The 57,099-nt window shown below is 60.3% G+C and carries 52 protein-coding genes and 1 pseudogene (1 of these 53 only partly in view); 25 read left to right on the top strand and 28 right to left on the bottom strand.

From position 1 onward, the window contains the following. Window positions 1-691, bottom strand: partial view of a DUF1853 family protein gene (locus AC19YQ_RS20120; RefSeq protein WP_500595779.1) — the 5' portion only. It extends 266 nt beyond the left edge of the window; only the first 691 of its 957 coding nucleotides appear in the window; the start codon lies at window positions 689-691; its stop codon lies off the left edge, out of view. A gap of 110 nt (window positions 692-801) precedes the next feature. On the opposite strand from AC19YQ_RS20120, the gene AC19YQ_RS20115 reads away from it, so the two are divergent. From AC19YQ_RS20115 to pepN, 6 genes are all read left to right on the top strand, one after another. Then, window positions 802-1,692 (top strand): NAD(+) kinase, encoded by an 891-nt coding sequence (locus tag AC19YQ_RS20115; protein WP_095000386.1) that lies wholly within the window; start codon window positions 802-804, stop codon window positions 1,690-1,692. Beyond that, on the top strand, window positions 1,692-2,663 hold the full coding sequence (locus AC19YQ_RS20110; RefSeq protein WP_133079236.1) for a metallophosphoesterase: 972 nt from the start codon (window positions 1,692-1,694) through the stop codon (window positions 2,661-2,663). Before AC19YQ_RS20115 ends, AC19YQ_RS20110 begins: the two co-directional genes overlap by 1 nt. Beyond that, the gene (locus AC19YQ_RS20105; RefSeq protein ID WP_133079237.1) at window positions 2,660-3,532 is read left to right on the top strand and encodes a rhomboid family intramembrane serine protease; all 873 of its coding nucleotides are present in this window, start codon (window positions 2,660-2,662) and stop codon (window positions 3,530-3,532) included. Before AC19YQ_RS20110 ends, AC19YQ_RS20105 begins: the two co-directional genes overlap by 4 nt. Before the next feature lie 125 nt (window positions 3,533-3,657). Next, window positions 3,658-3,918: a YeaC family protein gene (locus AC19YQ_RS20100; RefSeq protein WP_016780738.1), complete on the top strand. Its 261-nt coding sequence runs from the start codon at window positions 3,658-3,660 to the stop codon at window positions 3,916-3,918. After that, the gene (locus tag AC19YQ_RS20095) at window positions 3,915-4,745 is read left to right on the top strand and encodes a DUF2797 domain-containing protein (protein WP_500595778.1); all 831 of its coding nucleotides are present in this window, start codon (window positions 3,915-3,917) and stop codon (window positions 4,743-4,745) included. Before AC19YQ_RS20100 ends, AC19YQ_RS20095 begins: the two co-directional genes overlap by 4 nt. A 12-nt stretch (window positions 4,746-4,757) precedes the next feature. Beyond that, window positions 4,758-7,415, top strand: coding sequence for an aminopeptidase N (pepN, locus tag AC19YQ_RS20090; RefSeq protein ID WP_500595777.1), 2,658 nt, complete (start codon window positions 4,758-4,760; stop codon window positions 7,413-7,415). Window positions 7,416-7,739: 324 nt separating this feature from the next. Here pepN and AC19YQ_RS20085 read toward each other — a convergent pair whose 3' ends face one another. From AC19YQ_RS20085 to alr, 6 genes are all read right to left on the bottom strand, one after another. Beyond that, complete coding sequence (locus AC19YQ_RS20085; protein WP_500595776.1) at window positions 7,740-8,963, bottom strand: alkaline phosphatase family protein; 1,224 nt, start codon at window positions 8,961-8,963, stop codon at window positions 7,740-7,742. A 547-nt stretch (window positions 8,964-9,510) separates the two neighbouring features. Further along, window positions 9,511-11,625: a TonB-dependent siderophore receptor gene (locus tag AC19YQ_RS20080; protein ID WP_500595775.1), complete on the bottom strand. Its 2,115-nt coding sequence runs from the start codon at window positions 11,623-11,625 to the stop codon at window positions 9,511-9,513. 361 nt (window positions 11,626-11,986) lie between these two features. After that, complete coding sequence (locus AC19YQ_RS20075; RefSeq protein ID WP_500595774.1) at window positions 11,987-14,398, bottom strand: TonB-dependent siderophore receptor; 2,412 nt, start codon at window positions 14,396-14,398, stop codon at window positions 11,987-11,989. Between the two features lie 113 nt (window positions 14,399-14,511). Next, window positions 14,512-15,483 carry a DUF4880 domain-containing protein gene (locus tag AC19YQ_RS20070; protein ID WP_500595773.1) on the bottom strand — a complete coding sequence of 324 codons (972 nt, stop codon included), beginning with the start codon at window positions 15,481-15,483 and terminating at the stop codon, window positions 14,512-14,514. Next, window positions 15,480-15,992, bottom strand: a complete 513-nt coding sequence (locus tag AC19YQ_RS20065; RefSeq protein ID WP_500595772.1) for a sigma-70 family RNA polymerase sigma factor — start codon at window positions 15,990-15,992, stop codon at window positions 15,480-15,482. The genes AC19YQ_RS20070 and AC19YQ_RS20065 overlap by 4 nt, the downstream gene beginning before the upstream one ends. A 212-nt stretch (window positions 15,993-16,204) precedes the next feature. Then, window positions 16,205-17,434: an alanine racemase gene (alr, locus tag AC19YQ_RS20060; protein ID WP_219262741.1), complete on the bottom strand. Its 1,230-nt coding sequence runs from the start codon at window positions 17,432-17,434 to the stop codon at window positions 16,205-16,207. A gap of 448 nt (window positions 17,435-17,882) precedes the next feature. On the opposite strand from alr, the gene AC19YQ_RS20055 reads away from it, so the two are divergent. Further along, on the top strand, window positions 17,883-19,166 hold the full coding sequence (locus AC19YQ_RS20055) for a hypothetical protein (protein ID WP_500595770.1): 1,284 nt from the start codon (window positions 17,883-17,885) through the stop codon (window positions 19,164-19,166). Window positions 19,167-19,253: 87 nt separating this feature from the next. Here AC19YQ_RS20055 and AC19YQ_RS20050 read toward each other — a convergent pair whose 3' ends face one another. From AC19YQ_RS20050 to AC19YQ_RS19975, 16 genes and pseudogenes are all read right to left on the bottom strand, one after another. Then, on the bottom strand, window positions 19,254-19,694 hold the full coding sequence (locus AC19YQ_RS20050; protein ID WP_133079246.1) for an EamA family transporter: 441 nt from the start codon (window positions 19,692-19,694) through the stop codon (window positions 19,254-19,256). A gap of 36 nt (window positions 19,695-19,730) precedes the next feature. Then, window positions 19,731-21,086, bottom strand: coding sequence for an ATP-binding protein (locus tag AC19YQ_RS20045; protein WP_500595769.1), 1,356 nt, complete (start codon window positions 21,084-21,086; stop codon window positions 19,731-19,733). After that, window positions 21,062-21,727 carry a response regulator transcription factor gene (locus tag AC19YQ_RS20040; protein ID WP_339475791.1) on the bottom strand — a complete coding sequence of 222 codons (666 nt, stop codon included), beginning with the start codon at window positions 21,725-21,727 and terminating at the stop codon, window positions 21,062-21,064. The genes AC19YQ_RS20045 and AC19YQ_RS20040 overlap by 25 nt, the downstream gene beginning before the upstream one ends. 90 nt (window positions 21,728-21,817) lie before the next feature. Next, on the bottom strand, window positions 21,818-22,252 hold the full coding sequence (locus tag AC19YQ_RS20035) for a hypothetical protein (RefSeq protein ID WP_500595768.1): 435 nt from the start codon (window positions 22,250-22,252) through the stop codon (window positions 21,818-21,820). A gap of 29 nt (window positions 22,253-22,281) precedes the next feature. Further along, the gene (locus AC19YQ_RS20030) at window positions 22,282-23,046 is read right to left on the bottom strand and encodes a COG4705 family protein (protein ID WP_500595767.1); all 765 of its coding nucleotides are present in this window, start codon (window positions 23,044-23,046) and stop codon (window positions 22,282-22,284) included. Between the two features lie 78 nt (window positions 23,047-23,124). Further along, window positions 23,125-24,177: an ABC transporter ATP-binding protein gene (locus AC19YQ_RS20025; RefSeq protein ID WP_500595766.1), complete on the bottom strand. Its 1,053-nt coding sequence runs from the start codon at window positions 24,175-24,177 to the stop codon at window positions 23,125-23,127. Continuing rightward, window positions 24,174-25,766 (bottom strand): ABC transporter permease, encoded by a 1,593-nt coding sequence (locus tag AC19YQ_RS20020; protein ID WP_500595765.1) that lies wholly within the window; start codon window positions 25,764-25,766, stop codon window positions 24,174-24,176. The genes AC19YQ_RS20025 and AC19YQ_RS20020 overlap by 4 nt, the downstream gene beginning before the upstream one ends. Continuing rightward, window positions 25,767-26,783, bottom strand: a complete 1,017-nt coding sequence (locus AC19YQ_RS20015) for an iron ABC transporter substrate-binding protein (RefSeq protein ID WP_500595764.1) — start codon at window positions 26,781-26,783, stop codon at window positions 25,767-25,769. 568 nt (window positions 26,784-27,351) lie between these two features. Beyond that, on the bottom strand, window positions 27,352-27,918 hold the full coding sequence (locus AC19YQ_RS20010; RefSeq protein WP_500595763.1) for a GNAT family N-acetyltransferase: 567 nt from the start codon (window positions 27,916-27,918) through the stop codon (window positions 27,352-27,354). Window positions 27,919-27,998: 80 nt separating this feature from the next. Beyond that, window positions 27,999-30,094 (bottom strand): annotated as a pseudogene (locus tag AC19YQ_RS20005) (flagellar biosynthesis protein FlhA). Window positions 30,095-30,096: 2 nt separating this feature from the next. Next, window positions 30,097-31,227: a flagellar biosynthesis protein FlhB gene (gene flhB, locus AC19YQ_RS20000; RefSeq protein WP_339475778.1), complete on the bottom strand. Its 1,131-nt coding sequence runs from the start codon at window positions 31,225-31,227 to the stop codon at window positions 30,097-30,099. Beyond that, a complete protein-coding gene (gene fliR, locus AC19YQ_RS19995; RefSeq protein WP_339475775.1) occupies window positions 31,220-32,020 on the bottom strand; it encodes a flagellar biosynthetic protein FliR in 801 nt (266 codons plus the stop codon). Before fliR ends, flhB begins: the two co-directional genes overlap by 8 nt. 4 nt (window positions 32,021-32,024) lie before the next feature. Next, window positions 32,025-32,297: a flagellar biosynthetic protein FliQ gene (locus tag AC19YQ_RS19990; protein ID WP_133079257.1), complete on the bottom strand. Its 273-nt coding sequence runs from the start codon at window positions 32,295-32,297 to the stop codon at window positions 32,025-32,027. Continuing rightward, entirely contained in the window at window positions 32,297-33,025 is a 729-nt protein-coding gene (fliP, locus tag AC19YQ_RS19985) for a flagellar type III secretion system pore protein FliP (protein WP_405046753.1), read from the bottom strand. The genes AC19YQ_RS19990 and fliP overlap by 1 nt, the downstream gene beginning before the upstream one ends. A gap of 35 nt (window positions 33,026-33,060) precedes the next feature. After that, window positions 33,061-33,432: a FliM/FliN family flagellar motor switch protein gene (locus AC19YQ_RS19980; RefSeq protein ID WP_500595762.1), complete on the bottom strand. Its 372-nt coding sequence runs from the start codon at window positions 33,430-33,432 to the stop codon at window positions 33,061-33,063. Continuing rightward, complete coding sequence (locus AC19YQ_RS19975; protein WP_500595761.1) at window positions 33,429-34,268, bottom strand: FliM/FliN family flagellar motor C-terminal domain-containing protein; 840 nt, start codon at window positions 34,266-34,268, stop codon at window positions 33,429-33,431. Before AC19YQ_RS19975 ends, AC19YQ_RS19980 begins: the two co-directional genes overlap by 4 nt. Window positions 34,269-35,167: 899 nt before the next feature. Between AC19YQ_RS19975 and AC19YQ_RS19970 the strand changes: the two genes are divergently transcribed. From AC19YQ_RS19970 to AC19YQ_RS19950, 5 genes are read left to right on the top strand one after another with little or no spacing between them, the layout of a single operon-like run. Then, the gene (locus AC19YQ_RS19970; protein ID WP_500595787.1) at window positions 35,168-36,250 is read left to right on the top strand and encodes a flagellar basal body P-ring protein FlgI; all 1,083 of its coding nucleotides are present in this window, start codon (window positions 35,168-35,170) and stop codon (window positions 36,248-36,250) included. Window positions 36,251-36,263: 13 nt separating this feature from the next. Further along, a complete protein-coding gene (locus AC19YQ_RS19965; RefSeq protein ID WP_500595760.1) occupies window positions 36,264-37,382 on the top strand; it encodes a lytic transglycosylase domain-containing protein in 1,119 nt (372 codons plus the stop codon). Then, entirely contained in the window at window positions 37,379-38,743 is a 1,365-nt protein-coding gene (gene flgK, locus AC19YQ_RS19960; protein WP_339475759.1) for a flagellar hook-associated protein FlgK, read from the top strand. The genes AC19YQ_RS19965 and flgK overlap by 4 nt, the downstream gene beginning before the upstream one ends. 36 nt (window positions 38,744-38,779) lie before the next feature. Next, complete coding sequence (gene flgL, locus AC19YQ_RS19955) at window positions 38,780-39,685, top strand: flagellar hook-associated protein FlgL (RefSeq protein ID WP_500595759.1); 906 nt, start codon at window positions 38,780-38,782, stop codon at window positions 39,683-39,685. 21 nt (window positions 39,686-39,706) lie between these two features. Then, entirely contained in the window at window positions 39,707-40,753 is a 1,047-nt protein-coding gene (locus tag AC19YQ_RS19950) for a hypothetical protein (RefSeq protein WP_339475754.1), read from the top strand. A gap of 9 nt (window positions 40,754-40,762) precedes the next feature. On the opposite strand, the gene AC19YQ_RS19945 is transcribed toward AC19YQ_RS19950, so the two are convergent. Both AC19YQ_RS19945 and AC19YQ_RS19940 read right to left on the bottom strand, forming a co-directional pair. Beyond that, on the bottom strand, window positions 40,763-41,116 hold the full coding sequence (locus AC19YQ_RS19945; protein ID WP_339475927.1) for an ASCH domain-containing protein: 354 nt from the start codon (window positions 41,114-41,116) through the stop codon (window positions 40,763-40,765). 25 nt (window positions 41,117-41,141) lie between these two features. Beyond that, complete coding sequence (locus tag AC19YQ_RS19940; protein WP_500595758.1) at window positions 41,142-41,963, bottom strand: helix-turn-helix domain-containing protein; 822 nt, start codon at window positions 41,961-41,963, stop codon at window positions 41,142-41,144. 112 nt (window positions 41,964-42,075) lie between these two features. On the opposite strand from AC19YQ_RS19940, the gene AC19YQ_RS19935 reads away from it, so the two are divergent. The 4 genes from AC19YQ_RS19935 (at window position 42,076) to AC19YQ_RS19920 (ending at window position 44,726) form a co-directional block, all read left to right on the top strand. Then, window positions 42,076-42,402: a DUF2834 domain-containing protein gene (locus tag AC19YQ_RS19935; RefSeq protein ID WP_339475749.1), complete on the top strand. Its 327-nt coding sequence runs from the start codon at window positions 42,076-42,078 to the stop codon at window positions 42,400-42,402. A gap of 121 nt (window positions 42,403-42,523) precedes the next feature. Then, window positions 42,524-43,234 carry an AzlC family ABC transporter permease gene (locus tag AC19YQ_RS19930; protein WP_133079267.1) on the top strand — a complete coding sequence of 237 codons (711 nt, stop codon included), beginning with the start codon at window positions 42,524-42,526 and terminating at the stop codon, window positions 43,232-43,234. Further along, a complete protein-coding gene (locus AC19YQ_RS19925) occupies window positions 43,231-43,539 on the top strand; it encodes an AzlD family protein (protein ID WP_500595757.1) in 309 nt (102 codons plus the stop codon). Before AC19YQ_RS19930 ends, AC19YQ_RS19925 begins: the two co-directional genes overlap by 4 nt. Window positions 43,540-44,030: 491 nt before the next feature. Further along, window positions 44,031-44,726: a tRNA (adenine(22)-N(1))-methyltransferase gene (locus AC19YQ_RS19920; RefSeq protein ID WP_500595756.1), complete on the top strand. Its 696-nt coding sequence runs from the start codon at window positions 44,031-44,033 to the stop codon at window positions 44,724-44,726. 16 nt (window positions 44,727-44,742) lie between these two features. On the opposite strand, the gene AC19YQ_RS19915 is transcribed toward AC19YQ_RS19920, so the two are convergent. After that, window positions 44,743-45,666: a LysR family transcriptional regulator gene (locus AC19YQ_RS19915; RefSeq protein ID WP_500595755.1), complete on the bottom strand. Its 924-nt coding sequence runs from the start codon at window positions 45,664-45,666 to the stop codon at window positions 44,743-44,745. Window positions 45,667-45,732: 66 nt separating this feature from the next. Here AC19YQ_RS19915 and AC19YQ_RS19910 point away from each other — a divergent pair, with 66 nt between their 5' ends. The 4 genes from AC19YQ_RS19910 (at window position 45,733) to AC19YQ_RS19895 (ending at window position 50,879) form a co-directional block, all read left to right on the top strand. After that, a complete protein-coding gene (locus AC19YQ_RS19910; protein ID WP_500595754.1) occupies window positions 45,733-46,341 on the top strand; it encodes a LysE family translocator in 609 nt (202 codons plus the stop codon). 134 nt (window positions 46,342-46,475) lie between these two features. Continuing rightward, entirely contained in the window at window positions 46,476-46,982 is a 507-nt protein-coding gene (locus AC19YQ_RS19905; protein ID WP_500595753.1) for a sigma-70 family RNA polymerase sigma factor, read from the top strand. After that, window positions 46,979-47,944 (top strand): FecR domain-containing protein, encoded by a 966-nt coding sequence (locus AC19YQ_RS19900; protein ID WP_500595752.1) that lies wholly within the window; start codon window positions 46,979-46,981, stop codon window positions 47,942-47,944. Before AC19YQ_RS19905 ends, AC19YQ_RS19900 begins: the two co-directional genes overlap by 4 nt. A 97-nt stretch (window positions 47,945-48,041) precedes the next feature. After that, window positions 48,042-50,879 (top strand): TonB-dependent receptor, encoded by a 2,838-nt coding sequence (locus AC19YQ_RS19895; protein ID WP_500595751.1) that lies wholly within the window; start codon window positions 48,042-48,044, stop codon window positions 50,877-50,879. Here AC19YQ_RS19895 and AC19YQ_RS19890 read toward each other — a convergent pair. Further along, window positions 50,876-51,787 (bottom strand): LysR substrate-binding domain-containing protein, encoded by a 912-nt coding sequence (locus AC19YQ_RS19890; RefSeq protein WP_133079275.1) that lies wholly within the window; start codon window positions 51,785-51,787, stop codon window positions 50,876-50,878. The genes AC19YQ_RS19895 and AC19YQ_RS19890 overlap by 4 nt on opposite strands. A gap of 194 nt (window positions 51,788-51,981) precedes the next feature. Here AC19YQ_RS19890 and AC19YQ_RS19885 point away from each other — a divergent pair, with 194 nt between their 5' ends. The 4 genes from AC19YQ_RS19885 to AC19YQ_RS19870 all read left to right on the top strand — a co-directional run bounded on the left by AC19YQ_RS19885 (window position 51,982) and on the right by AC19YQ_RS19870 (window position 55,700). Further along, entirely contained in the window at window positions 51,982-52,827 is an 846-nt protein-coding gene (locus AC19YQ_RS19885) for an SDR family NAD(P)-dependent oxidoreductase (RefSeq protein ID WP_500595750.1), read from the top strand. A 342-nt stretch (window positions 52,828-53,169) separates the two neighbouring features. Then, window positions 53,170-54,246, top strand: coding sequence for a collagen-like triple helix repeat-containing protein (locus AC19YQ_RS19880; protein WP_500595749.1), 1,077 nt, complete (start codon window positions 53,170-53,172; stop codon window positions 54,244-54,246). A gap of 505 nt (window positions 54,247-54,751) precedes the next feature. After that, window positions 54,752-55,147: a GFA family protein gene (locus AC19YQ_RS19875; protein WP_500595748.1), complete on the top strand. Its 396-nt coding sequence runs from the start codon at window positions 54,752-54,754 to the stop codon at window positions 55,145-55,147. Between the two features lie 31 nt (window positions 55,148-55,178). Next, window positions 55,179-55,700, top strand: a complete 522-nt coding sequence (locus tag AC19YQ_RS19870) for a DUF2867 domain-containing protein (protein WP_500595747.1) — start codon at window positions 55,179-55,181, stop codon at window positions 55,698-55,700. 36 nt (window positions 55,701-55,736) lie between these two features. Here the strand turns inward: AC19YQ_RS19870 and AC19YQ_RS19865 are convergent, their stop codons facing one another. Next, window positions 55,737-56,606 (bottom strand): LysR substrate-binding domain-containing protein, encoded by an 870-nt coding sequence (locus tag AC19YQ_RS19865; protein WP_500595746.1) that lies wholly within the window; start codon window positions 56,604-56,606, stop codon window positions 55,737-55,739. 106 nt (window positions 56,607-56,712) lie between these two features. Between AC19YQ_RS19865 and AC19YQ_RS19860 the strand changes: the two genes are divergently transcribed. Then, window positions 56,713-57,087, top strand: coding sequence for a tautomerase family protein (locus tag AC19YQ_RS19860; RefSeq protein ID WP_500595745.1), 375 nt, complete (start codon window positions 56,713-56,715; stop codon window positions 57,085-57,087). Window positions 57,088-57,099: the final 12 nt, after the last annotated feature.

Here is a 57,099-nt window from a genome sequence, read left to right as displayed (position 1 = left end):
CGCGCTGATGCAGCCAGCTGCCGCGCAGGTGCTGGGGGTTGGCGCCTGCCGGGGCCTGTGCCTTGCCCGGCCACGGATACAGCAGGTAGCCACCGAGCCACAGGTGCGCGTTGAACGTCTGGACATCAAGGCTGGCAAGGACTTCGCGGCTTTCGGGGCGGCTGGACATGGGGAGCTGATGCTGGCTGAAATGCTTGAGCTTGCGGTCCAGCCGGTCATTGCTGCCGGGGCCGAGCCATTGGGCAGGGTCCGTGCCGTCTGCGTCCTGAGGCCCGAGGTAGAGCTTGATCGCCAGTTCCAGGTGATGCACGCCTTCGCGGTCACGCACCAGCAGGTCCAGTTCCCCCAAGGTATGCCCGCCAAGCCGGATCGGCAGGTTGGCCGCAATCAGCTCGACGCCCGGCGCGTGCTGCACGGCAAATTGCCATAGGCGCTCGTAGTAGCGCCCCAGGCGCCGGGTGGTCGCCAGTGCCAGCCAGTGCTGCAGCGGTTCGCTGCACCGGTCCAGCTCGCGCAGCCAGTGCTCAAGCTGCTCCGGGGCCTGGACCCAGTCGCTGCCTGCCAATGGGTGACGTTGGGGCCAGGGTGTGCGGCTCAGCATCGGCGGGGCGAGAATCACCCACGCCAGGTCGCGCACCTCAGGGTGACGCAATTGGTGGGGCAGGTTGAGCAAGTCGGGAAAGAGTGTCATTGAGCGAGCATAGCTGTTTGCCAGACCCCGGGGGCTGAAAGGGTTTTGTCTATCGTCGTCTTTCGCCCATAATCGTTGTTTTCGCACGCATTGAATCCCGCAGGAGCCCCATGGAGCAATTTCGCAATATCGGCATCATAGGTCGTCTGGGCAGCTCCCAAGTGCTCGACACGGTTCGCCGACTGAAAAAATTCCTGCTTGAGCGGCACATGCACGTGATCCTCGAAGACACCATCGCCGAGGTGTTGCCCGGTCATGGCTTGCAAACCTCGTCGCGCAAAATGCTCGGCGAAGTCTGCGACATGGTGATTGTGGTCGGCGGCGATGGCAGCTTGTTGGGCGCGGCCCGCGCACTGGCCCGCCACAACGTCCCGGTATTGGGCATCAACCGTGGCAGCCTGGGCTTTTTGACGGACATCCGTCCCGATGAGCTGGAAGTCAAAGTGGCCGAAGTACTCGACGGTCACTACCTGGTTGAGAACCGCTTCCTGCTGCAAGCCGAAGTTCGCCGTCACGGTGAAGCCATCGGCCAGGGCGACGCCTTGAATGACGTGGTGCTGCACCCTGGCAAATCCACGCGCATGATCGAGTTCGAACTGCATATCGACGGTCAGTTCGTGTGCAGCCAAAAGGCCGACGGCCTGATCGTGGCGACGCCCACCGGCTCCACGGCCTACGCGATGTCAGCGGGCGGCCCGATCATGCACCCCAAGCTCGACGCCATTGTGATCGTGCCCATGTACCCCCATACCCTCAGCAGTCGCCCGATTGTGGTCGATGGCAACAGTGAGCTGAAAATCGTCGTGGCCAAGGACATGCAGATCTACCCGCAAGTCTCGTGCGATGGTCAGAACCATTTCACCTGTGCGCCGGGCGACACCATCAATGTCAGCAAAAAAGCGCAGAAGCTGCGCCTGATTCACCCGTTGGACCACAACTACTATGAAGTGTGTCGGACCAAGCTTGGCTGGGGTAGCCGACTGGGCGGCAGGGCTGACTGATGCTCGATCCAGCGCGCAGTTACGATCTGATCGGTGACGTGCATGGCTGTGCTCATACCCTTGAGCACCTGCTGGAGCGTCTGGGCTATCGCAAACTCGCCGGTATCTGGCGACACCCGCAACGGATGGCGGTGTTCCTGGGTGACATCATTGATCGCGGCCCGCGCATTCGCGAGTCGCTGCATATTGTTTACGATATGGTCAGGTCCGGTCAGGCCCTGTGCCTGATGGGCAACCATGAATTCAACGCGCTGGGCTGGTGCACACCCGCGCCCGCCGCAAGTGGCAGGCAGTTTGTGCGTGAGCACACCCCGCGCCATGCCCGGCTGATCCACGAAACCCTCGAGCAGTTCGACCAATACCCTGCTGAATGGCGTGAGTTCGTGCAGTGGTTTTATGACATGCCGCTGTTTGTCGACGCCGGGCGTTTCCGGGTGGTGCACGCCTGCTGGGACGCCGAGGTGATTGCCACCTTGCGGGCGCAATACCCCGATGGCTGCATCGACGAGGCGTTTTTGCAGGCGGCCGGGATGCCGGACAGTTTTGCCAACATGAGCTTCAACCGACTCTTGCGCGGCACGGACATGCGCCTGCCGGGCGGCATGACCCTGACGGGTGGTGACGGCCTGACGCGGGCGTTCTTTCGCACCAAGTTCTGGGAAGACGACCCCAAGACCTACGGCGATATCGTGTTTCAGCCTGACGCGCTGCCTGATCGCGTGGCGCAACAACCGCTGTCCTCAACCGAGAAGAGCGCCTTGTTGCGCTACGGCATTGATGAGCCGCTGTTGTTTGTCGGCCACTACTGGCGCAGTGGTCGGCCTGCGCCGATCCGCCCCAACCTGGCGTGCCTGGATTACAGCGCGGTGCTGTACGGCAAGCTGGTGGCATACCGTCTGGATCAGGAAACCCGGCTTGATCCGAACAAATTCGTATGGGTGAATGTAGATCGCCCAGAGGCCATTCAATGAGTGCTGTAGCTGTTTTACGTTTGCCGCTGTCCGTCGACCTTAGCGGCTTTGTTGCCTTGCTCAGGCGCATGCAGGTCCCGCATCGGGTCAGCGAGGAAGCGGGCGAGCAGGTGTTGTGGGCGCCCGAGGCCATCGCCGATGATGTGCGCAGTTTGTACCAGCGTTTTCCTGTGGGTGATCCGGAGCACGAACTGCCCATCGTTGAACGCCCGGCGGCCATGCCCCGGCCGGGTTTTGCCCAGCAACTGCGTGCCAGCCCGGCCACGGCGGTGGTGTTGCTGCTGTGTGTGATCGTGGCTGCAGTGACGCAACTGGGTGACAACCTGTCGGCCCTGAGCGGGCTGACCTTTCTCGACTTCAGCATTCGAGGCCAGTACATCCAGTTTGTCCCGCTGTCCGACAGCCTGGCGTCGGGGCAGTGGTGGCGATTGTTCACCCCGATGCTGATCCACTTCGGCTTTCTGCACATTGCCATGAACGGCATGTGGTACTGGGAGCTGGGGCGGCGCATTGAAATGCGCCAGGGCAGCATCAACCTGATTGGCTTGAGCCTGTTGTTCAGCCTGGTATCCAACTTCGCCCAGTACCTGTTTGGTGGCCCGAGCCTGTTTGGCGGGTTGTCCGGGGTGTTGTACGGGCTGCTGGGGCATGTCTGGATTTACCAGATGATGGCGCCAAACCCTTTGTATCACCTGCCTCGCGGGGTACTGGTGATGATGCTGGTGTGGCTGGCGCTGTGCATGTCGGGTCTGGTGTCGATGATCGGTTTTGGCCAGATTGCCAACGCGGCCCATGTGGGCGGTTTGGTGATCGGGTGCCTGACCGGTTTGCTGGGCGGGCTTTGGGCGCGGCGCAAACAGATGGCTTAACTCTGTAGTCGCTGCCGCAGGCTGCGATGGGCTGCGTAGCGGCCCTGCTTTTTTGAAGGTCCTTTGGACCTTATCGCAGCCTGTGGCAGCGACTACAGGTTTACTTTTTAGAGTGGAAACGAACCATGTCCTCTTTCAACGAAATGATTCAAAACATCACCCCCGAGATCTATCAGAGCCTGAAACTGGCCGTTGAAATCGGCAAATGGGCAGACGGCAACAAACTCACCGCCGAACAGCGCGAGCTGTCGTTGCAGGCGATGATTGCCTGGGAAGTGCAGAACCTGCCTGAAGACCAGCGCACCGGTTACATGGGTCCGCAAGAGTGCAGCTCCAAGTCGGCGCCAGTGCCTAACATCCTGTTCAAGTCGGATGCCATCCATTGATTGAGATTGGCCGTGGTGCAATCAGCAAGATGTCGGCAAGCCTTGAAACGCCGACCGTTCAGTATGCGTTTCGTTTGGGCGATACCGAGGTGCCGGTCAATCCGTTGATCGGTACCAAACTGCGTCTGGAATACCTGGGTGCGATCAACTGCACTCACTGCGGGCGCAAGACCAAAAAGAGCTTCAGCCAGGGCTACTGCTACCCGTGCATGACCAAGCTGGCGCAATGCGATGTGTGCATCATGAGCCCGGAGCGTTGCCACTACGAGGCAGGCACTTGCCGTGATCCGTCGTGGGGCGAGCAGTTCTGCATGACCGATCACGTGGTGTATCTGGCCAACTCCTCGGGGATCAAGGTCGGCATCACCCGTGCCACCCAGTTGCCGACACGCTGGCTCGACCAGGGTGCCAGCCAGGCGCTGCCGATCGTGCGGGTTGCAACCCGTCAGCAATCGGGCTTTGTCGAAGACCTGTTCCGCTCGCAAGTGGGCGACCGAACCAACTGGCGTGCACTGCTCAAGGGCGATGCCGAGCCTGTTGACCTGAGTGCCGTGCGTGAGCAATTGTTCGAGAGCTGTGCCGAAGGCATGAAAACCCTGCAGGAGCGTTTTGGCCTGCAAGCGGTCCAACCCTTGTCAAACGTGGAGCCGATTGAGATTCGCTACCCGGTCGAGCAGTACCCGAGCAAGATCGTCAGCTTCAATCTGGACAAGGATCCGATCGTGGAAGGCACGCTGATGGGGATCAAGGGCCAGTACCTGATCTTTGACACAGGCGTGATCAATATTCGCAAATACACGGCCTATCAACTGGCCGTGCATCAGTAAAAGGACTCCAGCATGCGCACCGAACAACCGCAAATGATCTACCTGAAGGACTACCAGGCGCCCGAGTACCTGATCGACGAGACGCACCTGACCTTCGAGTTGTTCGAGGACCACACGCTGGTCCATGCGCAACTGGTGATGCGTCGCAACCCGGCACGTGGCGCGGGGTTGCCGGCGCTCGTGCTGGACGGTCAGCAGCTTGAGCTGCTGTCGGTCAGCCTCGACGACATCGAACTGGCGGATGATGACTATCAGTTGGGCGACAGCCATCTGATCCTGCACCCGACCGCCGAGCAGTTTGTGGTCGACACCAGCGTCAAGATCCACCCCGAGTCCAACACTGCGCTGGAAGGCCTGTACAAGTCCGGCGGGATGTTCTGCACCCAGTGCGAAGCCGAAGGCTTTCGCAAGATCACCTATTACCTCGATCGTCCCGATGTGATGAGCAAGTTCACCACCACCGTGGTGGCCGAGCAGCACCGCTATCCGATCCTGTTGTCCAACGGCAACCCGATTGCCAGCGGTCCCGACGAAGACGGTCGGCACTGGGCAACCTGGGAAGACCCGTTCATGAAACCGGCCTACCTGTTTGCGCTGGTAGCCGGGGACCTGTGGTGCGTTGAAGACAGCTTCACCACCATGAGCAACCGCGTGGTTGCACTGCGCATTTATGTCGAGCCGGAAAACATCGACAAATGCCAGCACGCCATGGTCAGCCTGAAAAAGTCCATGGCCTGGGATGAAGAAACCTACGGTCGTGAATACGATCTGGATATCTTCATGATCGTCGCCGTGAACGACTTCAACATGGGCGCGATGGAGAACAAGGGCCTCAACATCTTCAACTCCAGCGCCGTACTGGCCCGCGCCGAGACCGCGACCGATGCCGCTCACCAGCGGGTCGAGGCCATCGTGGCCCACGAGTACTTCCACAACTGGTCGGGCAACCGCGTGACCTGTCGCGACTGGTTCCAGCTGTCGCTCAAGGAAGGCTTCACGGTGTTCCGTGATTCGCAGTTCTCGGCGGACATGAACTCGCGCACGGTCAAGCGCATTCAGGACGTGGCCTATCTGCGTACCCACCAGTTCGCTGAAGACGCGGGCCCAATGGCTCACGCGGTGCGCCCTGACAGCTTTATCGAAATCTCCAACTTCTACACCCTGACCGTTTACGAAAAGGGTTCTGAAGTGGTGCGTATGATCCACACCTTGCTGGGGGCCGAGGGATTTCGCAAAGGCAGCGATCTGTACTTCGAGCGCCATGACGGCCAGGCCGTGACTTGCGATGATTTCATCAAGGCCATGGAAGATGCCAACGGCGCCGACCTGAGCCAGTTCACACGCTGGTACAGCCAGGCAGGCACTCCGCGTCTTGCCGTCAGCGAGCACTACGATGCCGCGCAGAAAACCTACAGCCTGACCTTTGCCCAAAGCTGCCCGGCCACCCCGGACAAGGTCGAAAAACTGCCGTTCGTGATTCCGGTCGAGCTGGGCCTGTTGAACGCCCAGGGCACTGAAATTGCCCTGCAACTGGCGGGCGAAGCGACTGCCGTGGGCACCAGCCGCGTACTGTCGGTGACTGAGGCCGAGCAGACGTTCACGTTTGTCGGTATCAACGAAAAGCCGTTGCCGTCGTTGCTGCGCGGTTTCTCGGCACCGGTGAAACTGAGTTTTGCCTACAGCCGCGACCAAATGATGTTCCTGATGCAGCACGATACCGACGGCTTCAACCGCTGGGATGCAGGCCAGCAACTGTCGGTGCACGTGCTGCAGGAATTGATTGGGCAACATCAGCGCGGTGAAGCACTGGTGATGGATTCGCGTCTGGTAGAAGCCTTGCGCAGTGTGCTGGGCAATCAGGCGCTGGATCAGGCCATGGTCGCTGAAATGCTGTCGTTGCCGGGCGAAGCCTACCTGACTGAAATCAGCGACGTGGCGGACGTTGAAGCGATCCACATCGCTCGTGAGTTCGCTCGCAAGCAACTGGCCGACAGCCTGTTCGACGGTTTGTGGGCCCGCTACCAGGCTAACCGTGAAGTGTCGAAAGTCACGCCATACGTGGCTGAAGCCGAACACTTCGCCCGTCGTGCTCTGCAAAACATCGCGCTGTCGTACCTGATGCTTGCCGGCAAGCCAGAGGTGCTGGCGGCGGCCCTGGAGCAGTTCGAGCACAGCGACAACATGACCGAGCGCCTGACGGCGCTGGCGGTACTGGTCAACTCGCCATACGAGGCTGAAAAAGCCGCAGCGCTGGCCAGTTTTGCCGAGCACTTCAAGGACAATCCACTGGTCATGGATCAGTGGTTCAGCGTGCAGGCCGGCAGCACCCTGCCGGGTGGCCTGCAGCGTGTGCGCGAGTTGATGGAGCACCCGGCATTCAACCTCAAGAACCCGAACAAAGTGCGGGCTCTGGTGGGTGCGTTTGCCGGACAGAACCTGATCAACTTCCATGCCGCGGATGGCTCGGGCTATCGCTTCCTGGCGGACCTGGTGATCCAGCTCAACGGCTTCAATCCGCAGATTGCATCGCGGCAACTGGCGCCGTTGACCCGCTGGCGCAAATACGACGGCGCCCGTCAGGCGCTGATGAAAGCGGAACTGGAACGCATCCGCAATTCGGGCGAGCTGTCCAGCGACGTGTTTGAAGTGGTGAGCAAAAGCCTGGCGTAATGCTGTTCACTTTCAAGTGTGGGAGCGGGCTTGCTCGCGATGGTCGTTAACGAAGACGCGTATTGGCTGAGTAAATACGGTGTTCTGGAGTCCATCGCGAGCAAGCCCGCTCCCACACTAGGTGGTGCAGTGACCTGATTGTGTGAGCGACACACAACCTGTGGGAGCTGGCTTGCCTGCGATGCAGACGCTGCGGTCTGGCAGGCAGGCAGGTTGGGTTGATGCCATCGCGAGCAAGCCCGCTCCCACAGAGGCGCAAATCGCTTAAGTGAACAGCAGTGGTCTTGAAAAAGGCGCTGCCCGAGTGATCGGGCAGCGCCTTTTTCATGGCGTCGACTTCTGCTCTTGCAGGGTTACAAGGCGCGATACCGGTACCCCGTTAAACACCAGCGTGTAGTTGATGGGCCCCTTCAATGCCTGGATAGCGTTATCGACATAGGAATGTTCATGGTCGGTAAGCCGGGCGATGGGCTGGCCGTCGCGGTAAATCTCAACGGGCTTGCCAGTCGGGGTTTGTGTGCGCCAGGACAGGTTGACTTGGGCGCTATCAGGTTGTTGCTGCGCAGTGAGCTGTCTGACACCCACGGGCCCGATCAGGGGCAGGCCATCCATTGTGTAACGGCTCAGGTCCGGTTTGACGCCAAGCCAGGCCAGCACGGTGGGGGTGATGTCCGCCTGGCTGGCAAAACCGTACAGGCCCTTGAAATCGGGGTTCAGGGGTTTGCCGATGGGGGCCGTCAGTTGTGCGTTGCCTTTCTTGTTCATGGCGATAAAGGTGGTTTTTTCGCTCAGGGTTTGCTCGCCGTGGTCCTTGCCTTCAGGCAAATGCCTGCCGTGATCGGGCAACACGATCACCAGCCAGTCTTCTTCGGGATGGGCTTTTTCACGGTGTTGCAGGGCCAGGAGTATCTGCCCGACCTGGGCATCTACGGTCTGAATCGCCTGTTGATACTCGGGTGTGAAGCCGAGTCGGTGGCCGGTGATATCGGGTTCATCGAAGTGGGCGAACAGCAGATCGGGCTGGCCGTTTTCCAGTTCATGACTGACGTTGTCTACCACGCACGGATCAACCCCCGAGCACTTGAAGGCCAGGTCGATGTAGCCCTGGGCAATATCCTCAGCAAAGTTTTCGTGGATCACGTTCCAGCTCACGATGCTGGCCGTCTTGCGGTCAGGGAAGGCCAGCTTGAGCTGTTTGAACAGGCTGGGCGCCTGATTGCGCAGGGCCTCGTCATTGGCGTTGACCTGATGGCGGTCAACCCAACTGCCGGTAAGGATGGTTGTCCAGCCCGGGCCACTGACCGTGGGCTGCTGGGTGGAGGTCCCCAGTACCCCGCCGGTGTAGCTTTTGTACAGGTGCAAGCGGGCAATGGTGGGCGCCTTACCCTGTTGAATGGCCTGTTGCAGCTTTTCGTACTGCATGCCATCCACGCCGATGAGCAAGGCCTTGTGGGTTTTGAGGGTGGGGGTGTCGGCAGCAGGGGCTGCCAGTGCCGTGAATGTGAGGCTCAGACAGACTGTAATCAGGGCACACCTTAGTAACATCATGCTCACCTCCGTGACGTGGATGGTCATCGCTTACATCAGCTTAGTCCTTCTGGTGAGCTGGCTTGCCTGCGATACAGACGCTGCGGCCTGGCAGGCAGGCTGGGTTAATGCCATCGCGAGCAAGCCCGCTCCCACAATAGGTGCTGTAGTGACCTGATTGTGTGAGCGACACACAACCTGTGGGAGCTGGCTTGCCTGCGATACAGACGCTGCGGTCTGGCAGGCAGGGTGGGTTGATACCATCGCGAGCAAGCCCGCTCCCACACTAGGTGGTGTAGTGACCTGATTGTGGAAGCGACACGTAACCTGTGGGAGCTGGCTTGCCTGCGATGCAGACGCTGCGGTCTGGCAGGCAGGCTGGGTTGATGCCATCGCGAGCAAGCCCGCTCCCACAATAGGTGGTGTAGTGACCTGATTGTGGGAGCGACACGCAGCCTGTGGGAGCTGGCTTGCCTGCGATACAGACGCTGCGGTCTGGCAGGCAAGTTGGGTTGATGCCATCGCGAGCAAGCCCGCTCCCACAAAACAAACACAGTTTTGTGCAGGTTTAGAACTTCCAGCTGACCGATGCCGTGACGTTTCGCGGTGCGCCATAGTTGCTCTGGCCGTAACGAACGCTTTGCAGGTATTTCTCGTTGGTCAGGTTGTCCAGGTTGAGCTGGGTGCTCCAGTGCGGATCAATGTCGTAGCTGGTCATCAAGCCCACCAGCGCATAAGCGGCCTGGTTGGCGGCAGGGGCGGCGTCGTTCTCGATTTTGCTCTGCCATTTGAGGCTGCCGCCCACCTTGACCTTCGGCGCCATCGGCAATCTGTAGGTCATGGAGGAGGTCAGGGCATTGCGCGGGATAAATTTTCGTCCGCGCTGGTTGTCGGCATCGGTGATGTAGACATAGGTATAGCCACCGCTGATTTGCAGACCCGGGGCCAGTTCCCCCGAAGCTTCAAGCTCCAGGCCGCTGCTTTTGTACGACATGCCGTCATACAGGTAACCGCCCAGCGCAGAGTCAAAGCCAGCATAAGTGGCGACGTTGTCCTGTTTGGTGTGGAACACCGCAGCCGAAACGTCCAGTCGCTTGTCCAGCAAATGCCCCTTGATTCCAGCTTCGTAGCTTTTACCTTCCAAGGGTTCCAGTACCTGGCCCTGGGTGTTGAGGTAGTACTGCGGATTGAAGATCCTGGTGTAGCTGGCATACAGCGAATACTGCGGCGTGAGGTCGTAGACCAGGCCTGCGTATGGCGTGACCTTGCCATGAATCCTCACGTTGCGGCCCGAGCCGTAGTTTTCGCCGTCGCTGTCGGCACTGAGCATGCGTGCCCCGGTGATCAGGTGCAGGTCGTCGGTCAGGCTGAAGCGGGCGCCGGCGTAGAGGCTTTTCTGGCGGTCCGTGTAGTTGGAGGTTCCGTCGGCATTGGCGATGTTGTAGGTGGGCTTGGGGAGGGCGCCGTTGAGGGCATCTTCCAGCGACACCGGGGTGTAGTACGACGCGCTGCCGTACAGCGACGCCTCCTGGGTGCGCGAGCGTGCCACGTTGGCGCCGAAGGTCAGTTGGTGCTCGCGGCCACCCAGGCTGAAAGGGCCGCTGAACGACAGGTCGCCATCCAGCTCGCGGGTCTTGCCCTTGTATTTGGACGCCAGGCCCGTGTAGCCAGTGGTCGAGCCATTGTCGCCATAAATGTAGAACATGTCGGTGTCTTCGCGGTGCTCCATGGCCGTCAGGGTCAGCGTTGATTTCCAGTCATTGACAAAGCGGTGCTGCCACTCGGCAAAGGCCCGGGTGGTGCGTACGTCCCAGTACACCCAGGGTTGGGCAATGTTGGAGGAGGTGCTGCTGTAGTGCACCGCATTGCCGTTGCTGTCGGTGAGTGGCAACGCGCCCCAGCTGGCACCGTTGGCGTCGCTTTTCTGGTCTTCGTAACCGACGGTCAGGGTATCGTCGTCGGTCAGGTCGAACGCCAGCATGCCACTGAAAATATTCTTTTCCCGGGAATAGCGGTCCAGATAGGAATTGCCCACTTCGTTGGCATAGATCACACGCCCGCGCACATTGCCCGAGTCGGTCAGCGGCCCGGAAACATCCAGGTCGACCCGGCGCTTGTCCCAGGAGCCGGCGCTGACGCTGACTTTGGCCTGCGGCTCATACGTGGGGCGCTTGCGAATGAAATTGACCGTGGCAGAAGGGTTGCCGGCGCCCGTCATCAGGCCGTTGGCACCGTGCAAAACGTCTACTTGCTCGTAGGGTGCGGTGTCGATATCGCCCACCAGAACGCCGCCGGTAAGCCCCATGCCCATACCGTCGTACTGGAAATTGGTGATATCAAAACCGCGGGCGGTGAAGTACGTGCGGTCGGTCTCGACCTTCTGCACGTTCACCCCCGGAGTGCTCTCCAGCACATCGCGAATGCTGTTGAGCTGAAAGTCATCCAGTTGCTCACGCTTGATACTGGTAATGCCCTGGGGCGTTTGCCCGGCGGTGAGGTTCAAGCGTGTCGTCGTGGCACTCGGCTTGGCCTGATAGCCCTGTGGGGCCTCATCGCTGTCTGCCGTTGAGGTTATGCTGGTGGACGGCAGATTCAGGGTGTTTTCATCGGCCAGTGCAGTATTGCAAATACTCAAGGCGAGCAGCGTGAGGGCTGACGCGGGCAGGGTGAACAGTGGGCGCATGATCTGCGAATACTCCGGACGGGAACTGCGTAAACGAGAATTGGTTACAAAGTTTTACATTTGTACTAATGATAATCAATTCTATTTACCAATCTTTATGATTCGCATTTGTGCGCCCGCGCGGTTTACCGTTTTCGATCGCAGGTTTGGTGCGCCACTGCGACGCACCGACCGCAAAAACTGCCCCCCGGTTTTTCCTGATTCACCGCAACATCCGGGTTTACGACGGCTTCGCCGCCGAACGCAGCCTTCGTTCCTCGTCAGCGACTACAGATTGAGCCGCGCCCCCCCATAACAGCACCTTGCCCGAAACGTTTTAACGCCCACATACAAGCCGCTGACGAGCAGTGCCCATTCCGCCCTAGAAATCCCAGCGGGTATTGAGCATCACATTGCGCGGGTCGCCGTAATACGCGGTGTTATAGAAGCCGATGTTGGTGTAGTACTCCTTGTCGAACAGGTTGTTGACGTTGAGTGTGGTGGAGAGGTGCTCGTTGACTTGATAGCGGACCATCGCATCAACCAGCCAGTAGGCATCCTGGCTAAAGTCCTGGTATTGGTCCCTGGCGCGGTTGTAGATGTTCTGCCAGCTGCGATTCTGCCAACGCGCACCGCCGCCGATGGTCAAGCGGTCCAGCGGCCCCTTGAACCTGTAGGTGGTGTACACGCTCAACTGGTCCTCGGGCTCCCAGGTGGAGATTTTTTTGTCTTCGCTGTCACGGATGACCTTGTGCGTAAAACCGGCCTGCGCTTGCCAGCCAGGCGCCAGTTCACCGGACATTTCGGCTTCAAAACCCTTGGCTTTGGCCTTGGTGCCGATTGATGCATAGAGAATCGACGGGTTGGTCGGATTTGCGTTGTATTCAGCATCCGGCTCGGCACGGTTGCTTTCATGTACCTCGAAATAGGCCAGGCTGGTGTTCAGCCTGCCACCATAGAATTCACCCTTGATCCCCACTTCGTAGTTTTTGCCTTCATCCGGCTCGAGTACCTTGTTCTTGCGATCACGGTTGTAGGTCTGCGGCATGAAGATGTCGGTGTAGCTGGCATACGCCGTGAAATGGTCGTTCAGGTCGTAAGTGGCGCCCACATAGGGCACCAGCCGGCCAGTTTCGGTGATGTCGTAATCGCCGGTCAGCCAGTAATTGGCGACCCGTGTACCGAGCAACAGATTCAGCTCATCGGTCAGGTTGAAACGGGCGCTGATGTAGCCTGCGGTTTGTCGCGTGGTGGTGTCGTTATATTGGGTGGGTGCGCCCCAGTTCGGTTCCGTGGTCTTGCCATCGAAGTTCCAGAAATCAATCACGTTGGCACTGAGGAAGGTCGGGTTGCCGTAGTCCTTGCCTTGCCAGTGGGCGGTGGAGGCCGACGCTCCGATGACCAGTTCATGTTCGCGGCCGGCCAGGCTGAAGGGGCCGCTGAAGTAGGCGTCGGCGGCGTCGGTGCGGGTGTTGCCGGTAAATTTGTTGGCATAGATCGATGACAGGCCGGTGGCAGGGAATGGCCCGCTCATGACCGAACCCAGCGGGGCATCGTAGCTGTTGACCTGATGGGTCAGCTGCGCCTTGCCGACCCAGGCGTTGGCGAAGCTGTGCTCCAGGGTGGCGAACACGCTCTGGGTGGTCTGCTCCCAGCGGCTCCAGTTGGCGCCGTTGTTGTACGAGCGCTTCACGTCGATGCGTTCGCCAGTGCGGTCGAATAACGGGCGACTGCCTGACCAGCCCGAAGCATGGGGGTCGTTGTTCTGATAATCGAAGCCCACGGTCAGCAGGGTGTCATCGCTCAGATCGGCTTCCAGAGTGCCGAAATAGACGCCGGTCTTGCGCTCGTAACGCTCCATGAACGAGTTCTTGTCCTGATAGGCAGCCACGGCCCGGCCACGCAGGTTGCCGCTGTCGGTGAGCGGGCCGCTGACGTCGACTTGGGTGCGGTAGTTCTCCCAGCTGCCAGCCCCTGCCTCGATGCTGGCTTTGAATTCGCGGGTCGGTTTCTTGCGGATCAGGTTGATCGTCGCACCCGGCGCGCCTGCGCCAGTCAGCAGGCCGGTTGCACCCTTGAGGATTTCCACCCGGTCATAGATGGCCATGTCGCTCAGGGTTTGCCCCGAGGAATAGGCCGAGTTGCGCAGGGTGGGAATGCCGTCGTACTGGAAGTTCTCCACCGAGAAGCCGCGGGCATAGTAGTTGGTGCGCTCGCTGTCAAAGGTCGACACCGTGATGCCCGGGGTGTGGCGCATCACTTCGTCGATGGAGTTGAGGCCAAAATCATCCATGTGCTGACGGGTGATCACCGTGATCGACTGCGGCGTTTCCCGCGGCGTCAGCACCATGCGGGTGGCCGTTGCGATGGTGCCGGGGGTGTAGGAGCCGCTGCCTTCGGTGATGGTGCCCAACTGGTTGGACGTGACCTGGGTAGCCTGCAACTCCAGTTGGCCGTTGTTCTGGGGCCCCCGTGCAATAACGCGGTAACCGTCGCCTTCTCGGACCGCTTGCAGGCCCAGAGGCTCAAGGAGTCGCTGCAAGCCTTCACCGACGTCAAAGCTGCCGCTCAGGCCGTCGCTGTGGATGCCGGTGGTCAGCGTCGAATCAACGGTGATCATCACGCCGGCTTGTTGGCCAAAGCTGCCCAGCACCGAGTCCAGACTGCCCGGTGCGATACGGTAGGCGTGCTCGCTGCCCGGTGCTGCGAATGCCCCGTGGCTGGCCGTGGCAATGGATAAACCAAATACAAGGGTGCGCAATGCACCGGCAAGGGGGGTAAGTCGGCTGTGCATAAAAAACTGTCCATGTGTGAGAAGGGTAGGCATTGCGCTGTTAATCAGCGTCTTCCCTGAACTTGATGCACCAGATGGGAAAAACTGCCGCCTGTGCTGAAAATAAAAAATCTTCAGGCAGGGACGACGTTGGCCCAGTAGCCGAAAACACGTTGCACACGGATCGGCAGCACGTGGGTGAGCAGGTCGAGGCTGGCGTCTGGACGGTCGATGGAGAACGACCCCGACACCTGCAAGGCGGCCACCGCGGGGTCGCAGCGCACCACGCCAGGTCGATAGCGGTTGAGCTGGGCAATGACCTGGGACAGTGGCATGCGCTCGGCGATCAACAGGCCATTGACCCAGGCATCGGCACCGGCCGACACCTGGCTGCAAGGTCCGGCGCCATGGCGGTCGAACGTCAATTGTTGACCGGCGCCAAGGTTGAAACGGTCACCCCGTGCCAGCTCGATCGAAGCACTGCCGGTCAGTACCTGCACCCGGGTGCCGTCGATCCCGGGCAGGTTCTGGCTGATGACCAGGCGTGAGCGGGCCGCTGGCAGCACCCGGCCATGGACCGTGCTCAGGCAGACGTTGGCCCCAGTGATCAGTACGCGGCCCAGGTTCAGCGTCAGGTCGGTACCGGTACCCGTGGTTCGGGCATCGAGGGCGGTGTGGGTGTCCAGCGTCATCTCGACCTGCCGGGCCAGGGAGAATTGCCGGCGCTCACCGGTGGCGGTGCGGTAGTCGCTGAACAGTTCCGGCAGCAGTATCCGTTCACGCACGCTGAAGCCCGTGGCCAGCGCCACCCCTAGACCGGCAAACCCCTTGAGCAGTGTGCGTCGCGATGTGGCATGGCGTGAGCGCAACAACGTACGCGCTCCTGCGGCGGGGAGCATGCGGGTACTGTCGCGAAAATCAGCGTTCAGCCCGGTCAACCGTTGCCAGGCCATCTCATGCTGCGCAGATTGCGTGCGCCAGTGCTGGCAGGCCTGACGTTCGGCTTCGGTGCTGACGCCCGATTGCACGATAACCATCCACTGCAGGGCCTGCTCGACCACATCATGGTCCAGGCGCTGGGCATTGCAGGGTTCAAACCGGTTCACCCGGCGTAGACCGCGCTGTAACAGTGACGATAAGCCTTGAGCATGGCTTTTTGCACGACGTTGACTGTCAGGCCCATGTGCGTGGCAATTTGCGGGTAGGTCAGGCCGTCCAGCTGCGACAGCAAGAAGATTTCCCGCACCCGGGTGCCCAGGCCATCGAGGACCTGGCCGACAGCGTCCAGGGCTTCGAGCACCAGCAGTCGTGACTCAGGGGAGGGCACATGCTCTGGCTCAAGGGCTGCCAGCGACTCCATGTACGCCCGCTCCAGTGCCTGGCGGCGAAAATACTGGCCGCACAGGCGGCTGGCAATGGTGGTCAGGTACGCACGGGGCTCACGTAACACCGGTGGCGTGTCAGTGCGCAGCATCCGCAAAAAGGTGTCCTGAGCCAGATCCAGCGCCTGCTCCTGATTGCCCAGTTTGCGGCGCAGCAATTGCACCACCCAGCCGTGGTGCTGAACGTAGAGTTCACCCAGGGCACAGCGTGTGGAAGAAGGGGGCGTGAGCATCGATTGCAATTCCAGAGCAGACACTGACAAGGATGGCAATGATAGCGCTTCTCATTAGCGTGTGCTCGGGAATGTTGCTGGGTGTGTCGAGTGACGAGGTTTGCGATCGTGAATCCAGGTGGCGGGTTTTACAACGGCTTCGTTGCAGTGGCGCACCAAACTGGACGCAGCCTCGTTCTACTCGTCAGCGACTACAGGCGATTACAGGCGGCTTACTTGTCGGTCAGGATCTTGGGGTTGGAGTTGCCCCACACCGTGTACAGGTCCGCCAGCAGTGCACCGTTGATGTCTTCAACTTCTGCCTGGGTGATTTCGGCTTTGCCTTGATGCCCGAACAGCACCACTTCATCGCCACTCTTCACATCCGGCGCGTCGGTGACGTCGACCATCAGGGTGTTCATCGAGACCTTGCCCACCACTGGCACACGGTGCCCGTTGATCAGCACGATGCCTTTGTTGGTGAAGGCGCGACGGTAGCCGTCAGAGTAACCCACGGTGATGTTGGCCAGTTTCGAGTCGCGGCCCAGGGTGTAGGTGCGGTCGTAACCGACGGTGTTGCCCTTGGGGTAGCTGTTGACCGAAGCAACGTGGGATTTGAACTGCATCACGCGCTTGTAGTCGGTGTGGGATGGCACGGTGTCACCGAACAGCGCGCCGCCAGGGCGGACCATGTCCAGGTGCGACTCGGGCACTTCAAGGGTGGCGAACGAGTTGGCTGCGTGCAGGGTGATCTTGCTGCGATCAAGCTGGGCCGTGTCGATCAACCATTGCGCCTGCTGGTTGAACGCCTTGAGACCGGCGCGCACGTCATCGGCATCTTCGACCGCGAAGTGGGTCATGATCGCCCGCACTTCTAGGTTCGGTACTTTGGTGATGGCGACCGCATCGCGGCGGCCTTCAGCCGTGGTCATTTCCACGCCGTTGCGGCTCATGCCACTGGAGTTCAGCCCCAGGTGAACCACCAGCGGACGACCGTGCTGTTCGGCGATCAGACTGGCCTTGACGGCGAAATCGAGGTTGCCCACCAATTCTTCCATGTTGTACGGCAATGCCGCTTCCAGCTCGCTCAATGCCGCCGTGCGTACGCGAATCAGTTGGCCCTTGAAGCCGCTTTCACGCACGACGCGTGCTTCTTCATTGCTCGCGACGCCCACGCACGGCACACCCATGGCGATGATCGATGGCATCAGCAGGCCGATCCCGTGACCGTAGGCATCAGCCTTGAGCACGGCGCAGATTTTCGACTTGCCGGCGAGGGTGGTTTGCAGCACGCGAATGTTGTTTTCGAACGCGGCTTTGTTGATCTCGACCCAGGCATTGCTGTCCTGTGTGTTGACCTGGGCAACGCCGTCGACCATCGACAGGGGCGGCGCAGCAAAGGCCGGGTTTTGCAGTAAAGCCATGCCCAAAGAGAGGGCAAGAAGGGTACGGGTGAAGGGCATTTTCAGAGTTTCCATACGTTTTTTTTTATGGGGCGGGGAGTGATGCGCGGCCATACTAGAATCGGCCTGTAGGAAATGTCACTCCCTCGGCCGCGGATCTGTCTGAAAGTGTCGTGTCAGGCTTATCGGCGCCACGCCCAACGTAATTTCGTGGAATTCCTGTAAGTGAATTCTTACGGCGACATCAGCTTAAAACTATGGATGCGGGAATAGTTTGTCTCTATAAAACGCCCTGGTCATTTTTCCCGCCAGTGACTGCCGAAGTGCGGATCATCGACCGCAAAACGCGCCTGCAGACGCATAGTCAAATGAGCACACTCTCGAGGATGCAGGGCAACAGCATGGCGGTTTTAAAACTGTAATTTTTATCAGCGCCAGCTAACTTCGAGTGAAGTAGTGGGATCAAGCTGATTGAAGATCCCATGATAGACAAGGTGTAAAACTTTCAATGAATGTTTCCCCAAAAGCCCCATCGAATGGGCAAGTGCTTGCGCATTTTTTATTCAGGGGTTGTCTGGCACTTGTGACCGGGCTGTTAGCGCTACAAGCCAATGCCCGGGTGGTCGAGATTTTCGCTGTTTTTGCCCCCGATCCGGTCAATCCAACCGTCAACAAGTTTAAAAATACGACACCTAATACGGGACTGTGCAATGAGTATCCCAATATCTGCAATCCGAGAAATCTATTTAGTATTTCTCTTGGATTTGAGCCCCTGACCCAGTTTCCGATTTTGGCTAACCATACTGACATCAGGGCTGGAGCAATGATCAAGGTTCCGGCTGGTGTCAGAAACATTCGAGTTACAAACGACACAGGTGAAAGTGTTGATGTGGAGTTTTCCATTACGGCCTTTAGCGGGACGATACGGACCCGAGATCTTCATCTGATCCTTGCTGATGTGCCCGTGATGCCCACAGTATCGGCTAACGCTCACAATTTACTTTGGAGCGGCGGGGGATGGGGGGGAAGTACGGCGTCTCCATGCATACGAGCAGTAGCGTTGGGGTCTTCCTGGGCGGACGCTAACTTTTTCTGGTTTACACCGGTGCAAGCACCTTGTGCAAAGTCACCTACGTATGAGATCGATTGGCTGAGACTGCGCAATGCAAGCGTTGCTTATCTGATGACCGCCCCTGACCCGCTGAGTATGGGGACGGGCATTTACCGAGGCTCGATCACTTACGCGGTTGGCCCGGGCGGTGACTTCGACTTTGGCGACAACCTGTCCACCTCCGAAACCAGCGTCACTTTCAATCTCACCCTTGAAGTCCAGCACACCCTGAAATTCCAGTATCCGGCGGGCTACGATCGTGTCGTTCTCAACCCGGCAGGCGGTTGGCAGCAATGGTTGGACAACGGGCGTCGGCCTGAAGCACTCAAGGCTAATCAGCCCTTCAGTATTTGGTCTTCCACCCCGTTCAGCATTGAACTGCAATGCGAATACCCCGTGGCCATGCAATGCGGAATCAAAAATCCTGCGGGCAATATCGTTGCGGTGGAGACGCGAGTGACCTTGCCCGCTGGCTTGAACGATGCGGCGGGCCAGGCGGTCAACCGCCGACTGCTGAGCACGATTGCGGAGCAGTTCTCGCCCAGCCGCTACGTAGACAATGGCCGCGCGGCCTTGCATTTTGAGGTTGAGCGCGAGGAGGTTGCCAATATGATCAATGCCCATTCGGGCAGCACCTACAAAGGCAATATCGCCGTGATCTGGGACAGTGAAATCCGGTGAGGCTCTGCCCATTGCAGTCGCTACCGAGCCACCAAGGCTGCGAAGAGGAGCGCAGCGATCTGTCTTGCGGGGTGGCGTAGCGGCAGGTTAGCGGCGCCACGCCAGCAGCACCACGCCCACCGTGATCAGGCTGATCCCTGCCCATTGGCGGATATCGAGCTTTTCACCCAGCAGCGTCACCCCCAGCACGGCAACAATCACCACGCTGAGCTTGTCCACGGGGGCAACCAATGAGGCCTGGCCCAGTTGCAGGGCGCGGTAGTAGCAAATCCACGACGCGCCCGTGGCAAGCCCCGACAACACCAAAAATACATAGCTGCGGGCCGATATCGAGCCCAGGGACTGATATTGGCCGGTCGCATACAGGATCAACGCCAGGCTGACCAACACCACCACGGTACGCAGCAACGTGGCGAAGTCGGAGTTGATCCCGGTGATGCCGATCTTCCCGAAAATGGCCGTCATGGCAGCGAACACGGCCGACAGCAGCGCCCAGAATGTCCAGCTTGAATAGAACGAAGTGCCCATAAATTTACCTGAAGGGTCAGAAACGCTGGTTGTGGGTCAGTGCATGTCGGTTTTCAGCCAGACCGAAACCCATAAGCCGCTGTGGTTGAGCTTATCCGAAAACGTGAGTTCAACCCTGGCGCCGATACGCCCGGCGATGGCCTTGACGATCGAAAGCCCCAGTCCCGAGCCCGTTTCGCCGGAGCCCAGGCTGCGATAAAACGGATCGAAGATGCGGGCCTGTTCGTCGAGGGCAATGCCCGGCCCGGTGTCCTTGACATACAGGCGTACGCTGCCGTGGATCAGCTCCACGCCAAGATCGACCCTGCCCCCTGGCGGGGTGTAGCGAATGGCGTTGTCCGTGAGGTTTTTGACCAGGGTAAACAGGTCCATGTCATTGATCATGAGCTGCACATCTTCGTCGCCTTCCACCCCGATATCGAGTTGCTTGCGCTGCGCCAGGGGCAATAAGTCTTCCAGCACCCGGCGAAACACGTCATGCACTGAAACCCGGGTGCTTGGGCGTTCAGCGGTAAATTGTGCGGCGGCCAGGCTCAGCAACTGGTCGATCAGTTGCCGGCTGCGCTCAATCCCTCGGGACAAGGGTTCCAGGCGTTCGCGGGCCTGCTCCGGCATCTGGGTCGCGGCCAGTCGTTCGGCCTGCAGTGACAGAGCGGTCATGGGCGAGCGCAGTTCGTGGGCGGCGTCGGCGACAAAGCGCCGCTGGCTGTCCATGGACTGCTCCACGCGGGCGAGCAGGCGATTGATGGCCACCACAAACGGGCGGATTTCAGTGGGTAGATGCTGCTCGTCAATGGGATGCAATGCTTGCTCGGCACGCTGGTCGATTTGTGCGGCGAGGGTCGCGATGGGCCGAAACAGCTTGCGCACCAGGTCACTGACCACCAGGAGCAGCACAGGAAACAAAAACAGGAAGGGCAACACACTGCGCCAGGCACTTTCGCGGGCGTCCTTGTTGCGGGCATCGACCTCCTGGGCGACGGCAATGCGCTCGCCGTTGGCGGTGGTCCTGACCAGCACGCGAAAGGCTTCGCCGCCCACGTCTACCGTGGACAGGCCATCGGCCAGGGTGGTGGGCAATGGCAACGGCAGAGCGTCGTCGGTATTGCCCGGGGCTTTTTTACCATCGACCAGGTATTGAATGATCACCCGGGACTCTTCGTCATCCCCCGCAGGGCCCAGGCCCTGAGGGTAGTGCAGGGTCATTTGCTGGCGATCGAACAGAAGGGCGATCTGATGCAGGTTTTCGTCCTGCAACTCGTGGGCTTCGTCCAGGGCCGAGAAAAAGGCAAACACGCTGGCGATCACGGCCACCAGCACAATGGTCAGTGACAGTGCCGCCGATAGCCTGAGTTGAACCGACTCCCTCAAGCGTTTTTTGAAACCATCCATCCCATTCCCCTGACGTTCTTGATGATGTGGCTGCCCAATTTTCGGCGCACGGAGTGAATCAGGAACTCGATGGCATTACTTTCGACTTCGTTGCCCCAGCCATACAGACGATCTTCAAGTTCACTGCGCGACAGAATCGCTCCCGGACGCATCAGCAACGCCTGCAGCAGGGCGAATTCGCGGCTGGAAAGGGCGACGCCGCCTTGAGTCTCGGTAGTGGCCAGTTTGGAGACCGGATCCAGGGACACCACACCGTTACTGAGCAGGGGCAGGGCGTTGCCATCCTTGCGCCGCAGGACCGCACGCATGCGCGCCAACAGTTCAGCCATGTCGAAGGGTTTGAGCAGGTAGTCGTCGGCTCCGCCGTCCAGGCCGCGCAGCCGGTCGTCGAGGCTGTCCCGGGCAGTGAGGATCAGCAAGGGCACCGGGTTGTTGCGGGCACGAATGCTGGCCAGGACTTCAAAGCCATCCTTGCCGGGCAGGCCGAGATCCAGCAGCACCATGTCGTAGCGTTGGGTTTCCAGTGCACTCAGGGCTTTGAGGCCGTTTTTCACCCAGTCCGCTGCATAACTGGCGTCCGTGAGTGCGCCCTGGATAGCATCGCCAATCATGGGATCATCTTCGACCAGCAATATGCGCATGTGCCGCTCCGGAAAATAAAACAGGCGCGCCGGTTTTCACCGTCGCGCCTGTATTGAAGCACCTGTGCCGTGGCTTGTCCGCCCGACGCTTCAGGAATTGCCTTTCATCGAGTCAAATGCCTTGAGCAAGTTGTCCATGGCCGCCTTGCACTTGGCCGTGCTCGGGCTGTCGGCACGCAGGGCATCCAGTGCGTGGTCAATGGCCTTGTCCAGCACATGCCAGTCGCTGGCAGCCCGGGGTTTGATCCCCGCTTCGGCAGAGTCCCAGCTGGTTTCGAGGTCCTTGATACGGGTTTTCGCCCCCGACAGATCATTGTTGGCGACCCGTGCGCTGACGTCAGCGGCGATGCTGTGAAAAGGTGACAGGTCGCCCAGCTTCGAGCCCGTCGTGCTGTATGTGCTGGAGGTGGCGGCACTCAGGTCGGCCGGTTTGTCGGCAGGTTTTGAGCAACCGGCGGTGATGCTCAGCAGCAGGATTGAGGAAACGATGCCAATACGACGAATCAGGGTTTGAGGGTGGCGCATGGTGATGTCCTTGATGGAAATTTAAAGGTTCAGGCCGTAACGGCTTTGCGGTTGTTCGCATTGAACTGGGCGGCGGCCACCAGCAGCACAATCACGCACAGGAACAGGGCGCTGGTCCAGGTGGCACCCATGCCCAGGCCGCCATAGGTTTTGGCCTGGGTCAGCAAGTCGCCCAGCGAAGCACCAAATGGTCGAGTGAGGATGTAGGCAATCCAGAAGCTCAGTACGGGGTTGGCACCCATGCGCCAGGCCACCAGGGTGAGGGCAATCAAGCCTGCGAAGATCACCGCGCCGAGGGTGAAACCCAGGCCCAGGGCTTCGGTTGCCAGATCACCGGCCGCCGTGCCGAGGGCGAATGTGCAGAGCACCGTGGTCCAATAGAACAACTCACGCCTGGGCGTGACAATCTCGCGGATCGACAGGCTGCGTTCGGTGCGGTACCAGGCCATGAAGTTGATCGCCAGCAACCCGGAAAAAATCGCCGTGCTGGTGTACAGACTCACCTCCAGCTTGTCGGTGAGGATGTCGGTGATTTGCGTGCCGACGATGCTCACCAGTACCACGGTCAGCCAGTAGATCCACGGGGTGTAGGCCTTGGTGCGCAGTTGGCAGAACAACGCAATTGCCAGCAGTGCGGCCATGCCGATACTGGTCCAGCCCGCGCCGAAGCCCGCGTCAACGGCCAGGTAATCGGCGCCGGTTTCGCCCACGGTCGTGGACATGATCTTGATCACCCAGAATGACAGCGTCACCTCGGGCACCTTGTTCAGCCATCGGGCTGCAGTGGCATTCATTTGCGTAACCTCTGTGATGCGCGGTCATTGGCGCAGGACAAAAGGTACGGCACGACACTTAGCTGAGACTGAGGGCGCTCAACTTTTCAGAACATGGGCCCGGCCCACAGTGGTCAGTTGCACCGCGCTGCCAATGGCTGGTGCCATCAAACCCGGGCAATGCACCGGTAACGACCGGCCCGGCTCGAGTGTGCCTGCCACCAATGTGACGCTCAGGGTGCAGGTATTGCCGCCAAAATCGCGCTCGGTGACCACCCCTCTACAGCCTGTGCCATCCGGGGATGCCGGGCTGACCTGCAGTTGTTCGGGCCTGAGCATGATCTGCGCCGTTTTGCTGCGGCCCTGATGGTTGACAGCAATCCGGCCCAGGTCGCACTCGGCCCAGCCATTATCGATCCTGGCGGGTATGAGCACGGCTTCGCCGAGGAACAGTGCGGTCTGCTCGTCCCTGGGGTGCAGGTACAGCGCCATCGGCTGGCCGGCCTGCACCAGGCAACCCTGGCGCATCACCGCGAGCTGATCGGCAAAAGACAGGGCTTCGCCCTGATCGTGGGTCACCAGAATCGCTGTAACCCCTGCATCTGCCAGCAAGCGTGCGACCATTTTGCGCATGGCGGTGCGCAACCCGGTGTCCAGGGCTGAAAACGGTTCATCCAGCAGCATCAGGCTGGGCTGTTGCGCCAGCGCACGGGCCAGCGCCACCCGTTGTTGCTGCCCGCCAGACAATTCGTGGGGCCAGCGCGTGGCCATGTTTGAGTCCAGGGCCACGCTGTCCATCAGTTCGGCGATGCGTTCATCTCTGGCGTGGCCCTTGGTTGCCAGGCCAAAACCAATATTGGCGGCCACGTTCATGTGCGGGAACAGGGCGCCATCCTGTGGCACATATCCGATCCGGCGCTGGTGGGCAGGGACGTTCCGGGTACTGTCCAGGAGGACCTTGCCGTTGAGCGAGAGGCTGCCGGAGTCGGGTGATTCAAAGCCGGCAATCATGCGCAGCAGGGTGGTCTTGCCTGAGCCGGACGGCCCGACAATGACTGTTCTGCTGCCGGAGGGCACCGCCAGAGTGATGTTGTCCAGGGCGCGCTGAGAGCCGAAGGTTTTACAGATCGCGTTGAGTTCGAGAGCGTTCATCGGCCAGCCGTGCGTTTGGATTGATGGTAAAGAAGCCCGGTCAACGGCAGTGATAGCAGGATCATGATCAGTGCATAGGGCGCTGCCGCCGCGTAGTCGATTTCACTGGTCATGGCCCAGAAACCGGTCGCCAGGGTGCGAGTGCCGTTGGGCGCCAGAAGCAGGGTGGCGGTCAGCTCATTGGTAATGGCCAGAAACACCAGCGCGGCGCCTGCGGCCGCTCCCGGTGCGGCGAGACGCAGGGTGATCAGCCACAAGGCCCGGGCCGGGGAGCGGCCGAGGCTGCGGGCCATGTTCTCCAGTTCAACGGGGGCTTGAGCAATGCCTGCGCGCAGGCTCACCAGTGCCCGGGGGATAAACATCAGCAGGTAGGCGAGCAGCACGGTGAGGGTGGTCTGATAGATCGGTCTGGCGAAGTGGATGGTCACAGTTACCAGCGCCAGCGCGACCACAATGCCGGGCAATGAGCTGGTGATGTAGTTACAGCTTTCCAGCAGGCGTTGCAGGCGTCCGGGGGCGCGAATCGACAGCCAGGCAATCGGCACCGCCGCACAGGTGGTCAGCAAGGCGCCCGCCACCCCCAGAAACAGGGTCTGCTCCAGTGCCGGGAGCAGATCGCTCCAGTGCCATACCTCCCTTCCTCCCGCGATCAGCCATTTGCCGAGGGTCATCAACGGGACACCCAGCGCCAGCAGGCAGGTCGCGCTGCACAGACCCAGGGCAAGCAGTGTGGCGGGGCGGCCCAGGGGCACGATCCGCTGTTCGCGGGCGCTGCCCGAGCCCACGCGGGCGTAGCGGGCATGCCCCCTGGCGGCAGACTCGGCGGTGAGCATCGCCAGACAGCACAGCGCCAGAACCGCCGCGAGCATATTGGCCCCCGGTCCGTTGAAGGTGGATTTGAACTGGTCAAAGATCGCGGTGGTAAAGGTATCGAAACGGATCATCGCGTACAGGCCGTATTCCGCCAGCAGATGCAGGCCCACCAGCAACGCGCCGCCGCAAATGGCCAGGCGCAATTGGGGCACCACTACGCGCCAGAACACGGTCCAGGGCTTGAGCCCCAGGGATTGGGCAACGTCTTCGATGGCGGGATCGAGTCGACGCAATGTCGCGGCGACCGGCAAGTAGAGAAAAGGGAAGTAGGCGATGACCGAGACCAGCACCCCGGCCGGTAATCCATGAATCGATGGCACCAGGCTGACCCACGCGTAGCTGTGCACAAAGGCAGGCACTGCCAGGGGTGCAACGGCCAGCAATGACCATGCGCGCCGCCCGGGCAGGTTGCTGCGCTCGGTCAGCCAGGCCAGGGCTGTGCCCAGCAGCACGCACAAGGGAAGGGTGATCAGCACCAGCAATACCGTGTTGACCAGCAGTTCGCCTACCCGTGGTCTGAACACGAGCGCTTCGATCTGCTCCCAGCCGACGTGCCAGGACACGCCGATCACAAAGGCAATCGGCAGTAATGACAGCAGCGACACCAGCACCGCCAGCCCCGTCACCCAGGTGCCGCAGCGGCTCAACAAGCGGCGGCGTGAGCGTGATGCGCAAAGGGCGGGCCCAAGGCCCGCCGGCAGGGTTTCAGGCAACAATTAGAGGAGTCCGGCCTGGGTCATGAGGGCCACGGCTTTCTTGCTGTCCAGGCGAGAGGCATCGACCTTGGGGGCATCAAGTTGCGTCAACGGCACCAGCTTCGGGTTGGACGGGGCGTTCTGGCCCACGGCGTATTCGAACGAATTGCCCTCTTTGAGAACCGCTTGACCGTCCTTGCCGGTGATCCACTTGAGGAACGCCTGGGCCTGCTCCGGGTGCTTACTGGACGCCAGTACGCCGCCCCCGGAAATGCTGACAAAGGCGCCCGGGTCCTGGTGCTTGAAGTAATGCAGGGTGGTGTCCTTGCTGTTTTCGCCCGTCTTGGCCTGATCGACGAAGCTGTAGTAGTGGTAAATCACGCCGCTGTCGACCTGGCCCGCATTGACGGCCTTGAGCACTGCACTGTTGCCACGGTAGATGGCGGCATTGGCTTTCATCCCCTTGAGCCAGTCGAGGGTGGCGGCTTCGCCCTTGAGTTCGAGCACGGCGGCGACAATGGCCTGGAAGTCGGCCCCTGCAGGCGACGCGGCCCAGCGGCCTTTCCAGGCGGGAGCGGCGAGGTCAAGCAGTGACGCAGGCACCTCGGCTGCGGGGAGCTTGCTCGGGTTGAACACAAATACCGTGGACCTTGCAGCAATCCCCAGCCATTTACCTTGGGCCGGACGATAGGCAGAACCGACCTGTTCGAGAGTGGCGGGGGCTAGTGGCGCGAGCAGTCCGGCGTTATCCACCAGAACCATGGCCGGGGAGTTTTCGGTCAGGAACACGTCAGCGGGTGAGGCGCTGCCTTCCTGGACGATCTGGTTGCCCATCTCGGTGTCGTCGCCGTTGCGCACGGTGACCTTGATCCCGGTTTGCCTGGTGAACCCCTCGACCCAGGATTTGGTCAGGCTTTCGTGCTGGGCGTTGTAGACCACAATGCCGTCGTCGGCGTTTGCTCCGGTGACGTGTCCGGCGCTGATCAATGCAGCGCTTAACAGGGCGGTTTTAAACAAAGAAGGGATACGGCTGACCATGATGTGCAACTCCGGTTTTTATGATGTGCGCGCGGCAGACGACGAAGGCAGTGCGTAATGGCTCCAGAATCAATGGGAATCATTAGCATGCTCAGGCGCGGCGAATGTAGAACCGGGAATGAGAAAAAAACGTCAAATAAATGGTTAATAGATGTGATGGGATTTTTGCTGTGCGGCGGTCGTAACGTCAGCATCTGCGGTTAATCAGGTATCCCGCGTGTTGCGGTTTAGCGACCGCTTCGCGCTCGATCGCAGCCTCGTACTACTCGTCAGCGACTACAACACGGAGATGGTGACGAATCTGTAGTCGCTGACGAGCCGTGCGAGGCTGCGTCCGGTTTGGTGCGCCACTGCGACGCAGCAGTCGTAATGTCGGCTTCCTCGGTTAATCAGGCATACCGCGAGTACCGGTTTTGCGACCGCTTCGCGCTCGATCGCAGCCTCGTACTACTCGTCAGCGACTACAACACGGAGATGGTGACGAATCTGTAGTCGCTGACGAGCCGTGCGAGGCTGCGATCGGCGTGATGCGGCACCCCGACGCAACAGTCGTAAAGTCAGCCTCGCTCTAAACCCCTGAGGCCTGCCAGTTGCGAGCCAACATGGCGTAGATGTACCGGCTGGTCCATTCGCCGTTGACCCACTGGCTTTCAATCAGGCAACCCTCCTGTTTCCACCCCAGCTTGCTGAACAGGGTGTATGAGCCGGTATTGCGGATATCGATGGACGCATACAAGCGATGTAAGTCGTAGTGTTCGAAAACCACGCCAATCAACGCTGTCAACGCTTCCGATGCGATGCCTTGCCGATGAAATGACGGGGCGAATATGCAACCGATCTCTGCCTGTCCGGACGCCTTGCTGGTCATTCGAATCATCACTTCACCGGTCAGGATTCCTTCTGGATGCTTGACTATGGCCCAGCGCACTTCATCCCCGTCATGTTCCGCCTGGGGGTTCAAGGCGCGCTCGAAGCGCTCCCTGATGGCCTGTGGGTCAGGTTGCACCTTAAACAGGTAGCGGTAAGTTTCTGGCAGTGAGTGATAGCCCAGAAAAGCCGGGAAATCTTGCTCCGTAAAAGGTCTGAGCAAGAGGCGGCTGGTGTGAATCTGGGGCATTTGCGGTGTGTCGGTCATCGTGTCTCCGTGAGTCTTTTTGTTGTTGTGTCTCGGATTTCAATGCTTGCGGTAATCCGCAGGCCCGCACGGGCGCGTGTTTACCCCAGCGTCCCGACAATATTGACGCTGACGTTCTCCGGGATTTCGTTTTGCGACAGTACGTGCAACCCCGGGCTGAATACCCGCGCATATCGCGCCAGCAGCGGACGCAGTTGCGGCATGACCGTCAGCACCGGCGGATGACCGTCCTGCGCAGTTTTTCCTTGACCACTGGCATGGCGTTTTGCAGTTGGTTGAGCAGGTTGGGCTCCACGGGAATGTTGTCCAGGCTCACCGGGCCCGCTTGCTGAGCAATGCTCAAGGCTCCCAGCAGGGTGTTTTCCAGGGCATTGTCGAGCACGAACACACTGACTTCATCCCGTCGCCCGGTAATGCTCGAGACGATGTTGCGGCGCAAGGCATAGCGCACGTCGGACGCCAGCAGGACCGGGTCTTTGGTGTTTTCGCTGCTTTCCACCAGTGCCGTGGCAACGGTGACGATGTCGCGCAACGAGATGTTCTCCACCAGCAACTGGCGGTACACCCGGTGCTGCTGGGTATAGGACAGCTGGCCCTTGAGGTTCTCGGTCAGTTTGGGCGCCAGTTCGGTCAGACGCTGCATCAAGTTGTCGACGTCGTCGTGCTTGAAGATGTCAGCCAGGTTGTCGCGGATCACCTTGTTCAGGTGCGTGGCAATCACCCCGGCGCAGTCAACCACTTGATAACCCAGGTTCAGGGCCCGGCTCTTGTCGACCGGGTTGATCCAGACCACTGGCATTTTGTAGGCCGGATCAATGCCCAGAATCCCGTCCACTTCGCCGTACAGATCGGCCGAAGGGATGGCCATCAGGTGATCGGCATGGATTTCGGCACCTTCGATCTGCTCGCCGTTGATATGGATGGAGTAGTGCGCCGCCTTGAGTCGCAGGCTGTCGCGGATCTGGATTTCGGGCAGCAGGAAACCCAGGTTTTCCGAGAGGGTCTGGCGCAAACCGCGCACGCGCTGGGTCAGGGGCGCGCCCGCGGCTTCATTGACCAGCCCCACCAGCTTGTAGCCCAGGGACACTGAAAGCCGCTCCACGTGGGGGATGTCATCCCACGCCAGGCTCTGGCTGCGCTCGTTTTGCATGGCGGCGCTGAGTGCGCTGACCGCTTCAAGCTCGACGGCCTCGGCCGGTGGCTGAAAGCGCGACACGCTCCAGGCCACGCCACCCACAACCGCGGCAAAACCCAGAAAGGCGATGTGCGGCATGCCTGGCACCAGGCCCAGTACCAGCAGGATCCCGGCCACGGTGTAGAGCAAGGCTGGGGAGGCCAGCAACTGGCGGCGCACCTGGGTGGTGATTTCGGCGGACTCGTTGATCCGCGTCACGATCAAGGCGGCGGCGGTGGACAGCAACAGCGCTGGGATCTGGGCCACCAGGCCGTCACCGATGGTCAGCAGGGCAAATTGCTTGAAGGCCAGCCCGGCGGGCAAGTCGTACACAAACAGGCCGATGGCGAAACCACCAAACAGGTTGATGATCAGGATCAGGATCCCGGCAATGGCATCGCCGCGCACAAACTTCGATGCACCGTCCATGGCGCCGTAAAAGTCGGCTTCCTTGGAGATGGTCTGGCGTCGTTGCTTGGCCTGGTCCTGGGTGATCAGCCCGGCATTGAGGTCGGCATCGATGGCCATCTGTTTGCCGGGCAGGGCATCCAGGGTGAAGCGCGCCGTCACCTCGGAAATCCGCTCGCCGCCCTTGGTGACGACCATGAAGTTGATGATCATCAGGATCACGAACACGATCATCCCGACGATAAAGTTGCCGCCGATCACCACTTCACCGAACGATTCGATGACCTTGCCCGCAGCCCCCGTGCCGTTATGGCCTTCGAGCAGCACGATACGGGTCGAGGCCACGTTCAGCGTCAGGCGCAGCAGGGTGGTGATCAGGATCACCGTGGGGAACAGGGAAAAATCCAGCGGGCTTTTGGACGACACGCTGACCATCAGCACCAGCACGGCCATGGCGATGTTGAAGGTGAACAGGATATCCAGCAGCAACGGCGGCAAGGGCAGGATGATCATCGCCAGGATCGACAGAATCACCAGCGGGATCCCGATGCGGCCACTGCGCAGCGTCGGGAGGAGGTTGTGCAATACGTTCATGTTTATGCCTTGTTCGCCATGCTTTCGGGTATCGGTAGGTTGTCCGGCAACTGCGGCTTGGCGCGCATTCCGCTTTTGTATGCCTTGAGTTGCAGGATGTAGGTCAGCACATGGGCGACGGCGGCATACAGCGGCGCCGGGATCTGCTGGTTGACCTGGGTGGTGAAGTAAATGGCCCGGGCCAGGGGCGGTATTTCAAGCACTTCGAGTTTGTGGGCGGTGGCCATTTTGCGGATATACAGGGCCATGTCATCGACGCCCTTGGCGATCACGAAAGGCGCCTGGGCCTTGTTGGTGTCGTACTTGATGGCCACGGCGTAGTGCTGCGGGTTGACGATTACGGCATCGGCGTCCTGGATCACCTTGCTGATCTGGCGCTGGGAAATCTGGCGCTGGATCTGCTTGATCCGGGCCTTGACCTCGGGGCGGCCTTCCTGGTTCTTGTGTTCTTCCTTGCGCTCCTGTTTGGTCATGCGCAGTTTTTTGAGGAAGAAGTAGCGCTGGATCGGAATGTCGATGGCTGCAAACACCACAAATATGCCCATCAGCGCGATCAGGATGTTGAACGTCATGTTGAACGCCGTACCGATGGCCGTGGGCAGGCTGGTGCGCTGCAAGGCGATCAGTTGGGGGACGGCGTCGCTGATCAACATCCAGGCCACACCGATCAACACGGCAATCTTGGCCATCGACTTGAGCAGTTCGACCCAGTTCTGTTTCGAGACGATGCGCCCCAGGCCCGTGATCGGGTTGAGCTTGCTGAATTTCGGGTAGAAATTCTTGGCCACGAACACCCAGCCCCCCGGGATCAGTGAAAACACCACCACCAGTACGCTGGTGAGCAGCAGGGGGGCGAGTATTTTCACGAACAGGGCCATGTTGTGGCTCAGAATCAGTCCCAGGTCCTCCTGAGTGATTTCGCTGGAGTGAAAGTTCAGAAACGAGATCCGGAAGCTTTCTTCAAGCCCGTGGTAGTAGCTGGAAAACACCATCTTGAGGATCAGCAGGGTGGCAATCAGCGACACGGTGGTGGACAGGTCCTTGGAGCGGGTGACCTGACCGTCCTCGCGGCTTTTGCGCAGCTTCTGGGGCGTGGCGTCTTCGGTTTTTTCCTGGGCGCTGTTGTTAGACATCCGGCCCTCCTTCGAGCATGGCACCGATGTTGTCCAGCAGGTCGCGGGTCAGGTGCAGGTAGTTTTCCGGCAGGTTGGGCAATGTCAGGTAGATGCACAGCAAGCCCACCAGAATGGTGATCGGGAACCCCAGGGAAAACAGGTTCATCGAGGGTGAGATACGGTTGAGCAGGCCAAAGCAGAACTGCACCAGCACCACGCAGAACACCATCGGCAGGGTCAGCAGCACGGCGGCGCTGAATACCCAGGCCACGGCCTGGATGAACACGGTGTAGCTCTGGTAGTTGAGCCCGCTGCCAACCGGCCAGTGGCTGAAGCTTTTGAACAGCACGCTGAGGGTCACCAGGTGCCCGTCGATGGACAGGAACAGGAACGCCAGCAACACGAAGTACAACTGGTACACGATCGATGACGACGACACGCCGTTGACCGGGTCGTTGTAGCGCGCCATCGTCATGCCCATCTGCGCCGACACCACTTCACCGACCACACTGAACACGGTGAACACCAGTTGCAGGCACAGCCCCAGGATCAGGCCGAAGGCGATCTGTTCAAGGGCCAGCAGCGCGCCCCCGGCCGACAGCGGGTTGACCTCCGGCACCGGGGGCAGGGCGCCGCCAATGGCTGCGGTGACCATCAGGGCCAGCAGCACCCGGACCCTCTTCGGCATGGCCTTGTGGTTGAACAGCGGGGCCATGCTGAACACCGCCAGCAGTCGGCAAAACGGCCACCAGTAGCCCTGCAGCGTGTGCAGGTACTGGCTGGCGTTCATCAGGGGTTCGGTCGCGTTCATCGGTTCAGCCCACCAGGGACCCGGCGATCTTGAAGGTTTCGATAAACAGGTCGCTGAGTTTGCGCAAGATCCAGTGACCGGCAAACATCAGCATGCCCAGGGTGATCAGCAGGCGCGGCAGAAAGCTGAGCATCTGTTCGTTGATCTGGGTCGCGGCCTGAAACACGCTCACCAGCAGGCCACCGAGCAGGCTGGGCACCACCAGCACGCAGACAATCAGGCCCGTGATCAATACGGCGTGGCCCACCAGGCCCACGGCGACTTCAGGCGTCATCATCACGAACCTCCAAAGGGCTGGATGCTGCTGGCCAGGGTGCCCATCAACAGGGCCCAGCCATCCACCAGCACGAACACCATGAGCTTGAAGGGCAGTGAAATCATCATGGGTGAGAGCATCATCATGCCCATTGCCATCAAGACACTGGCGACCACCAGGTCAATCACCAGAAACGGCAGAAAGATCATGAACCCCAGCTGGAATGCGGCTTTCACCTCACTGAGCACAAAAGACGGCAACAGCAGGGAGAAGTCGAGGTCCTCAAGGTTTTCGGGCAATGTTTCGTTGGCCAGCGCCACCATGGTCTCCAGGGAGGCCTTGTTGGTTTGTGCGAGCATAAAACCGCTGATGCTCTTTTTGGCCACGTCCAGGCCCTGATCCATGGTGATCTGATCGTTCTGGAACGGCTGGTAGGCATCGTGGTAGACCTCCTGCCACACCGGGCGCATGACCAGCATGGTGAGGCACAGCGCGATACCGATCAGAATCTGGTTGGGCGGGCTCTGCTGCAGGCCCAGGGCCTGGCGCAGGATGGCCAGCACGATGATGAAGCGCGTAAAGCTGGTCATCATCATCAACATGGCCGGCAAGAAACCCAGCAGCGTCATCATCACCAGGATTTGCAGCTTGATGCTCAGTTCCTGGCCGTTTTCACCGTCATTGAGGCTGAACAGCGAGATCTCGCCGTTGGCCGCCAGTGCCCATTGCGGTACACACGCCACGAGCATGACCAGAATGCAGAACGCGGCTGGCTTGATCAGTTTCATAACGCCAGGTCACTCAGGCTGGAGCCGCTGAGTTCCACAATCCGCAGGCCATAGTTGCCATGCACCACGACCACTTCGGCCTTGGCAAACAGGGCGCCGTTGACCTTGACGTCCAGCGGCGCGCCAGCCAGCTTGTCCAGAGCAATCACACTGCTGGCGTCAACGTCCATCAGCTCGCGCAGGGTAATTTCCGTTGAGGCCACTTCCAGGGTGACGGTGACCGGAATCTTGCCGAAAAACTTCAAGTCCTGATGGGGCAGGGGAGCCGCTTCAGGGGGGCTGGGCGCAGGCACGAGGTCGTCGTCGAAGGCAGGCAGCGTGTCATTGAGCAGGTTGTCGAAGTCGGAATCGGAAATGGAGGTGTTCATTGGCTGTTAACACTGTCGAGAGAGGTTAAAAACAAGGCGCCGTCATCTTCGGAAATGGCCCCGTGAAACAATTTTTGCTGCTTGATATGCACTTCACAGCGCTCCAGCAAACGCACCATCAGGATGTCGTCCACTTGCAACGCCAGCACCTTGCCCAGGGGCATGTGTGCCCGTGCCAGCACGCAGTCCAGGTGTACCGGCAATTCGGCGATGGGGTAGCCGGCGCCGTCGGACTGGGACGAGGGCTGGTCATCGCTCAGGCGGCGCGTCAGCTCATCGACGGCATGGGCATCCAGAGACAGGAACACCGATGACACCAACTGGGTGGCGGTGCTGCAAAACACGAACTGGATGCAGTAGGCCCAGTGAATCTCTTCATAGGTGCTCACCGAACTGTCGACCGTGCCCAGGGGGATGTCCCCCATCAGGATGCGGGCGCAAATGGTCGAGACATCGACACCCAGCCGCGTACGCATGCGGTGTTCCGACGAACTGACCGGCGGCTCGTCCTGGGCAGGGGGGGTGGAGCCACCGTAGTAACTTTCCAGCAACTCGCTTAATAACGGGCGCTCGATACTGAAACCGATTTTGCCGATAGCGGTCATGTACCTGCATTGCGGATCCGGTTGTTGTGTTTCATGGACAACCACTTCCAGCAGATCGCTGTTGATTCGATAGGTACTTAGAAAGTAATCACTCAGTGCCTTTGGGTATTTGCCTGCCAGCTCTTTTATATAAATAGGTACTTTGTGATAGTACCGGCCCAGTTTTTCGGGCTTTAAAAACAACAGGTCGTCTGCGGGCACCTGATGTTGAACTTTTCTGTAACCAGTCATAGTGAAAAGATCGTTCCTGGAAGTTGTAGCGCGCATCCTTTTGTTTCTCGTGTCTGCCTGAAAGGGGCAGGTGATTCGTTTCCTGGAATCGAGAAGCAGACATCCGCTGCCTGCTGGGGTCGGGGAGCGCCTGGCTGGTGGCGAGTATAGGAACCCGGGTAGAAATTCCTAAATCAAAAACTGTCAAATCGCCGTTTGATAAGGATCAGGACGATTTGATGGTTAATGATTTCAGTTTTGTCGCGACCTTGCCTACAGTTCGACCGGTCACAGGAACGTGAGTCTTTACAGGCTGCTTGAGTGCAGCCAGCACCCGAAACGAACACGCACAGGTATCGCACCGTCATGAACACTTCCCCACGCCGGGTGCCAGCATTCATGCCGACAGACACATGCGATCCAAACCGCAGGTATACACGGTGAGACCGGTTATTAATTCGTATAGTCATCCCGCTACGGCCTCGTTTGAGCCCCGCGCCGAACACCCTCCCGTTATTGTGGTGGGTCACCCGGACAATAAAGGGTATTCAATACTGGTCGACAGTTTGTCTGAACAACATTGTCCTGTGATCTGTGTTGAAAGTTATAGCCAGTTGCACACACATGTGTTCAATCAAACCACCCTGGTGTTTGTGTTTGTCAGCGGCTTTTCAGTTCAACTGTTAAATGCCGAGACTGAAAACCTTATTCGTCACGCCCGCCATATAAGTATTGTTCCGGTTGTCGAGTACGCCGAGCAGGAACGTGCAACGGCGCTGCTTGAAAGAGGGTGCGTGGACTACCTGCTGGCGCCGTTCAGTGCTACCCAGATCAAGGCGTTGTTGCAGCGGCATGCGGCGGCGGCCAGTGCCCAGGAAAGCTTTGTGTCGTGTTCGGCAGCGGGGCGCCGTCTGCTGGCGATGGCCCAGCGGGTGGCCCTGTTGCTGGGCATGCCAGCACACGCGGCGCCCTTGATGGATCTGGTGGACATCGAAGGGATCCGCTCCAACCAGGTGATTGGCTATGGCCTGGTGGTGGGGCTGGACGGCAGCGGCGACAAGAATCAGGTCAAGTTCACCAACCAGTCGGTGGCCAACCTGATCAAACAGTTCGGCATCAACCTGCCGCCCAATGTCGATCCCAAGCTCAAAAACGTGGCCGCAGTGACCGTCACTGCGAGCATTCCGGCGTCGTACAGTGCCGGGCAGTCCCTGGACGTGACGGTCTCGTCCCTGGGTGATGCCAAAAGCCTGCGCGGCGGGCAACTGCTGCTGACCCCGCTGATGGGCGTGGACGGCGAAGTCTATGCACTGGCCCAGGGCGCCGTGGTGGTGGGCGGGGTCAAGGCTTCGGGGCGCAGTGGTTCCAGTGTGTCGGTCAACAGCTCCAATTCGGGCCTGATCCCTAACGGGGCGACGGTCGAGCGGATGATCCCCAGCGATTTCAACGAGCGCAGCGATGTGATGCTCAACCTGCGCAAACCCAGCTTCCAGACGGCCAGCCGGGTTGCCGAAGCGGTCAACGCACGTTTTGGCGCCGGCAGCGCCACGGCCCTGAATGGCACCAAGGTGTCGGTCACGGCGCCGATTGCCACCAGCCAGCGCGTCAGCTACATGGCCATTCTTGAGTCCCTGGACGTGCAGGAAGGCAGAACCCGGCCCAAGGTGGTGTTCAACAGCCGCACCGGCACCGTGGTGGTGGGACAGGGGGTGCGGGTCAAGGCGGCGGCGGTGGCCCACGGCACCTTGACCGTGACCATCAGCGAAACCCCGCAGGTCAGCCAGCCGGGCGCGTTTTCAGGCGGGCAGACCGCCGTTGTACCGCGCTCCGACATTGATGTCAGCCAGCAGCGCAACCCCATGTTCGCCTGGCCTGACGGTGCCGACCTGGACAGCATCATCAAGACGGTGAACAGCCTCGGGGCGACGCCGGATGATGTGATGAGCATATTGCAGGCACTGGAACAGGCCGGTGCCCTGAACGCTGAATTGATCGTGATTTAAGGCCCTTTTCACCATGAGCATTACCCAAATTTCCCAACACCGAAAATCGGGGCAGGAGCTTTCTGCCGATGTGGCCGTGGCACGCCAGGCACGTCTTGAAAACGTGGCGGAGCAGTTCGAGGCCATGTTCTTGCAGCAGATCCTCAAGCAAATGCGCAAGGCGGGCGATGTGTTGTCCGAGGGCAGCCCGATGCGCAGCCGCCAGGGCGACACCCTGCGTGAGTTCCACGACGAAGCGCTGGCCGAAAAGCTGGCTGGCCATCGCAAAACCGGGATTGCCGACATGCTGGTCAAGCAGCTGTCTCCCGGCATGCCGTCCACACCCCCTGCAGCCCCGGCCCAGAGCGGTCAGTGCGGCGCGCCGGTGGCCCCGGCTGGCCTGCTGGCCGCCAACAAGGCGCTGACCAGTGCGCGGGCTGCCCACCATGATTTGCCGCCTGCTGCCCCGAAACCGCAGATGGTCGACAGCTTGCTGGCACCCATCGTCAACACCTGGCAGCGCGGTATCGACAGCCTTGGCAAGGGGGCTGCCGGGTTGGTGGCGCTGGTGGAAAAAGTCATCCAGCACGAGTCGGGCGGTCGGGTGGCGGTGGTCTCGCCCAAGGGCGCCCGTGGCCTGATGCAACTGATGCCGGGCACGGCCCGGGAAATGGCCCAGGAGCTGAACCTGCACTACAACGAGCAGCGCCTGACCCGTGATGGCGAATACAACAAGCAATTGGGCACGGCGTATCTGGACAAACTGCTCAAGCGCTATGACGGCGCCACGACGCTGGCGGTGGCGGCGTACAACGCCGGGCCCGGGCGAGTGGATGAGTGGCTCAAGAGCAATGGCGACCCGCGCCAGGGCACGATCAGCGTCAGTCAGTGGGTGGAGCGCATTCCGTTCAAGGAAACCCGCAACTACACCCGTTCGATCCTGGCCGACCTTGGCCAGAGCGGTGTGTCGCCCAGAGCGCCATCCGCTGCTACGCGCAGCGGGAAGATGGATGGCCTGGCATTTAAGTCGGGCGCCATTGCGGTCGCCTCAAGCACACAGGACCTCACTACCACCGTCAGCCGTGCAGCCGAACTGAGTTCACCGGCTTTTGCCCAGAACATGCGGGTTGCGCGCAAGGAGATTGAAACATGAGCCTCATGGGCCAGATCGGTTATTCCGGTGTATCGGCGGCGCAAGTCGCCCTGAACGCGGCGGCACAGAACATTGCCAACATCCGCACCCCGGGTTACAGCCGCTTGTCCGTGCAGACGGGCTCGGTCGGCGGGCAGGGCCAGCAGGTGGGGGGCGGGGTTGACGTAATCGGGGTCAAGCGCATCAGCGACGGCTTCAAGACCCAGCAACTGTGGCGTGCCACCACTGACATGAACTACTACCAGGCCGGTCAGGACTACTTCAGCTCGCTGGAAGGCGTGATGTCGGGGGAGGGTTCCAACCTGAGCACCGGGCTCAACAACTTCTATGCTGCCCTGAGCGCCGCCAGCAGCAGCCCCGGTGATATCCCGTTGCGCCAGCAGATCCTGTCCGAGATGAAAAATCTCACCCAGCGCTTCAACGGGCTCAACAGCAATATCGACAATCAGCTCAAGGGCCTGCATGAGCAACGCTCGGCCATGGGCACCGAAATCAACGGCCTGAGCAATAACCTGGCGCTGCTCAACCAGAAAATCGTGCAGGCCGAATCCAACGGCGCCGACAGTTCTGCACTGCGCGATCACCGCGAGTCCCTGGTGGGCGAGCTGAGCAAGTACGCCGATGTGCGCGTGAGCGAAAGCCGCGACGGCTCCCTGACCGTGTCCCTGGCCAACGGCCAGCCACTGGTCAGCGGCAAAACCGCGGGCCAGTTGTCGATCACCCTCAACGCTGCGGGTGAACAGGAAGTGGCGCTGAATTTTGCAGGCACCAGTTTCCCGTTGTATCAGGACACCCTGGGCGGCGCGTTCGGCGGGCTCTACAACGTCGAGCACAATAGTTTGTTGCCCGCCCGTGAAAGCCTCAAGGAAATGGCCGGGGCCCTGGCGACCCTGGTCAATGACACCCTGGCGACCGGTTTTGACCTCAATGGCAACCCGGGCAGCCCGCTGCTGACGTTCGACCCCAGCAGCACCAACGGCCTGTTGCAAATGAATGACGTCAAACCCGAAGAGCTGGCGCTGTCCGGTGTCGCGGGCGAGAGCGGCAACAACCAGGTGTTGCTGGACCTGATCGAACTGAAAAACACCCGGGTCACGGTAGGCGGCAACTCGGTGACGTTGAGCGAAGCCTACAGCGGCATGCTGGGGGATGTGGCCAGTGCCAGCCGACAGAACCAGGCCGACCTCAAGTCTTCCACCACCGTCACCGAGCAGGCCCAGAGCCAGCGCGACAGCGTGAGTGCGGTGAGTGATACCGAAGAAGCCCAGGCGGTGATGGATTACAACAAGGCGCTGCAAGCCAACATGAAGGTCATTCAGACCGCCAACAGTATTTTCGACACCATTCTGGCGGCTGTCTGAAGCCCGGCACACCGACTTGAGTAAAGGCCTGAACACATGCGAATCACCAACGTACACACCTCTGCCCTGATGCACAGCAACATGAACCGCAACGCCGAGGCGATCGGCAAGCTGCAGGCACAAATCGGCAGCGGCCTGCGCATCCAGAAACCTTCGGACGACCCGATTGCCAGCGCCCGCCTGATGCGCATCGAGCGCGAGCAGGCCAGCCTGGAACAATACAACCTCAATATCGGCCGGGTATCGGACAACCTCATGGTGCAGGAAACCTATTTGAAGTCCGGCTCCGACGCCATGCTCGGCGTGCGCGATCTGCTGCTGTGGGCCGGTAACGACAGCAACAGCGGCGAGGATCTCTCGGCCATCGCCGATGAAATGTCGAGCCTGGAACAGAGCATCATGAGCTACTTCAACGCCAAGGACGAAGCGGGCAACTACCTGTTTTCGGGCACGCTCAGCAACACCCCGGCCGTGACCTTTGACCCGGCCAGCGGCACCTACAGCGTGACGGGCAACGACCAGCACCGTCAGGCGGTCGTGGGCAATGGCGTGATGATCGATGACAACGTGACGGCCAGGGACATCCTCGGTCCCAATGCCGACTTGCTGAACGGTCTGCACAGCCTGGTCGACAGTCTGAAGGCCGCGCCCAACGATCCGGCCACCCGCCAGCAACTCAAGGACACGCTGGACAGCCTGGACCAGACCCACGGCCGCGTGCTGGGCGGGCTGACCGAGCTGGGCGGGCGCCAGAACACCCTGACCCTGCTGGGCAACGGCAACGCCGATGTGTCGCTGGCCAACCAGAAAGTCCAGGGTGATCTGTCGCAACTGGACCTGGGCGGGGCGTTCCTGCAGGTCAGTGGCTACGAGCTTTCAATGCAGGCCAGCCAGAAGGTCTATACCCGCGTAGCGGCCATTTCCTTGTTTGACCTGATGTAAACCAGAACCGGAACACCCGACATGAAAGTTGTAAACGAACGCTCGGCCATTGCTTCTTATGACCTGGGCATGCGCACTCAGGCCCAGCAGCGCGACACCGTGCCCAAGCCGCGTGTGCGCAATGCCAGGCCGCCCGAATTGGCCAGCGCCCAGCGCCAGCCGGGGAAAATGGCCGGGCTGAGCCTGCAGTTGAACCAGCAGTCGTCTTCCATTCAGGCCGCGCACCTGTACCTGACCCAGGTCACCGAGCAGTTGAGCAGTTTCAAGCGTGATCTTGGCCGCAGCCTCAACGGCCCGGCCAAGGGCGGTCTGGAGGGTGAAACCCTGGCCCGTTCGGTCAATCGCCTCAACGACCTGCTGGAAAACCGCAGCCGGTTATCGGCCGCCAGTGTCGATGCCCAGATGGGCCTTAACCTGGACCATCCGTTGCGCAGCCGTTTCAGCATTCAGGGGCTTGAATCCCTGAACGCGGTACAGGCCTCGGGCAGTGAAACCCTGCTGTTCAGTGCCGGGCGGCACATGCCGGGGCCGATTGCCGTGGTGCTGGACGACGACATGAACGAGCGCCAGATCCTGCGCCGCTTCAACACCAGCCTGGCCCAGGCCGGGTTGCATGCCGAGGTCAACAGCGAAGCCAAATTGCGCTTCTCGGCCACCGAGTCGCAATGGGGCAAGCTCAAGGGCCAGATGTCGATCCAGGGTGAAGACAAACTCTTCGCCCGGGCCAGTTTTACCCCGGTGCACAGCAAGGAAGAAAACCTGCTGGGCGCACCCTTGATTGCGCCCAAAGGTACGGGCCGGGCCGAGCTGCGTCAGTTGATGGCCACGGTGGACAAAGGGCTGGTGCGGGTCAACGGGGTCATCGAGCAACTCAACCAGCGCCAGGGGCATGTCCGGGAGCAGATCGGTCGCCACGAAAGCAAGGATGAAAAGCGCTGGGCCCACGACTTTGCCGGTCGCGTGTTCGAGGGCGAAGCGGGGCAGGGCAGTGACTACCTGAAAGTGGCGCAACTGGTGCAATGCCAGGCCAATGTGTCGCGGCACCGGGTGGTCGGGTTGATGGGCTGAGTCGAGGGATCAGCCGGTTTGCAGGTCCCCTGCCCGGATGTCGGTGGTGTAAATGCCCCGCGCCGCCCGCACGGGCACCGGGGGCGTGAGCGGCCTGATATCGATCAGCTCCCAGGCCAGCCAACCGTCCTCGTAATAGCGTGCACAGGCCGCTGGCACGTCTTGCGGTTCAAACGGGCGTATGGCCTTGACCCGTACGATGGCCACGGCCATGCCCTCGGGGTCTTCATCACCGTCGATATGCAGAAATCGCTTGTTCTCGACAATCAGCAGGTCTTCGGTCGGGGCCAGTTCGGGGTGCCAGCGCCGCACTTCAAGGGTTTTCTCCCCCGAGGCAATTCGGCTGGCGCCGGGGTGAACAATGGACAGGGTTTTGATGGCACTCTCCTTAGTGGCCTGGTTGCTCGAGCAGTGACTGCTCGTAGGCGGCGGTCATGGTCTGCCAGGTTTTTGGATCGGCAGGGATCAGATGCTCGATGCGCAAAGATGTTACCGTGATGTCGAGCGGCATGCCGAAAGTGGTGAACGTGGACATGAAATTCAGCTCGCCCAGAGGGGAGCGGATACGGGTCAGTACCAGCGGTGGCAGCTCATTGCTCACGGCGGCGCAGGACGGCGGGGCATCGAGGGTTTGCAGCAGTTCGGCCAGGGCCGGGTTGTCCAGCGCCTCGCGGGTAGCCCGCTGCCAGGCAATGCTGCGGATTTGCTCGGGGTTGATCAAGTGGTCGCCCAGGCCGCCGGGTTGCAGCAGGGTGGTCAACAGGTTCAAGCCCTGCGCCGCGTCGGCGGGAAGCCCCAGCAGATTGAACAGCACCCGGGTGCTGGCGTTGGCTGCCAGCACCTGCCAATGGCTGCCCAGCACGATCGCCGGAGCAGGGTTATTGGCGTGCAGCACATGGCTGATGGCGTCACGCACGGCGTCCATTGCCGGGGAGGACAACGGGGTGGTTTCGTAGCGAGGCGCGTAACCGGACGCCAGGAACAGGCTGTTGCACTGCTCCAGCGGGACCTCCAGGGCCATCAGCAAGTTGTGCAGAGTGCCTGGGCCGGGACGGGCGCGGCCGGTTTCAATGCAGCTCAAATGGCGCTGGGAAATGCCCGCGATCATGGCCAGGTCGAGCTGGCTCAAGCGGGCCTGTCGGCGCAGCAAGCGCAGCTGGGGTCCGGCGGTTGTCGGGGCCGTGGTACGGGGGAAGGGTTGGCTGTTCATGCATCAACTCTGGCAGTGGCCATGATCGGCGTCCATGACCTGTGAGGTCATTGCGGGTGCGGCAAAAGTATCACTAACTGGCGTACCGTCAGCCCCCCTCAAAGGACAGTACATGAACAAACCCTATCTCGCCCTTGCCGCATTGCTGGGCTTCGCCGGTTACACGGGCTACACGATGTGGACGGCGCAGCAGTCGCTGGTGGCCTTCGGCCTGGGCCTGATGTCCAGCCCCGACACGGCTCAGGTCGTGATTGACCTGTACCTGCTTGCGGTTCTGGCCTGCATCTGGATGTACCGGGATGCTCGCGCCAAAGGCCGTTCGTTGGGATCGGTGCTGCCTTATCTGCTGCTTACCGCCGTTTTTGTTTCCGTGGGGCCGCTGCTGTATATCGTGGTCGATGGGTTCAGGTCGGGCGTCAAAACACCTGCTGATATCTGACAACGCCCTGCCAATAGCGACATTGCGACACCTTTTACACATGCACGCTGTTCTGGATTAGATTCAGGCCCTCATAATGCCAGCATTAAAAAGCGTGTCGTCGTGCAGATGAGGTGATGTCTTGTTGAGTGGTGATAAAAGCTCGGTCGAGCTGAATTGGAACGAAGTTTGGGACGGCTTCAAACAGCTTTTGCCCATTTCCATGTTTGTGGTGGTGTTCGGCATTGCGTTCGGGCTTGCTGCCGCTCAGACGGGGCTGGACGATGGGGCAAGCCTGCTCATGAGCACCCTGGTGTTTGCCGGTGCGTCGCAGTTCGCAGCGCTGGACCTTTGGGGTGCGCAGGTACCTCTTGTTCCGTTGATCGTGACAGTGTTTGCGATCAATGCCCGGCATCTTTTGATGGGGGCAACCTTGTACCCCTGGCTGCGCGAGCTCCCTACGGCCAAGCGCTACGGGGTGATGATGGTGATATCGGACGCCAACTGGGCGATGTCGATGCAAGCGTTCAACAGCGGCAAATCGGGCATCGGCCTGATCCTGGGCGGCGGCATTGCGCTGTGGGCGGCCTGGGTGCTGGGCAGTTGGCTGGGCGTGTACTTTGGCAGCGACATCCAGGATCCGGTCAGTCTGGGGCTGGACATGGTGATGGGCTGCTTTCTGCTGGCCATGGTGGTCGGCGGGCAAAAGAACCTGCGCATGCTGGTGATCTGGGGTGTGGCAGCCGTCTCGTCACTGTTGGCGCACCGGTACTTGCCTGAAAACAGCCATGTGGTGGTCGGGGCACTGGCGGGTGGCGTGCTTGGCGCTGTGTGGATGGAGAAGAAAAAGTGAGCATTGATACCGCAGGTTACGGCACCTTCATCATCATTCTGATCATGGCTGTGGTCACGTTGGTCACGCGCCTGGGGGGCGTTTTCGTGATGTCCTTCGTTCCCATCAACTACCGGGTGCAACAGTTCATCAGCGCCATGTCGGGCTCAGTGCTGGTCGCGCTGCTGGCGCCTCTGGCGCTTAACGGTGACAACGGAGCACGCCTTGCCTTGCTGACCACGGCAGTTGTGATGCTGGTGCTCAAGAAGCCCCTGCCCGCGATCGCGGCAGGCGTGATTGCCGCGGCGGTGTTCAGGCATTTGTGATAGCACGCATGTGTCGCGGCCTTCTGTAGCCGCTGAGCACTGCGACGTAGCAGTCGTGAAGTCGGCTTGCACGGCTTATCAGGCACTGCGCGTGTTGCGGTTTTGCGACCGCTACGTCGCAGTGGCGCACCATCTCGATCGCAGCCTCGTTCTACTCGTCAGCGGCTACACGCGGTACACGCGGGATGGGTGCCGAAACCTGTAGTCGCTGACGAGCCGTGCGAGGCTGCGTCCGGCTGCGAAGCAGTCGTGAAACCGGCTTGCACGGTTAATCAGGCACTGTGCGTGTTGCGGTTTTGCGACCGCTACGTCGCAGTGGCGCACCATCTCGATCGCAGCCTCGTTCTACTCGTCAGCGACTACACGCGGGTTAGACGACGAATCTGAAACGCTGTGGAGCCCAGCTTTACCCCGCCCAATTCACCAAGCATCATGTGCCGCCCGCACCCACGTCCAGGGTGCCGGGTATTGGCGGTTAAAAGGAACTGAAGTTGAACGAACACACATTGTCCATGCGCCTTGAGCGCGTGGCAGCCCATATGCCAGCCGGTGCGCGCCTGGCCGATATCGGTTCGGACCATGGGTATCTGCCGGTGGCGTTGATGCGCCGTGGTGCCATCGCGGCAGCGGTGGCAGGCGAGGTGGCGTTGACGCCGTTTCACGCGGCGCTACGCACTGTGCGCGACAACGGCCTGGAACAGCAGATCACCGTGCGCCAGGCCAATGGTCTGGAGGCCATCGAGGCGGCAGACGAGATCACCGCGATCAGTATCTGCGGCATGGGTGGCGAGACCATCCGCGACATCCTTGAGAGCGGCAAGGCGCGGCTGAACGGGCGGGAGCGGCTGATCCTGCAGCCCAATGGCGGTGAGCAGCCTCTGCGCCAATGGCTGATGGACAATCACTACAGGATCCTGTGCGAAGAGCTGTTGCAGGAAAACGGCTTCTACTACGAAATCATCGTCGCCGAGCGCGCCGGGCCGGTGCTGTATACGGCCGAGGAGCTGTATTTCGGACCCCTGCAGATGCAGGCGCGCAGCCCTGTGTTTCTGGGCAAGTGGCAACGCATGCTGCTTCAGAAGCAGAAGGTCCTGACCAGCTTTGACCAGGCGCGGCAGGCGGTACCCGAGGACAAGGTGCAGGAAATCGCCCGGCAGGCCCGGTGGATCACTCAATTGATGGCCTAGGCCCGGGCCGCTGATCTCAAGCTTTCGTACGCAGCCATGCCAGCAACTGTGCCTGAGGGCTATCGGCAATCAACGGCTGGGGCGAAAGCAGGCAATAACGCGAACCGTCCTCGACGAACCCCCCAGGCGCAGCCAGTACGCCGCTTTCCAGATCGTCGCGCACCAGATGCCAGGGGCCGATGGCCACGCCCAGGCCAGCAACGGCCGCCTGCAGGCTGAAATAGAAGTGCTCGAAGGTTTGCCCCGGTGTCTCAGGCCAGGCGAGGCCTGCCGCTGCGGCCCATTCATGCCAGGCCCCCGGCCGCGTGCGCGTGTGCAGCCGGGGTGCGTCGGCCCGCAATTGCGGGCTGGCGTCCTCTGCACAAAACCACTGGGCAACTTTTTCCGGGCGACATACCGGGCCGATTTTTTCCGCAAACAAGGGCTCTGCGTGATAACTGTCGGCCCAGGGGAAATCGTCACGGCGGATGGCCAGGTCGATGTCACTTGCAAAGCTGAACGGCCCTCCACCCGCGACCAGATGTACGTTGATCTCCGGATGCCGGGCCTGGAAGTCAGGCCAGCGCGGGATCAGCCAGCGCATCAGCAACGTAGGCTCGCAAGACAGCACCCAGGCCGGTTTCTGGCGGGCGTTGGCGCGCAGTGTGTCGATGGCCTGGGCCATCAACCCCAGTCCATCGCCCACCGCTTTGGCCAGCACGCGGCCGGCATCGGTGAGAAACACCCGGCGGCTGCGGCGCTCGAACAGCTCCACACCCAGCTCGTCTTCGAGCAGGCGCACGGCGCGGCTGACCGCGCCGGGGGTCAGGTGCAGTTCGCTGGCGGCACGACTGAAGTTCTCCTGGCGTGCCGCGGCCTCAAAGCAACGCAAGGCCAAAAGGGAAGGCAAACGCCCATGACTGGTTGGTGAGTCAGACTCACTATTGTTGTCAGATATCATCGTTATTCATCTGCAGTTTGTGCCAATAGCATGGCGTCTGTTCGTTAACAGTCGACAGGATACGCCATGACCGAATTGATAGCTGTAATCACAATAACCCTGCTGGCCATCATCAGTCCGGGGCCCGATTTTGCGATGGTGACGCGCAACAGTCTGATGCTGTCGCGCCGCGCCGGGGTGCTGACCGCCCTGGGCATAGGCCTGGGGGTGATGGTGCATGTGACCTACACCCTGGTGGGTGTGGGCCTGCTGATCCAGCAGTCGCCCTGGGTGTTCAGCGCCATCAAGCTGGTGGGCGCGGTTTACCTGATGTATTTGGGTGTGAAGATGTTGCGTGCCAAACCCGGCGGCGGGTCAGCCGAAAGCCTGGTGGCACCGTTGTCGGATCTGGCGGCGCTGCGCACGGGCTTTCTCACCAATGCACTCAACCCTAAAACCACACTGTTTATCGTCAGCCTGTTTATGCAGGTAGTGCGACCGGACACACCGCTGGCCGTGCAGATTGGCTATGGCGGCTTTATTGCAGTGGCCCATATGGCCTGGTTCGCTCTGGTCGCGCTGTGTTTCTCGGCGGGGGCCGTTCAGGGGCGTTTGCTTGCCGTGCGTCACTGGATCGACCGCGCCTTCGGTGGGCTGCTGGTTGGCTTCGGGGTCTTGCTCGCGGTTCTACGCTGAACAGGGGTAATTTCCTCTCCTTGAAGTGTTTTTTTCACCTGACGGGAAGCCCGGAATCAGAGCTGACGCTGTACAAAAGTCAGTTACAAATAATAAGATGAGAAGAATTATCATTAACATCAAGCGAATCTCACATGTCTCACGACAGGACCGTCTCGCCCGTCGAGCAGCTGTATGCGAATCATCATGGTTGGCTGCGGGGCTGGCTTCATCGGCGATTGGGGCATCGCGCCGATGCCGAGGACCTGGCACACGACACGTTTATCCGTGTACTGCGTTCAAAGCACGATGCGCAGGCGTTGCGTCAGCCCATGGCGTTTCTTGCAACCATTGCCAACGGTCTGCTGATCAACCGCTGGCGGCGCCAGGCAATCGAGCGGGCTTATCTTGAGGCGCTGGCTGCCCGACCGGCAGGCGAGGAGCCTTCCCCCGAAGACCGCTACCTGACGATCGAGACCCTGCTGCAACTCGATTCGCTGTTGATCGGGTTGTCTGCCCGGGTGCGGCAGATTTTCTTTATGTCCCAGCTTGATGGCTTGACCTACCCGCAGATCGCCGCGCAGTTGAGCCTGAGCGTGGCCCAGGTGCAGCGGGCCATGGGCAAGGCCTTCAGCGTCTGTTACGCGAGCCGTTTCGAATGAGCGGCGTTTCTGTAAATCCCCGTGTACGGGATATGGCCATCGACTGGATTGTGCGCATGCAGTCCGGGCTCATGGGGGCGGCTGACCATCAGGCCTTGCAGCAATGGCGTCAGGCGAGCGCTGAACACGAATGTGCCTGGCAGCGCGTCAGTAGCCTGGCGCTGTTGCTGCAGCCCGGGGCCACGCTTTTATCCGATGCCACAGCGCGCAGGGCGCTTGAGTCAGCCGGGGCACACCCTCAGCAGCGCAGGCAGCTGCTCAAGTGCTTGTTGGCACTGGGCCTGTTTGGCGGGGTTTCCTGGCAAGGTGCGCAATCGACCGTGGTGCGCACAGCCCTGGCCACTTACCGCACCACAACGGGCGAGCGTCGTCAGTGGCGGCTGGCCGACGGCACTTCGTTATGGTTGAACACGGCCAGTGCGGCCAACGTGGAGTGGCGAGAAGACCAGCGCCATGTGCAGTTGATCGAGGGCGAACTGGCTCTGAATGCACAGGCCGAATCAGGTTCGGTGCAGTTGGTCACGCCCAATGCCGTGTTGCGTGGCCGTGGGGCCAGCCTGCTGGTGCGCCATGATCGCCAGGGCACTCAGGTGACGGTGTTGCGCGGCCTGGTGCAGGTGAACTCGCCTTACAACCGGGCGCCATTGTTGCTGGAGGCGGGTTGGCGAACGCGGGTGGATGCCGGGGGCATTCATCCGGCAAGCCTCACCGATGTGTTTCTGGCCCAGGCGTGGCTGCGGGGCATTTTACCGGCCGAGCGCATGCGCCTGGATGCTTTGCTGGCCGAGCTGTCACGCTATCGGCCCGGTATTTTGCGCTGCAGCGAACAGGTGGCGGCCTTGCGCGTGACGGGCAGTTTCCAGCTGGATGACACGGATGCGGCGCTGGCGCTGGTCGCCCATGCATTGCCAGTCCGTATCGAGCGGCGGACCCGTTATTGGGTCACAGTGGTGGCGGTCTGAATTATTTTTTCGTTCTGCGCGACAGTTTTTCGAAACTGGCGGGGCCTATAGGAGTAACCCACCGAAACAGGTGGGCCTTCACCTTCAGGAGCCCTGCATGATTTCCCCCGCACGTGTTTTATGCGCCCGCACCTTTGGCCTGCTTTTACTGGGCCTGCAACCGCTTTACAGCGCAGCCGTTTTCGCTGCTGATGAGCGTCAGCACTTCAATATCGATGCCGGCCCCCTGGATCAGGTGCTTTCGCGTTTCGGCGTGCAGGCGCGAATCAGCATGGCCGGGAGTTCGACACTGACGGCGGGCAAGAGCAGCAAGGGCTTGCAGGGCGACTTCAGTACCGAGGCGGGCCTGACACGACTGTTGTCGGGCACCGGCCTGAGCTATCAGCGCCGGGCGGACGGCAGCGTCGAACTGTTTCAGGGGGCAGGGGCGGTCGTGCTGCCCTCGCAGAAGGTCACAGGGGAAGATCCCGCCCTTGAAGAGGTCTATCTGGCGCCTCGATCCACCGTGTATATCTCCAGCGAAGAGATGCAACGTTTTGGCGTGATCTCGGTGGGCGATGTACTCAAGGGCCAACCGGGTGTGCAGGTAGGGGACAGCCGTAATGGTGGTGGCCTGGATGTGAACATTCGTGGCATCCAGGGGCAAAGCCGGGTAGCCGTCACGGTCGATGGCTCGCAACAGGCGCTAGATGTGTACCGCGGCTACGCCGGTACGCAGCAGCGCAGCTACATTGACCCTGACCTGATCAGCGATATCACCATCGACAAAGGCCCGAGCCTGACATCGAGTGCCATCGGCGGCACGGTAAAGATGCGCACCATCGGCGTAGACGACATTTTGCGTGACGGTCAAACCGTTGGCCTGCGCCTCAAAGGCGATGTGTGGAACAACGGCGTTGCTCCCGCCTCCCGTGACGGCCATTCGGCCACTGAGACTCTCTACTCCGAACCGCACCAGGACCGTGGCGGCCTGTTTGGTTCAGAGGCCCAGTCCGGCAGTGCCGCGTTTGCCTGGACCCACGACTACTTCGATGTGGTGGCAGCGTACGCGCATCGCAATCAGGGCAACTATTTCGCTGGCAAGAAGGGTCAGGACCGCTACCGCACGTTTAACCGTTATGGGCGCGAGAACATGACGGTCGCCACGACGTACAACCCCGGTGAAGAGGTGCTCAACTCATCGGCAGAGACCGACTCGTACCTGATCAAAACCACCATTCGCCCGGCCGACGACCATACGCTGGAGTTGGGTTTCAGGCGGTACGACGGCCATATTGGCGAGATCATGCCTTCGGATATTTTCCGGTTTGGCACCGGGGGCATCTACCAGTACCCCCTGAGCCACACGAAAATCGACACCTATACCGCCCGCTACAATTACCTGCCAGACGCCAATCCGTTGGTGGACCTGACGGCCAGCCTGTGGATGACGGACGCTCAAACCAGCAACCTGACGTCGGTGCTGGCGCCGGCTTCACAGCGTTATCGCTCGGATCGCAACTGGACCCGACAGGCCGACCGGCGCATTGGCGGCGACCTGGCCAATACCTCGCGGTTCACTACGCGCTACGGCGATCTGAAGCTGGATGTGGGCAGCGGGTTCCAGGTCGAGGAACTGCGCCCGCAGAAAGGCGTGGTCACCAATCAGGATGACATCAATGCCAACCGCAGCCTGCGCGATGGCTCCCGGCAGGAGTTCAGCCTGCACAGCAAGCTGGAGTACCAGCCGGTCGACAGGCTGACGCTCTGGGGGGGCGGTCGTTATACCTATTACCGCACCAAGGATCACGTTGCCCACTCGACGGCGCTGCGCGAGGAGCGCGAGTTGAGGTACCTGAGGGTCTTTAGCCCGCAGAGCTACGGCAACATGATGTGGTTCCCGGATCAGAACGGCCAGTACACCGACGCCACGGACCCGCGGTTGAACAACGGTATCGTGTTCAACAACACCAACTTCCCTTTCGAGGGCACGCGCTACAACGACTTCGGCGCTACCGAGTCGACGGTCTATCCGTCCCAGGTTGGCGAGGTGGTCAGCGGTTACGCGTACTCCGGTAAACAAAGCGACAGCGGCGGTGCTTTTGCGCCTGCCATTGGTTTCAACGTCGAACTGGCGCCGGACACGTTCTTCTATGCCTCATACACCCAGGGCCTGCGCATGCCTTCGCTGTTTGAAACCAGTCAGGGCGTCTTGCAGACCATGCCCGGCAAAGGCCTGAAGCCCGAGCGCTCAAGCAACTGGGAGATCGGTGCCAGCACGCTGCATAAAAGCCTGTGGGTGGACAATGACTCGGCGGCCATCAAGCTTGCCTACTTCAATACCAACATCAAGAACTACATCACCCGCTATTACGATCCAAGCCCGGGGTTGATGGGCCTGATGCAGTTCAGCAATACCGACAGCTTCAAAACCAGCGGCCTGGAGTTGCAATCGCATTACGACGCGGGTCGCGTGTTTGCAGATTTTTCGTCCACTTACTACCTGAAAACCGAAACCTGCGACTCGACCTTCGCGGCACGCTTGCGAGCCAGCTCCAACCCCTATCAGGACTTGAGCAAAACGCCGAACTGCACGCCGGGCAGCTTCATGGGTTCTTACTCCAACACCCAGAACCCGCCAAGCTTTGCGGCAAACCTGACCACGGGCCTGCGTTTTTTTGACCAGACGCTCACCGTCGGCGGCCGTGGGACCTATACCTCAGGCCCGACGGTCAAGGCCGACAATGAATGGCAAACCGGTGCCACCACGCCGCAACTGGTCTATGAGCAAGTGGCGCTGTTTGATCTGTTCCTCAACTACAAGCTCAAGGACCACACGCAGCTCAATGTGTCGTTGCAGAACCTGACTGACCGCTATTACCTCGACCCGCTGGCCCAGAGTTTCATGCCTGCGCCTGGGCGTACGTTGCGCGTGGGTGTGCAGACCACGTTCTAGTCGGCCCGTTGGCTGGCGCTGTCGAACATGGCGATAAAACGGTTGATCAGCGGTGACGGGTTGTGGGCATGCCAGCTCATGTACAGCCCGATGGCAGGGTTGGCAGATTCTGCCACCGGGCGAATCGGGCGAAACACAACCTTGTCGCGCATGTTCGAGCCTGCAATGGACTCAGGCACCAGCGCCACGCCAAAACCGCAACTCACCAGGCCGATCAGGGTATGGATCTGCGCGGCTTCCTGTACCACCCTGGGGTAAAAACCGGCGGCTTCGCACAGGGCGATCAATTGGTTGTGATAGCCGCTGCCCAGGGCCTGGGGGGTGAACACGAAGTCTTCGTCGGCAAAATCCCGAAGCTCGATCGGGCCTGACTGCGCTTTTGGATGATCAAGGGGCAGCGCCATGACGATGGCTTCCTCGAACAACAGGCGCGATTCGATGTTCTGCGCCGAATGCGGCAGTTTGCGCATGAACGCGATATCGGCTTCTGCGGCCAGAATCGCCTTGGCCTGGCTGGAGGAGGGCATCTCCCGGATGACCAGCTGGACATCGGGAAAGCGTTGGCGAAACTGCCTGAGGGTGCTGAGCAATGGCTCGTAGTACGCGATGGAGACGGCAGTCACCGTGAGGGTGCCCGCAATGCCTTCGGACACCTGGCGAGCGTGTTCAATCCCCCGTTCCAGCGCCTTGAGTGTTTGATAGGCGGCCTGCAAAAAGACAGTGCCTGCGGGTGTCAGTTTGACCTCGCGCTTGTTGCGGGTGAACAGGCTGAAACCCAGTTTGCCTTCCAGGCGATTAATGGCCTGGCTCAGGGGCGGTTGGGCTATATGCAGGCGAATTGCAGCTTTATGAAAGTGCAGCTCTTCAGCCACCGCGATGAACTGCCTGAGCAGTCGGGTTTCGATCATTTCCAGCGTTCCTTGATTTGAATTGATCACTGTTGCCGGAGCAGGGTAACAATTAATGATATAGAAGGCTTGATTACTCATCGGCTTTAAAGAGGCCGCGTGATAGGCGCAGCGTATCAACTGATTGCCTGTTTAGTATTAAACAACTTCCAGTCCGATTGATAAGGTGAGGTGATAAACACGAGGAACTACCCATGAACTTTTCCGGAAAAACCGCCGTTGTAACGGGTGCTGGCCGTGGGCTGGGTTTGAGTTATGCACGTGAGTTGGCAAGGTTGGGTGCCAATGTCGTGATCAGTGACAGTGGCGCAGACAAGACGGGTGCAGGCACGGATGCCGCCGTTGCCCTCGATGCCGCCCGAACACTTGCAGCCGAGGGATTCAGCGTGATCGGCCATCATGGCGACCTGGCTGGCGAGCAGGGGTGTCGGCAATTGATCGAGACGGCCATCAATGGGTTCGGGCAACTGGATATTGTGATCCACAACGCGGGCTGGGTTGGTTATCAGTCGATCGAAGAAACCCAACCGGCGTTTATTCAGCGGGCGCTGGATATAAACATCTACAGCCCGATCTGGCTCTGCAAGCATGCCTGGAAATACCTCAGGCACTCTGCAGCTGCACGGGTGGTGCTGACGTCTTCGGACCGCGCCATGTATCAGCAGTATGCGCAGCCGGGGCTGACGGCCTATGCCGCGGGCAAGATGGCTCAGCTTGTGATCATGAATGCACTGAGCATGGAAGGTGCGGCCGATGGCATCCTGGTCAACGCCGTATCGCCGGTGGCCAAGACCCGTATGTGGGGCGTGAGTGGCGAGCCGGACAACTTGAAACCTGAATGGGTCACTCCCGGCGTGATGTTTCTGGCTTCGCCGTTGTGCCAGGACACGGGCTACATTCTACGGGCCAGCAATGGCCAGTTCACCGCGACGCGATGTGTCGAGAACCCGGGGGTCGACTATCCCCTCGATCTGGCTCGGGTCAAAGCCTCCAGCGCCGAGCAGGTTGCCCGGTTGTGGGACCAGATCAAGGAGTGCTGAGTTGTTTGCCCGCAATCTTTGAGGAACATCGGACTTGAAGACCCATGTTTCAAGTGAGCAGAAGGACTGTTAATTGTGCCTATAACTTAAGTATGGGGTAGGGAGCAGGGCACGGATAAAACCCTTGTGCAGGTTGATGTTCGTGGCGTTATAAGCGGTTATTACAACTTGAGTATTAGTCCTTAAGTTGGGTCGCGGCGGTGCTATATAGAGTGTTAATACCAAGTTGTGAATTGTGTGTTGAAGCCTATGGAGTTGTTATGTCCTTACGGATGGAATGTCCCTTGATATCAGAACAGGGGGCCTTCGAACTTAAGCACAGCAAGTTCAAGGGAGTTGATGATGAACACTCAACCATGGTTGAAAACGAGCACCGCTCTATTTTTGGTAATGACCGCCGGCCTGGCGGGTTGCAGCAGCGGTGGAGGTGGCTCCAAGACCACCATCAATACCACAAACACTACGCCTCCTGTCACCACCACCACGACTACGCCGTTGGTGACAGGCCAGGTCGCCAATGAAGTGGGTACCGGACTGGGCGGTGTCGGTGTACTGGTCAGTGATGTGGGCACTACCCTGACCAAAGTTCCAGTGGTCGGCGCAGCCGGTGGGCTGGTGGTTCACACCGGTGACGCCGTGACGTCCATTACCGACGGCGTGACCAATGGCCTGGGGTCCCTGGGCACTGATAAAAACTCGCTGGGTATCACCGTGGCCGGTGTCACCAACGGGGTCAGCGACGTCGGCAAGGGTGTTTCGTCACTGGGCACGGGTGTCAGCGGTTTGGTCGATAACACACCGATCAGCCAGATTCCGCTCGTGGGGGGCGTTGTGGGCAAGGTCACTGACACCACAGGTGGTCTGGTGAACAAGGTCGGCACCACCGTCACCATGCTCGGCAATACGCTGACGACCAACGTCACCAGCGGTCAACTGGGCAAGGCGACTGGCGGCGTGAATGACAAAGTCGTAGTGCCAGTGATTTCACTGGTCGAGAACGTAACGGGCAAGGTGGGTACAACAACCGGTTTGGGCAAGCCAGTGGACGGTTTGCTGAAACAGGTTGGCGGCGTGGTAGGGGGGCTCGGTGACAAAGTGGCGGATACAGGCAAAAACCCGGTAACAAACCTGGTCGGGGGTGTGCTGGGTGGTGTGGGCGGCGTGCTGGATAAATCCGGCGGTTACGTCAATCCGCCAGCAGGTGCAGGCACCGGTACAAACACGGGCGGCCTGGGTGGCTTGCTGGGTCTGGGCGGCAATGGTGGCTTGCTGGGTGGCCTGGGCGGTCTGGGCGGGGCAACGGCCTCGACAGGTGGTCAGGTAAACACCGGCACTGCGGGTGCAGGCACTACCACCGGAGGCTTGGGCGGTCTTGGCGGCTTGCTCGGCGGTCTGGGCAACCTGGGCAAGAAAAACTAGGCATTGACCCTCTCCAGGAAGTCTTCGCGAGACGACAGCCCCATGGCTTCGCTCGCGTGGGCCCTGAGGTGCGATTGGGTGAGCTACCGTGCAATGTGCCTGAGTGCAACGCCAGGCATCCCGCGGCCGGAACGTCGGGAGTAAGCGCGGTGACGATGGCGGTCCCGGCATGCAGGTGTGAACCTGACACCACGGCTGTGCCGCCATTGCCTGCGTTCATGTGTTGAAGCGGTATCCTCTCCCGGACGAGTTCCTGCTCCCCCGATCAGATCCTTGATAACGGCATAGCCACACGTGGCAAATGTCACAATCCCTGAGTTCACGTCAGACTCCGTTTCCCGGATGGCCAGTGTGTAAAGCACATGAGCCTGATCGAACGCGCATAAAGCGAGAGGAGACCGCTGACGCCTTTAGACGGGCGCGCGCGTTAGGGTTGTGGCCGATACACGTCTGCTTTAGGTTATTGAAGGTCACCGTATCACCCTCATCAACAAGGAAATATCCAATGAAAGGAAGCTGTGCCTGCGGGGCCGTCGGGTATGAAATTGACAGTATCGACATGCCGATGAGCCACTGCCATTGTCACTCGTGCCGCAAAACCCATGCGGCAGCGTTCGTGACCACTGCGGGTGTTTTGCGTGAGCACTTTCGCTGGACGAAGGGGCAGGAACACCTGAGCAGTTACGAGTCTTCCCCCGGGAAATTGCGTCGCTTTTGCTCGCTGTGCGGCTCTCACCTTGTGGCAGAGCGAACCGCAGCACCGGCTGTGATTGTTCGTGTCGCAACGCTGGACGAGGACCCGGGGGTGCGTGTGCAATATCACATTTGGGTTGATCATGACGCTCCATGGCTCAACCATGAGCATCTTGCGATGCACCCGCAATGGCAGCCGGGGCGCTGAGGTTGTTTTGATGTGCCCGGGCGTTTGAAAAATGGAATTTCATTCAGTATCCAGGAGGCAGGCTTTGGCTTTCACATCACCTGTTCGCACGCTTCGAGAAGTGTCTGAACTTGATTACCACGACAGCAGATCGGTCCAGCTACCTGCACCCATCACGGCGCTTGAAGCCTGGAACCTCATGACGGCCGAACAGGGGCTTCCCATGCGCCTGGCTTTCCGGACCCGGGATGCCATTTCCTCCCTGTTTGGCGTGAAGCGCATCGGTGGTTTCTCCGGCACCCGGCGAGAGGCCGTGCAAGAGGGCGACTATCTGGATTTTTTTCTGGTGGAGCACAGTGCTCCCCAGATGCTGGTGCTGACCGAACGTGACCGGCATCTGGATGTGATGATTTGCCTCTCGATAACCACCGATCATCTGCTGGTGGTCACATCCTCGGTCGTGACCCACAACGCCTATGGCCGTCTCTACATGTTGCCGGTGGGCCCGGCGCACAAGCTCATCGTCAACAGCTACCTCAGGCAAGTGAAACGCAAACTCGCACAGAGGGCTTGAACACCGGTGCGCCAACAGGCTGCATTCAGCCGGGGATCAACTCATTTGCTCTTGAAGGCTTGTTTCTATCAGTTCGGCCAGCAGCCTGGCTGCAGGCGTGAGGTGCTCATTCACAGCATGCAGCACATACCCCAGGGTCGGAACCGCGGGTAACCCGCGAATAATCGCGAGATGACTCGGCAACCCGATGCGGGTGCGCAGGGTCACTCCCAGTCCGGCGGCAACGGCCGCCCAGATCCCCCCCACGCCAGGGCTGGTCAGTGCAATCCGCCAGGCAATTTTTGCTTCATCCAGCGCCTTGATCGCCGCGCTGCGCATGACGCATGGGGCATCGAACAGGATCAAGGGCAGTGGCGCGTCGCCAGGCATGTAGCGGGCCGGTGTGTCCCGGGACCCGATCCAGTGCATTTGCGTTTCACCCAGGCGCGTAGCACAGGCGGATGGCTGCCCGGTGTCCCAGGCCAGTGCCAGGTCAAGCCCGTCGCTGTCCATCAGGGCCAGCAGCTGGGCATTGCGCGCGATCCTGACTTCCAGGTTTACCAGGGGATAGCTCATGGCGAACCGGCGCAAAATGTCGCTTAGAAAGTGCTCGCCAAAGTCTTCCTGAAGCCCGAGGCGCACAGTTTCTGGCGTCTGGTGTTCATTCAGCGTCTGGAAAATGCTGTCGTTGAGTTCCAGTAGCCGACGGGCATGAGTCAGCAAGGATTCGCCCATTGGCGTCAGTGCCAGGCCCCGGCCGGATTTGAGCAGGACGGGCGTGCCGATCTGCTCTTCAAGTTTCTTGAGTTGTGCGCTCACGGCAGAGGTCGAACGGCCCAGGCGGCCTGCCGCCTTGGAAAAACTGTTGAGCTCCACGCCGGTCACGAAGGTGCGCAGTACATCGAGGTCGAAGACAGGGCGTCGCATTTGATCATCCACAATTTTGGAACGATGGGCGTCATTTAATCTGATATTCCCAATGGTTGCGACTTGATAGATTTCTTCGGTCATCACTTCACAGGAGCAATGCGCCATGCCGTTTGCACGTATCTCGTTGCACCGGGGCAAGTCTGCCGAGTATTTGCGGGCCCTTTCACAGGGGTTGCACGATGCGTTGGTCGAGAGTTTCGAGGTGCCGTTGGCTGACCGGTTCCAGGTCATTGACCAGCATGAAGCAGGCGAGCTGATTTTCGATCCGGGCTACCTCGGCGGGCCGCGCAGTCATGACTTTGTCTTGATTGCCATAACGGCAGGGCGCCCGCGTTCGACACTGACCAAGCAGCGCTTTTATCAAGACCTGGTCACCAAACTGAACCGTGCCACCGGCCTGGACCCTGAGGATGTCATGGTGATCGTGACCACCACAGAGGCCGAGGTCTGGTCATTCGGGGGCGGGCGGGGCAACTGAACAATGCTGAGG

The organism is Pseudomonas sp. MF06569, assembly GCF_059862735.1.
This window is presented reverse-complemented; position numbering and strand designations above follow the sequence as displayed.

Bases quoted from the DNA above. Each gene is read 5' to 3' on its own strand.
- AC19YQ_RS20115 (WP_095000386.1), top strand. From the start codon at position 802: ATGGAGCAATTTCGCAATATCGGCATCATAGGTCGTCTGGGCAGCTCC.
- AC19YQ_RS20110 (WP_133079236.1), top strand. From the start codon at position 1,692: ATGCTCGATCCAGCGCGCAGTTACGATCTGATCGGTGACGTGCATGGC.
- AC19YQ_RS20105 (WP_133079237.1), top strand. From the start codon at position 2,660: ATGAGTGCTGTAGCTGTTTTACGTTTGCCGCTGTCCGTCGACCTTAGC.
- AC19YQ_RS20100 (WP_016780738.1), top strand. From the start codon at position 3,658: ATGTCCTCTTTCAACGAAATGATTCAAAACATCACCCCCGAGATCTAT.
- pepN (WP_500595777.1), top strand. From the start codon at position 4,758: ATGCGCACCGAACAACCGCAAATGATCTACCTGAAGGACTACCAGGCG.
- AC19YQ_RS20085 (WP_500595776.1), bottom strand. From the start codon at position 8,963: ATGATGTTACTAAGGTGTGCCCTGATTACAGTCTGTCTGAGCCTCACA.
- AC19YQ_RS20080 (WP_500595775.1), bottom strand. From the start codon at position 11,625: ATGCGCCCACTGTTCACCCTGCCCGCGTCAGCCCTCACGCTGCTCGCC.
- AC19YQ_RS20075 (WP_500595774.1), bottom strand. From the start codon at position 14,398: ATGCACAGCCGACTTACCCCCCTTGCCGGTGCATTGCGCACCCTTGTA.
- AC19YQ_RS20065 (WP_500595772.1), bottom strand. From the start codon at position 15,992: ATGCTCACGCCCCCTTCTTCCACACGCTGTGCCCTGGGTGAACTCTAC.
- alr (WP_219262741.1), bottom strand. From the start codon at position 17,434: ATGCCCTTCACCCGTACCCTTCTTGCCCTCTCTTTGGGCATGGCTTTA.
- AC19YQ_RS20055 (WP_500595770.1), top strand. From the start codon at position 17,883: ATGAATGTTTCCCCAAAAGCCCCATCGAATGGGCAAGTGCTTGCGCAT.
- AC19YQ_RS20050 (WP_133079246.1), bottom strand. From the start codon at position 19,694: ATGGGCACTTCGTTCTATTCAAGCTGGACATTCTGGGCGCTGCTGTCG.
- AC19YQ_RS20045 (WP_500595769.1), bottom strand. From the start codon at position 21,086: ATGGATGGTTTCAAAAAACGCTTGAGGGAGTCGGTTCAACTCAGGCTA.
- AC19YQ_RS20040 (WP_339475791.1), bottom strand. From the start codon at position 21,727: ATGCGCATATTGCTGGTCGAAGATGATCCCATGATTGGCGATGCTATC.
- AC19YQ_RS20035 (WP_500595768.1), bottom strand. From the start codon at position 22,252: ATGCGCCACCCTCAAACCCTGATTCGTCGTATTGGCATCGTTTCCTCA.
- AC19YQ_RS20030 (WP_500595767.1), bottom strand. From the start codon at position 23,046: ATGAATGCCACTGCAGCCCGATGGCTGAACAAGGTGCCCGAGGTGACG.
- AC19YQ_RS20025 (WP_500595766.1), bottom strand. From the start codon at position 24,177: ATGAACGCTCTCGAACTCAACGCGATCTGTAAAACCTTCGGCTCTCAG.
- AC19YQ_RS20015 (WP_500595764.1), bottom strand. From the start codon at position 26,783: ATGGTCAGCCGTATCCCTTCTTTGTTTAAAACCGCCCTGTTAAGCGCT.
- AC19YQ_RS20010 (WP_500595763.1), bottom strand. From the start codon at position 27,918: ATGACCGACACACCGCAAATGCCCCAGATTCACACCAGCCGCCTCTTG.
- flhB (WP_339475778.1), bottom strand. From the start codon at position 31,227: ATGTCTAACAACAGCGCCCAGGAAAAAACCGAAGACGCCACGCCCCAG.
- fliR (WP_339475775.1), bottom strand. From the start codon at position 32,020: ATGAACGCGACCGAACCCCTGATGAACGCCAGCCAGTACCTGCACACG.
- AC19YQ_RS19990 (WP_133079257.1), bottom strand. From the start codon at position 32,297: ATGATGACGCCTGAAGTCGCCGTGGGCCTGGTGGGCCACGCCGTATTG.
- fliP (WP_405046753.1), bottom strand. From the start codon at position 33,025: ATGCTCGTGGCGTGTGTACCGCAATGGGCACTGGCGGCCAACGGCGAG.
- AC19YQ_RS19980 (WP_500595762.1), bottom strand. From the start codon at position 33,432: ATGAACACCTCCATTTCCGATTCCGACTTCGACAACCTGCTCAATGAC.
- AC19YQ_RS19975 (WP_500595761.1), bottom strand. From the start codon at position 34,268: ATGACTGGTTACAGAAAAGTTCAACATCAGGTGCCCGCAGACGACCTG.
- AC19YQ_RS19970 (WP_500595787.1), top strand. From the start codon at position 35,168: ATGGCCCAGCGGGTGGCCCTGTTGCTGGGCATGCCAGCACACGCGGCG.
- AC19YQ_RS19965 (WP_500595760.1), top strand. From the start codon at position 36,264: ATGAGCATTACCCAAATTTCCCAACACCGAAAATCGGGGCAGGAGCTT.
- flgK (WP_339475759.1), top strand. From the start codon at position 37,379: ATGAGCCTCATGGGCCAGATCGGTTATTCCGGTGTATCGGCGGCGCAA.
- flgL (WP_500595759.1), top strand. From the start codon at position 38,780: ATGCGAATCACCAACGTACACACCTCTGCCCTGATGCACAGCAACATG.
- AC19YQ_RS19950 (WP_339475754.1), top strand. From the start codon at position 39,707: ATGAAAGTTGTAAACGAACGCTCGGCCATTGCTTCTTATGACCTGGGC.
- AC19YQ_RS19940 (WP_500595758.1), bottom strand. From the start codon at position 41,963: ATGAACAGCCAACCCTTCCCCCGTACCACGGCCCCGACAACCGCCGGA.
- AC19YQ_RS19935 (WP_339475749.1), top strand. From the start codon at position 42,076: ATGAACAAACCCTATCTCGCCCTTGCCGCATTGCTGGGCTTCGCCGGT.
- AC19YQ_RS19915 (WP_500595755.1), bottom strand. From the start codon at position 45,666: ATGATATCTGACAACAATAGTGAGTCTGACTCACCAACCAGTCATGGG.
- AC19YQ_RS19910 (WP_500595754.1), top strand. From the start codon at position 45,733: ATGACCGAATTGATAGCTGTAATCACAATAACCCTGCTGGCCATCATC.
- AC19YQ_RS19905 (WP_500595753.1), top strand. From the start codon at position 46,476: ATGTCTCACGACAGGACCGTCTCGCCCGTCGAGCAGCTGTATGCGAAT.
- AC19YQ_RS19900 (WP_500595752.1), top strand. From the start codon at position 46,979: ATGAGCGGCGTTTCTGTAAATCCCCGTGTACGGGATATGGCCATCGAC.
- AC19YQ_RS19895 (WP_500595751.1), top strand. From the start codon at position 48,042: ATGATTTCCCCCGCACGTGTTTTATGCGCCCGCACCTTTGGCCTGCTT.
- AC19YQ_RS19890 (WP_133079275.1), bottom strand. From the start codon at position 51,787: ATGATCGAAACCCGACTGCTCAGGCAGTTCATCGCGGTGGCTGAAGAG.
- AC19YQ_RS19885 (WP_500595750.1), top strand. From the start codon at position 51,982: ATGAACTTTTCCGGAAAAACCGCCGTTGTAACGGGTGCTGGCCGTGGG.
- AC19YQ_RS19880 (WP_500595749.1), top strand. From the start codon at position 53,170: ATGAACACTCAACCATGGTTGAAAACGAGCACCGCTCTATTTTTGGTA.
- AC19YQ_RS19875 (WP_500595748.1), top strand. From the start codon at position 54,752: ATGAAAGGAAGCTGTGCCTGCGGGGCCGTCGGGTATGAAATTGACAGT.
- AC19YQ_RS19870 (WP_500595747.1), top strand. From the start codon at position 55,179: ATGGAATTTCATTCAGTATCCAGGAGGCAGGCTTTGGCTTTCACATCA.
- AC19YQ_RS19865 (WP_500595746.1), bottom strand. From the start codon at position 56,606: ATGCGACGCCCTGTCTTCGACCTCGATGTACTGCGCACCTTCGTGACC.
- AC19YQ_RS19860 (WP_500595745.1), top strand. From the start codon at position 56,713: ATGCCGTTTGCACGTATCTCGTTGCACCGGGGCAAGTCTGCCGAGTAT.